59 protein-coding genes (1 of these 59 running past the window's edge) are annotated in these 57671 nt (G+C 44.0%); 36 read left to right on the forward strand and 23 right to left on the reverse strand.

What is annotated here, in order from left to right; all coding sequences use genetic code 11:
- Positions 1-250: 250 nt before the first annotated feature.
- The 15 genes from ACPUEY_RS06490 to ACPUEY_RS06560 all read left to right on the forward strand — a co-directional run bounded on the left by ACPUEY_RS06490 (position 251) and on the right by ACPUEY_RS06560 (position 15529).
- On the forward strand, positions 251-2599 hold the full coding sequence (locus ACPUEY_RS06490) for a fimbria/pilus outer membrane usher protein (RefSeq protein WP_425121572.1): 2349 nt from the start codon (positions 251-253) through the stop codon (positions 2597-2599).
- Positions 2600-2612: 13 nt separating this feature from the next.
- Positions 2613-3026, forward strand: coding sequence for a hypothetical protein (locus ACPUEY_RS06495; protein WP_425121573.1), 414 nt, complete (start codon positions 2613-2615; stop codon positions 3024-3026).
- 206 nt (positions 3027-3232) lie between these two features.
- Positions 3233-4513 (forward strand): glycosyltransferase family 4 protein, encoded by a 1281-nt coding sequence (locus ACPUEY_RS06500; RefSeq protein ID WP_131273940.1) that lies wholly within the window; start codon positions 3233-3235, stop codon positions 4511-4513.
- A gap of 31 nt (positions 4514-4544) precedes the next feature.
- Positions 4545-5096 (forward strand): phosphatase PAP2 family protein, encoded by a 552-nt coding sequence (locus tag ACPUEY_RS06505; protein WP_092819026.1) that lies wholly within the window; start codon positions 4545-4547, stop codon positions 5094-5096.
- 89 nt (positions 5097-5185) lie between these two features.
- A complete protein-coding gene (iscX, locus tag ACPUEY_RS06510) occupies positions 5186-5386 on the forward strand; it encodes a Fe-S cluster assembly protein IscX (RefSeq protein ID WP_092819025.1) in 201 nt (66 codons plus the stop codon).
- 111 nt (positions 5387-5497) lie between these two features.
- On the forward strand, positions 5498-5929 hold the full coding sequence (gene ndk / locus ACPUEY_RS06515; RefSeq protein ID WP_086195365.1) for a nucleoside-diphosphate kinase: 432 nt from the start codon (positions 5498-5500) through the stop codon (positions 5927-5929).
- Between the two features lie 122 nt (positions 5930-6051).
- Entirely contained in the window at positions 6052-7287 is a 1236-nt protein-coding gene (gene rlmN / locus ACPUEY_RS06520) for a 23S rRNA (adenine(2503)-C(2))-methyltransferase RlmN (RefSeq protein ID WP_261181301.1), read from the forward strand.
- Between the two features lie 61 nt (positions 7288-7348).
- Positions 7349-8110, forward strand: coding sequence for a type IV pilus biogenesis/stability protein PilW (gene pilW / locus ACPUEY_RS06525; RefSeq protein ID WP_261181303.1), 762 nt, complete (start codon positions 7349-7351; stop codon positions 8108-8110).
- Positions 8101-8892, forward strand: coding sequence for a helix-turn-helix domain-containing protein (locus ACPUEY_RS06530; RefSeq protein ID WP_131273937.1), 792 nt, complete (start codon positions 8101-8103; stop codon positions 8890-8892). Before pilW ends, ACPUEY_RS06530 begins: the two co-directional genes overlap by 10 nt.
- 24 nt (positions 8893-8916) lie before the next feature.
- Positions 8917-10038, forward strand: a complete 1122-nt coding sequence (gene ispG, locus ACPUEY_RS06535; protein ID WP_092819021.1) for a flavodoxin-dependent (E)-4-hydroxy-3-methylbut-2-enyl-diphosphate synthase — start codon at positions 8917-8919, stop codon at positions 10036-10038.
- A gap of 3 nt (positions 10039-10041) precedes the next feature.
- On the forward strand, positions 10042-11337 hold the full coding sequence (hisS, locus tag ACPUEY_RS06540; protein ID WP_425121574.1) for a histidine--tRNA ligase: 1296 nt from the start codon (positions 10042-10044) through the stop codon (positions 11335-11337).
- A 29-nt stretch (positions 11338-11366) separates the two neighbouring features.
- Positions 11367-12068, forward strand: coding sequence for a YfgM family protein (locus ACPUEY_RS06545; protein WP_131273935.1), 702 nt, complete (start codon positions 11367-11369; stop codon positions 12066-12068).
- Entirely contained in the window at positions 12068-13216 is a 1149-nt protein-coding gene (bamB, locus tag ACPUEY_RS06550) for an outer membrane protein assembly factor BamB (RefSeq protein ID WP_425121575.1), read from the forward strand. The genes ACPUEY_RS06545 and bamB overlap by 1 nt, the downstream gene beginning before the upstream one ends.
- Before the next feature lie 162 nt (positions 13217-13378).
- Entirely contained in the window at positions 13379-14791 is a 1413-nt protein-coding gene (der, locus tag ACPUEY_RS06555) for a ribosome biogenesis GTPase Der (protein WP_092819017.1), read from the forward strand.
- Positions 14792-14881: 90 nt separating this feature from the next.
- On the forward strand, positions 14882-15529 hold the full coding sequence (locus ACPUEY_RS06560; protein WP_425121576.1) for a 4'-phosphopantetheinyl transferase family protein: 648 nt from the start codon (positions 14882-14884) through the stop codon (positions 15527-15529).
- A 176-nt stretch (positions 15530-15705) separates the two neighbouring features.
- On the opposite strand, the gene ACPUEY_RS06565 is transcribed toward ACPUEY_RS06560, so the two are convergent.
- Both ACPUEY_RS06565 and ACPUEY_RS06570 read right to left on the reverse strand, forming a co-directional pair.
- Positions 15706-16134 (reverse strand): hypothetical protein, encoded by a 429-nt coding sequence (locus tag ACPUEY_RS06565; protein ID WP_092819016.1) that lies wholly within the window; start codon positions 16132-16134, stop codon positions 15706-15708.
- Between the two features lie 368 nt (positions 16135-16502).
- Complete coding sequence (locus ACPUEY_RS06570) at positions 16503-17276, reverse strand: SDR family oxidoreductase (RefSeq protein WP_425121577.1); 774 nt, start codon at positions 17274-17276, stop codon at positions 16503-16505.
- 120 nt (positions 17277-17396) lie between these two features.
- On the opposite strand from ACPUEY_RS06570, the gene mazG reads away from it, so the two are divergent.
- From mazG to ACPUEY_RS06620, 10 genes are all read left to right on the forward strand, one after another.
- Positions 17397-18158: a nucleoside triphosphate pyrophosphohydrolase gene (gene mazG, locus ACPUEY_RS06575; RefSeq protein ID WP_425121578.1), complete on the forward strand. Its 762-nt coding sequence runs from the start codon at positions 17397-17399 to the stop codon at positions 18156-18158.
- A 13-nt stretch (positions 18159-18171) separates the two neighbouring features.
- Positions 18172-18582 carry a ComEA family DNA-binding protein gene (locus ACPUEY_RS06580; protein WP_425121580.1) on the forward strand — a complete coding sequence of 137 codons (411 nt, stop codon included), beginning with the start codon at positions 18172-18174 and terminating at the stop codon, positions 18580-18582.
- Between the two features lie 136 nt (positions 18583-18718).
- A complete protein-coding gene (pcnB, locus tag ACPUEY_RS06585; RefSeq protein ID WP_425121582.1) occupies positions 18719-20179 on the forward strand; it encodes a polynucleotide adenylyltransferase PcnB in 1461 nt (486 codons plus the stop codon).
- Positions 20176-20664 carry a 2-amino-4-hydroxy-6-hydroxymethyldihydropteridine diphosphokinase gene (gene folK / locus ACPUEY_RS06590; RefSeq protein ID WP_261181325.1) on the forward strand — a complete coding sequence of 163 codons (489 nt, stop codon included), beginning with the start codon at positions 20176-20178 and terminating at the stop codon, positions 20662-20664. Before pcnB ends, folK begins: the two co-directional genes overlap by 4 nt.
- 47 nt (positions 20665-20711) lie before the next feature.
- Positions 20712-21521 (forward strand): 3-methyl-2-oxobutanoate hydroxymethyltransferase, encoded by an 810-nt coding sequence (gene panB / locus ACPUEY_RS06595; RefSeq protein ID WP_092819010.1) that lies wholly within the window; start codon positions 20712-20714, stop codon positions 21519-21521.
- A 2-nt stretch (positions 21522-21523) separates the two neighbouring features.
- Positions 21524-22369, forward strand: coding sequence for a pantoate--beta-alanine ligase (gene panC, locus ACPUEY_RS06600; protein ID WP_425121583.1), 846 nt, complete (start codon positions 21524-21526; stop codon positions 22367-22369).
- 26 nt (positions 22370-22395) lie between these two features.
- The gene (gene rapZ, locus ACPUEY_RS06605) at positions 22396-23247 is read left to right on the forward strand and encodes an RNase adapter RapZ (protein WP_425121584.1); all 852 of its coding nucleotides are present in this window, start codon (positions 22396-22398) and stop codon (positions 23245-23247) included.
- Positions 23244-23513, forward strand: a complete 270-nt coding sequence (locus tag ACPUEY_RS06610; RefSeq protein WP_086175841.1) for an HPr family phosphocarrier protein — start codon at positions 23244-23246, stop codon at positions 23511-23513. Before rapZ ends, ACPUEY_RS06610 begins: the two co-directional genes overlap by 4 nt.
- A gap of 2 nt (positions 23514-23515) precedes the next feature.
- The gene (yjgA, locus tag ACPUEY_RS06615; protein WP_425121585.1) at positions 23516-24049 is read left to right on the forward strand and encodes a ribosome biogenesis factor YjgA; all 534 of its coding nucleotides are present in this window, start codon (positions 23516-23518) and stop codon (positions 24047-24049) included.
- Positions 24050-24412: 363 nt separating this feature from the next.
- Positions 24413-25642: a transposase gene (locus ACPUEY_RS06620; RefSeq protein ID WP_425121586.1), complete on the forward strand. Its 1230-nt coding sequence runs from the start codon at positions 24413-24415 to the stop codon at positions 25640-25642.
- Between the two features lie 72 nt (positions 25643-25714).
- On the opposite strand, the gene ACPUEY_RS06625 is transcribed toward ACPUEY_RS06620, so the two are convergent.
- A complete protein-coding gene (locus ACPUEY_RS06625) occupies positions 25715-27355 on the reverse strand; it encodes an acyl-CoA synthetase (protein ID WP_425121587.1) in 1641 nt (546 codons plus the stop codon).
- 235 nt (positions 27356-27590) lie between these two features.
- Between ACPUEY_RS06625 and ACPUEY_RS06630 the strand changes: the two genes are divergently transcribed.
- The 4 genes from ACPUEY_RS06630 (at position 27591) to infC (ending at position 32756) form a co-directional block, all read left to right on the forward strand.
- Complete coding sequence (locus ACPUEY_RS06630; RefSeq protein WP_425121588.1) at positions 27591-28871, forward strand: D-arabinono-1,4-lactone oxidase; 1281 nt, start codon at positions 27591-27593, stop codon at positions 28869-28871.
- A gap of 16 nt (positions 28872-28887) precedes the next feature.
- Positions 28888-30042 carry an alanine racemase gene (locus tag ACPUEY_RS06635; RefSeq protein ID WP_425121589.1) on the forward strand — a complete coding sequence of 385 codons (1155 nt, stop codon included), beginning with the start codon at positions 28888-28890 and terminating at the stop codon, positions 30040-30042.
- A 234-nt stretch (positions 30043-30276) separates the two neighbouring features.
- Positions 30277-32199 carry a threonine--tRNA ligase gene (gene thrS / locus ACPUEY_RS06640; protein WP_131273924.1) on the forward strand — a complete coding sequence of 641 codons (1923 nt, stop codon included), beginning with the start codon at positions 30277-30279 and terminating at the stop codon, positions 32197-32199.
- 5 nt (positions 32200-32204) lie between these two features.
- Positions 32205-32756 (forward strand): translation initiation factor IF-3, encoded by a 552-nt coding sequence (gene infC / locus ACPUEY_RS06645; protein WP_092819002.1) that lies wholly within the window; start codon positions 32205-32207, stop codon positions 32754-32756.
- A 91-nt stretch (positions 32757-32847) separates the two neighbouring features.
- Here infC and ACPUEY_RS06650 read toward each other — a convergent pair whose 3' ends face one another.
- The gene (locus ACPUEY_RS06650) at positions 32848-33339 is read right to left on the reverse strand and encodes an Hsp20 family protein (protein ID WP_092819001.1); all 492 of its coding nucleotides are present in this window, start codon (positions 33337-33339) and stop codon (positions 32848-32850) included.
- Between the two features lie 324 nt (positions 33340-33663).
- On the opposite strand from ACPUEY_RS06650, the gene ACPUEY_RS06655 reads away from it, so the two are divergent.
- The 3 genes from ACPUEY_RS06655 (at position 33664) to ACPUEY_RS06665 (ending at position 35098) form a co-directional block, all read left to right on the forward strand.
- Positions 33664-34287 carry a glutathione S-transferase N-terminal domain-containing protein gene (locus ACPUEY_RS06655; RefSeq protein WP_425121590.1) on the forward strand — a complete coding sequence of 208 codons (624 nt, stop codon included), beginning with the start codon at positions 33664-33666 and terminating at the stop codon, positions 34285-34287.
- Between the two features lie 85 nt (positions 34288-34372).
- On the forward strand, positions 34373-34657 hold the full coding sequence (locus tag ACPUEY_RS06660; RefSeq protein WP_425121591.1) for a hypothetical protein: 285 nt from the start codon (positions 34373-34375) through the stop codon (positions 34655-34657).
- Positions 34658-34672: 15 nt separating this feature from the next.
- Positions 34673-35098 carry a YqaA family protein gene (locus tag ACPUEY_RS06665; RefSeq protein WP_425121592.1) on the forward strand — a complete coding sequence of 142 codons (426 nt, stop codon included), beginning with the start codon at positions 34673-34675 and terminating at the stop codon, positions 35096-35098.
- A 37-nt stretch (positions 35099-35135) separates the two neighbouring features.
- Here the strand turns inward: ACPUEY_RS06665 and ACPUEY_RS06670 are convergent, their stop codons facing one another.
- Entirely contained in the window at positions 35136-35876 is a 741-nt protein-coding gene (locus tag ACPUEY_RS06670) for a TonB family protein (protein WP_425121593.1), read from the reverse strand.
- 103 nt (positions 35877-35979) lie between these two features.
- On the reverse strand, positions 35980-37239 hold the full coding sequence (locus tag ACPUEY_RS06675) for an MFS transporter (protein ID WP_092818995.1): 1260 nt from the start codon (positions 37237-37239) through the stop codon (positions 35980-35982).
- Positions 37240-37475: 236 nt separating this feature from the next.
- Between ACPUEY_RS06675 and rpmI the strand changes: the two genes are divergently transcribed.
- Together rpmI and rplT are read left to right on the forward strand one after the other, a co-directional pair.
- Positions 37476-37670, forward strand: coding sequence for a 50S ribosomal protein L35 (rpmI, locus tag ACPUEY_RS06680; RefSeq protein WP_092818994.1), 195 nt, complete (start codon positions 37476-37478; stop codon positions 37668-37670).
- Between the two features lie 11 nt (positions 37671-37681).
- The gene (gene rplT / locus ACPUEY_RS06685; RefSeq protein ID WP_004647525.1) at positions 37682-38041 is read left to right on the forward strand and encodes a 50S ribosomal protein L20; all 360 of its coding nucleotides are present in this window, start codon (positions 37682-37684) and stop codon (positions 38039-38041) included.
- Positions 38042-38169: 128 nt separating this feature from the next.
- On the opposite strand, the gene ACPUEY_RS06690 is transcribed toward rplT, so the two are convergent.
- From ACPUEY_RS06690 to lgt, 3 genes are all read right to left on the reverse strand, one after another.
- The gene (locus tag ACPUEY_RS06690) at positions 38170-38535 is read right to left on the reverse strand and encodes a hypothetical protein (protein ID WP_092818993.1); all 366 of its coding nucleotides are present in this window, start codon (positions 38533-38535) and stop codon (positions 38170-38172) included.
- On the reverse strand, positions 38535-38921 hold the full coding sequence (locus ACPUEY_RS06695; protein WP_425121594.1) for a hypothetical protein: 387 nt from the start codon (positions 38919-38921) through the stop codon (positions 38535-38537). The genes ACPUEY_RS06690 and ACPUEY_RS06695 overlap by 1 nt, the downstream gene beginning before the upstream one ends.
- Positions 38922-39003: 82 nt before the next feature.
- Positions 39004-39816, reverse strand: a complete 813-nt coding sequence (gene lgt, locus ACPUEY_RS06700) for a prolipoprotein diacylglyceryl transferase (RefSeq protein ID WP_425121595.1) — start codon at positions 39814-39816, stop codon at positions 39004-39006.
- Positions 39817-39909: 93 nt separating this feature from the next.
- On the opposite strand from lgt, the gene ACPUEY_RS06705 reads away from it, so the two are divergent.
- Positions 39910-40692: an NRDE family protein gene (locus ACPUEY_RS06705; RefSeq protein ID WP_425121596.1), complete on the forward strand. Its 783-nt coding sequence runs from the start codon at positions 39910-39912 to the stop codon at positions 40690-40692.
- A 42-nt stretch (positions 40693-40734) separates the two neighbouring features.
- Here ACPUEY_RS06705 and ACPUEY_RS06710 read toward each other — a convergent pair whose 3' ends face one another.
- The 4 genes from ACPUEY_RS06710 to tatA form a co-directional block, all read right to left on the reverse strand.
- Complete coding sequence (locus ACPUEY_RS06710) at positions 40735-42939, reverse strand: PhoX family protein (protein WP_425121597.1); 2205 nt, start codon at positions 42937-42939, stop codon at positions 40735-40737.
- Positions 42940-43095: 156 nt separating this feature from the next.
- Positions 43096-43875, reverse strand: coding sequence for a twin-arginine translocase subunit TatC (gene tatC / locus ACPUEY_RS06715; RefSeq protein WP_092818988.1), 780 nt, complete (start codon positions 43873-43875; stop codon positions 43096-43098).
- Positions 43872-44339 carry a Sec-independent protein translocase protein TatB gene (gene tatB, locus ACPUEY_RS06720; protein ID WP_425121598.1) on the reverse strand — a complete coding sequence of 156 codons (468 nt, stop codon included), beginning with the start codon at positions 44337-44339 and terminating at the stop codon, positions 43872-43874. Before tatB ends, tatC begins: the two co-directional genes overlap by 4 nt.
- Before the next feature lie 6 nt (positions 44340-44345).
- On the reverse strand, positions 44346-44579 hold the full coding sequence (gene tatA / locus ACPUEY_RS06725) for a twin-arginine translocase TatA/TatE family subunit (RefSeq protein WP_261183521.1): 234 nt from the start codon (positions 44577-44579) through the stop codon (positions 44346-44348).
- 190 nt (positions 44580-44769) lie between these two features.
- Here tatA and ACPUEY_RS06730 point away from each other — a divergent pair, with 190 nt between their 5' ends.
- Positions 44770-45651: a permease gene (locus ACPUEY_RS06730; RefSeq protein WP_425121599.1), complete on the forward strand. Its 882-nt coding sequence runs from the start codon at positions 44770-44772 to the stop codon at positions 45649-45651.
- Positions 45652-45768: 117 nt separating this feature from the next.
- Here ACPUEY_RS06730 and rdgB read toward each other — a convergent pair whose 3' ends face one another.
- From rdgB to ACPUEY_RS06780, 10 genes are all read right to left on the reverse strand, one after another.
- A complete protein-coding gene (gene rdgB, locus ACPUEY_RS06735; RefSeq protein WP_425121600.1) occupies positions 45769-46395 on the reverse strand; it encodes an RdgB/HAM1 family non-canonical purine NTP pyrophosphatase in 627 nt (208 codons plus the stop codon).
- A 107-nt stretch (positions 46396-46502) separates the two neighbouring features.
- Complete coding sequence (locus ACPUEY_RS06740; protein ID WP_425121601.1) at positions 46503-47090, reverse strand: tetratricopeptide repeat protein; 588 nt, start codon at positions 47088-47090, stop codon at positions 46503-46505.
- Entirely contained in the window at positions 47087-47680 is a 594-nt protein-coding gene (gene metW / locus ACPUEY_RS06745; protein WP_425121602.1) for a methionine biosynthesis protein MetW, read from the reverse strand. The genes ACPUEY_RS06740 and metW overlap by 4 nt, the downstream gene beginning before the upstream one ends.
- Complete coding sequence (metX, locus tag ACPUEY_RS06750; RefSeq protein WP_131273908.1) at positions 47680-48840, reverse strand: homoserine O-succinyltransferase MetX; 1161 nt, start codon at positions 48838-48840, stop codon at positions 47680-47682. Before metX ends, metW begins: the two co-directional genes overlap by 1 nt.
- An 88-nt stretch (positions 48841-48928) precedes the next feature.
- Positions 48929-50626, reverse strand: coding sequence for a 2-isopropylmalate synthase (gene leuA / locus ACPUEY_RS06755; RefSeq protein ID WP_425121603.1), 1698 nt, complete (start codon positions 50624-50626; stop codon positions 48929-48931).
- A gap of 266 nt (positions 50627-50892) precedes the next feature.
- A complete protein-coding gene (locus ACPUEY_RS06760; protein WP_425121604.1) occupies positions 50893-51999 on the reverse strand; it encodes an alpha-hydroxy acid oxidase in 1107 nt (368 codons plus the stop codon).
- A complete protein-coding gene (locus ACPUEY_RS06765) occupies positions 51996-52679 on the reverse strand; it encodes a Fe2+-dependent dioxygenase (RefSeq protein WP_092819238.1) in 684 nt (227 codons plus the stop codon). Before ACPUEY_RS06765 ends, ACPUEY_RS06760 begins: the two co-directional genes overlap by 4 nt.
- A gap of 431 nt (positions 52680-53110) precedes the next feature.
- Positions 53111-55360 (reverse strand): catecholate siderophore receptor Fiu, encoded by a 2250-nt coding sequence (locus ACPUEY_RS06770; protein ID WP_425121606.1) that lies wholly within the window; start codon positions 55358-55360, stop codon positions 53111-53113.
- 370 nt (positions 55361-55730) lie between these two features.
- The gene (locus ACPUEY_RS06775; RefSeq protein WP_261183529.1) at positions 55731-56414 is read right to left on the reverse strand and encodes a Fe2+-dependent dioxygenase; all 684 of its coding nucleotides are present in this window, start codon (positions 56412-56414) and stop codon (positions 55731-55733) included.
- 110 nt (positions 56415-56524) lie between these two features.
- A protein-coding gene (locus ACPUEY_RS06780; protein ID WP_425121607.1) for a TonB-dependent receptor crosses the window boundary here: on the reverse strand, positions 56525-57671 show its 3' portion. Its footprint extends 1142 nt past the window's final position; the window shows 1147 of its 2289 coding nt (coding positions 1143-2289); its start codon lies off the right edge, out of view; its stop codon occupies positions 56525-56527.

Raw genomic sequence — 57671 nt, forward strand, 5'->3', positions numbered from 1 at the left:
TTTATATTGTTACTTAGACAGGTAGGACATTTGATTTGTAGCGTTATTTTCATACCTCTATTTTATCAAAAGCCATATTGTTTTTTTCAGCATACTTTTTGAAACACCACCGAAATATTTACTTAATAATCAGCAACAAAATTTTAATTTTGGTGAGATTAAGTTAGGGGATTTTAATAAATATAAATTAATTATTGAAACAGATAGAAGTGAATTACCTATGGAATTTAATTTGTCAGGGTGATGTATTATGCAAAAAATTATATTGTTTTTGCCATGTATATTTTTAAATATAGTACTACCCGTTCAACGAGCAAATGCAGAGGGGAGTAATGTTGTTTTTAGTAATGTCTGGTTAAATAGTATAGATAAAAATTTGGAAACCCTTGTATTTGAAGAAGATAAAAAAATATATATAGAGTGCCAAGCTTTAAATACCTTGGAATTGAGAGTTGATTTTTTTCCTGAACATGCAATAAAAAAAGATTTTTGTTTAGTTTCACAGAATCCAGTTCTTGCTGAAATAGATCCATATGCACAGTCTGTGAAAATAACTGTACCAGCAGAATACTTTCAGATAAAAAAAATAGATCATGAGCCATTAATTATGCCTGATAAGGCGGCTTTAGGCGCATTTTTAAATTATGATCTATTTTATGGGCAAACTTCACAGGATGAGGATTTTAATTCATTAGCAGAATTGGGGGTGTTTAAAGATTATTGGTTGTTTCAAAATTCCATACTTGTGCGAGGTTTAGATGAGAATCAAGAAGAATCGTCCCTTACAGTGGAAGACGTAAGGGAAGAAAAAGTAGTTCGTTTAAAATCAGCTTTTGATCTGGATTTTCCAGATAAGTTTTTAAGCTTAACAATTGGTGATACCACTACTATATCTAATCCTTTCGTTAGTTCAGTACGCTATGGTGGTTTAAGTTTTGGAACAAATTTCACAGCTCGGCCTGATTATATTTATTGGAATATGCCGACTTTAAAAGGAAGTGCTGTTTTACCTTCGACAGTTGATTTGTATATTAATGGTGTAAGTATTTCTCAGCAGAGAATTACGCCAGGGAGTTATACTTTACAACCTGGGGCATTGATTCAACAATCTGGAGATGCTCAGGTGGTTGTTGAAGATATTTTAGGAAATAAAACTGTTCAAAGTTTTCCGGTGTATATAAATAACAAGCTGCTTAAACCTAATTTAAATGAATATAATATTTCATTAGGTAAAATTAGATATAACTATGATATTCATAATAATGATTATAGGGAATTTTTTTCTAATATTTATTTTAGACGAGGTATAGGTGACTTAACTACTGTGGGTTTGAATGCTGCGTATAGTAAAGAAGTAAAAAATTTAGGTTTATTATGGACGCAAGCAATTAGTAAATATGCATTACTCGATACATTTGTTGCAGCGAGTAATAGTGATGATGAATCTGGTTATTCAATTGGTGGTTCAGTCAGCCGAAGTATGAATAATATTTACTTAGGTTTTAGTGGGCAGTATTCTACTGATAATTATAAAACTTTAGGTTATAACAATGAAGTTCTTATTCCAAAATATGATTATATTTTTTATTTTAGTATATATGATTTGCCGATAATAAATAATTTTAATTTAAATTATTTGGAGCGAAGTTATTATGAAAGTGATAATTTCAATATTTTAGATAGTCGTATACTAAATATAGGTATTTCCAGAATGTTGCGCTCAAATCTTTCATTAAGCGTTTCTGGCTTTAAAGAGTTTGAGGGTGAGCAAGATTCTGGTGCATACTTATCTTTAAATTATAGTTTGGGAAATAATAAAAATGCCTACTTCTCGCACTCAACAGATAATGAATCAAGGGTTCAATTTGTTAAAGCATCTCCAGCGCAAACTGGATTTGATTATGTTCTGGGTGCAAATCAACGTCGTGGAGATTTAGCTTATCAAGCTTCGGGCTTATTAAAATCAAATGTAGGCGACTTACGTGTTCAATTGGATCAATCTGATGAATATGAAAACAATCAGGTGATTTATCGTGGGGCTATTGTTTGGCTAGGTGGGAAAGTAGCATTAACAAAATCTGTAGATAATGCATTTGCTTTAGTTAAAGTTGAAGATTCGCCAGGAATTGATGTTACAAGGTCATTGTCGCCTGTAGGAAGCACCAATAAGAATGGTTATTTGTTTGTACATAATATTATTCCTTATATTCCTTATATTCCTTATGACATTTCATTCGATCAAAATCAGTTAGCGATTGAAGATGCATTTGATTATTCGACTCAAAAAATGATCGGCTTAAATCAGCGAGGTTATATTTTAAATTTTCCTGTATTTCATACCCAGCAAGTAGTTTTGCGTTTATTGGATAAGAGTAATCAACTTATACCTCGTGCAAGCGAAGTTTATATTAATGATGAAGAAAGTCAGTACTTCCCTGTAGATGCCCAAGGTAGAGTGTATTTATATGGATTAAAACCGAATAAGTATCGGTTTTTAGCTAAAGCCAAGGGTGGTGAGACATGTCAGGGAACTTTTGAGGTTTCAAATCAGAACCAAAAAGTGCTAGAGCAGTCAGTTATAGATGTTTTTTGTCGCTAGAGAGGGTATTGCAATGAAAAAAATTATCATGGTTATTTTACTCTATGCAAATGGTACTTTCGCTTATGCGGGACAATGTTATTTAACTGCTATATCTGAACCGGTCATGCATTTTGCAGATTATTATCATAGTTTTGCTGCAACTTCTTTTAGAGTTTTTTGCGACCAATCTTATGCAATCAAATTTAGCAGTCAAAATTTGCGTAGTTCTGATGGTTCAAGCTATGTATCGAATGGTACATATCGTTTAAAAACTAGAATGAGTATTTCAGGCCCGATAAGAAATCAATGGAATGTTCCGCTGTCTCAATCTAAAAATTCTAAAGAGAGTAAATATGTTATTGCGGTACGACTGGAAGAACAGCCTTCTATTCGTACTCCAGTAGGTATATATAGCGACGTAATTTACGTGAACTTATTATTTTAATTATTTTGTATGGCAGGAAAGGACTGGTCTGTAATTGAAAATAAAACAGAAAAGAGCTGTCTAAAATAGTTAGCTTTGGAAGAAGAGGATGTGTTTTTATTTGTTGTTAGAGATTATACAACGTTTCAATAAACAGTCATCTAAAAATCATCAAACTGAAAGAATTAACCTCTAAGCTAAAACTAAAATAACGATATAGGTGTTGTATGGCAACTTTGTATGCGACCAGCCTGCTCAAAGAACAAAATTTTCCAGAAAATTTCCAATTTTATTTTAAAAAGAATAAGCAAGACCAAATTTGTGATGATATTGCGATACTCAATGATTTAATTCGCCCACGGCTGAAAATTGCGATTGTGACAGAAACCTGGTCTCCAGAAATTAATGGCGTGGCACTGTCTTTATTGCAACTCTGCAAAGGGTTGCAAAAACAGGGGCATAAAATTTTACTGATTAGGCCGGAACAAAAACAGACATGTTTTCAGTTTTTGCCAAATCAGGAATGTTTAGTTAAAGCCCAAGCTATTCCTCAATATCCAAGCTTGCAGTTTGGCTGGCCACAATTTTTAAAAGTCTCTCAAGCATTGGATCAGTTTGCGCCAAATGTCGTGCATATTGTTACAGAAGGGCCGTTGGGATTAAGCGTTTTGCAGGCGGCTAAGACAAAGGGCATTCCTGTTTCAAGCGCTTTCCATTCACCTTTTCAAGAGTTTAGTCGTTATTTCGATTTAGCCTTTTTAATTAAGCCGATTCAGCGCTATTTACGTTGGTTTCACAATAATACACAACTGACCTGTATTCCCAGTAAAGATACGGAATATATTTTAAGAGAATTTGGCATTTGTTGTCCTCTGGTTGTGGTGGGGCGTGGTGTGGATGTTACGCATTTTTCACCACAACATTATTCCAGCGGTTTGCGTCAACAATGGCAGGCAACGTCGAATACTCAGATTATGCTGTATGTGGGGCGCTTATCACCTGAAAAGGAGATTGATGTTCTTGTTCAAGCCTATCTGTCCATGAAGAAAAATAACCAGGATGTCAAACTGGTGATTGTGGGGGATGGTCCGGAGCGGGGTCGTCTCGAAATGTTATGCCAAGGACAGGATGTCATTTTTACAGGAAATTTATCTGGCCCGAAACTTGCTCAGGCTTATGCAAGTGCAAATGTTTTTGTGTTTGCCAGTCAGGTTGAAACCTTTGGCAATGTGGTGCTGGAAGCAATGGCAAGTGGTTTGCCTGTGATTGCCTATAATTATGCCAGTGCGCATTTGCATGTCAAAAATGGCGAGACGGGCTGGTTGAGTCCCTTAGGAGATAAGACAGGTTTTATGCAGTCAATGTGTCAGTTGCCGGGCAATCAGCAATTGAAACGTATGGGACTGGAAGCCCGAAAGGCGGTGCAGCATATCGGCTGGCAATACCCTGTGCAACAGTTTGAACAAGCACTCTATAGTGTGGCGATGGGGACAGAAATGACATCCTGAATTTTAAGCAACAGCTTAAAGGAGCATCATCATGAATTTAAAAAAAGCAAAAATAACGATGTTGGATCTGGATTTAAAAGGTTGCTTGTATCTGAATAATCTTTCTCATTCACATGCAGTAGCCCACTTTTTCAAAATCATCAGCCGTTTTGGCAATGGTTTGTTCTGGTTTATTATGCTCGCCAGTTTATGGGTGCTGGAAGGCGTGTTTTATATTGTACAGTTGTTATATCTGTTGATTAGCGGGTCGATAGGTACCGTCATTTATAAAATCCTAAAACAAAAAACTGTACGCCCACGGCCTTATCAAGTCCATCAAGTCATCCGGCTACACGAACAACCGCTCGACCATTTTAGTTTTCCTTCTGGTCATACCCTGCATGCTGTCATGGCCAGTACGGTTCTGGGTTATATTCAGCCCGTGTTATTGATTCTGATGCTTCCTTTTACCATTCTGGTGGCGATATCACGGATGGTTTTGGGGCTACATTATCCCAGTGATGTGCTGGTCGGTGCATTGATTGGTGTTGTGATTGCCAGTGGCATTATTGAGAGTGCACCCTTTTTTAATATCATGTTATAAAAATGCATGCGGATGAATCAGGAAAATCACGCGATTTTTCCAAAATTTGCTAAAGTACTGCCACTGATTTGAAAATATTAGGAATAGCCATGGGTTTGCGTTGGACAGATACTATTGATATTGCGATTGAGCTTTCTGAAGCACATCCAGATGTGGATCCGCAATGGATTCGTTTTACCGACTTGCATGCCTGGGTGTGTGCATTGCCAGACTTTAGTGATGACCCAACCAAATCCACTGAAGGTTTGCTGGAAGGAATTCAAATGGCCTGGATTGATGAAGTGCGTTAAGCGCTACATCGAAAAAAGCAATTTTTTTACATATCAAAAGCGGAAAAAAGCCCATTATTCGGTATAATGCGGCAAATTTTCATGTCAACAATTGACTTAAGGAGCCAATCAATGGCTATTGAACGTACTTTATCTATCGTTAAACCAGACGCAGTTGCTAAAAACCACATCGGCGACATCTTTGCTCGTTTCGAAAAAGCTGGTCTTCAAATCGTTGCAACTAAAATGAAACACTTGACTCAAGCTGAAGCTGAAGGCTTTTACGCTGAGCACAAAGAACGTGGTTTCTTTGGTGATTTAGTTGCGTTCATGACTTCTGGTCCAGTTGTTGTTTCAGTTCTTGAAGGCGAAAACGCAGTTCTTGCTCACCGTGAAATTTTGGGTGCAACGAATCCTAAAGAAGCGGCTCCTGGTACAATCCGTGCAGACTTTGCTGTAAGCATCGACGAAAATGCTGCTCACGGTTCTGACTCTGTAGCATCTGCTGACCGCGAAATTAACTATTTCTTCGCGCAAACTGAGATTGCTCCACGTACTCGTTAATACGCAGTATTCAGGCCAGATAAGTGGTATACTGCTTATCTGGTTTTTTTATTCTCTGAATAATTCTCTGCTCAGATATTGAGCTTCTCCTTTCATCTTTAGGCATGGTTTAGGTAATACACATGAGTACTGAAGTAGTCGCTCCATCAGCAATTTCTGATGCACAGCAACCATCTCCATCCGCTCCGACGCAGCAAAATTCTGTGGAAAAAGTGAACTTACTTGGCATGTCACGTCCGCAAATGGAAAAATTCTTCGAAGATATGGGAGAAAAAAAATTCCGTGCCGGGCAGGTGATGAAATGGATTCATCAATTTTTTGTCACAGATTTTGCCGAAATGACCAATATTTCCGGCAAGCTGCGGGAAAAACTGGAAAAAATCTGCGAAATTAAAGCGCCGGAAGTGGTGCATAAAAACTATTCCAAAGATGGCACCCGTAAGTGGGTGTTCCGTGTCGGCGATGGCGAAGGTTCTCTGGTGGAAACCGTCCTGATTCCTGCAGAAGACAAAACCGGTTCACGTAAAACCTTGTGTATTTCTTCACAGGTGGGTTGTGCGCTTGACTGTTCATTTTGCTCAACAGGTAAGCAGGGTTTTCAGCGTGACCTGACTCAAGCCGAAATTATTGGTCAGCTGTGGATGGCAAACTTCTCTTATATGGAAGAAGTACCTGTGGCAGAGCGTGAGCGTTCAGTGACCAATGTGGTGATGATGGGCATGGGCGAACCCCTCCTGAACTATGACGCCGTATTAAACTCAATGCGCATTATGCTGGATGACTTTGCCTATGGCATGTCAAAACGCCGTGTGACTTTATCGACTTCAGGTGTAGTGCCGAAAATCGACCAGTTGGCGCAAGATATTGATGTGGCTTTGGCGATTTCACTTCATGCACCGAACGATGAACTTCGTAACGAGCTGGTGCCGATCAATAAAAAATATCCATTAGAACAGCTGATCGCTGCCTGTCAGCGTTATATTGCCAAAGATGGTAATGAAAGTTCGCGTAAACATGTGACCATTGAATATGTCATGCTGGATGGCGTGAATGACCAACCAGAACATGCTCAACAAATGCTGAAACTGCTTAAAAATTTACCGAGCAAAATTAATTTGATTCCGTTTAATCCGTTCCCGCATGCACCTTATGGGCGTTCAAGCCGTAACCGGATTATTTCTTTCCAAAAAACTTTGTCTGATGCCGGTTTTGTGTGTACGATTCGTCAGACACGTGGCGATGATATTGATGCCGCGTGTGGACAGTTGGTTGGACAAGTTGCTGACCGTACCCGTCGTGCGGAACAGTGGAAAAAGAAAGTGGCGCAGCAAAATGAGATTCTGCGCACTCAGGGATAATAAAAGGGGATGTCAATTGAGAAAGCCCACATATAAATTAGCTTTTATTACAACAATTTGTATGTCCGCTATTTTTGTTGCAGGGTGTCAGGCACCAGCAACAATCGGGAAGAAAGACCCGGAAAAGGCAGTGAAAATTCGCACTCAATTGGCGGCAGAATATATTAAATCGGGTGATCTGGATTCTGCAAAACGAACCTTGGATCAAGCGCTTGAAGTAGATTCACGTGATTCAACCGCGAATATGATGATGGGCGTTTTACTGCAACAAGAGGGCAGTAAAATCAGCATGGATAAAGCAGAAAGCTATTTTAAGCGGGCAATTTCTGCTGATCCTAAAAATGCACAGGCGCGTAACAACTACGGTACTTATTTGTATCAAATTGAGCGTTATAATGACGCGCTTGAACAACTCAATGTGGCCGGAACCACATTGGGCTATGATCAACGCTACAGAGCATTGGAAAATGCAGGACGGATTTATTTAAAACTCGGTGATGTGGTGAATGCTGAAAAAACATTCAAACAGGCCCTGCAAGTAAATCGTGACTCTTATATTTCAATGTTAGAGTTGTCTGAAATTTTTTATCTGAAACAGCAGACCGCTGCCGCAACACAATTGTATGAACAGTTTGTACGCAGTGTCGGTCAAAAGAATCAAGGTGCGCGTGCGCTTTGGATTGGTATCCGAATTGCGCGGGCAAATAGTGACCCAATGGGAACGCAGGTGCTTGTCAATCAGTTGCGTGCGCTTTTTCCCGAGAGTCCGGAATACCAACGTTATCTGCAATTACAGCACAGTACTGAGGCCGTATGGAAGTAAATCCTAATTCACCGCAATCGAATGGTTCAAGCGTAGTACCCACTGCATTAGGAAATGTTCAGCGTCCAGGCGAGTACTTACGTCAAGTTCGAATTGCACAAAAGCGTGAATTAAGTGAAGTTGTCAAAGATTTAAATATCCCTGTAAAAACTTTGACCGCTTTAGAACAAGATGATTATAAGGCTTTGCCAGAAGCCACCTTTATTAAGGGCTACTATCGTACCTATGCGAAGTACCTGAAGGTGGATGCAAGTTCTATTATTCAACGTTTTGATGATATTTATCAAAATGATACTGGATTGTTACCCAATCATGCCTTAAACAACTCACCGATTAAAATCATGGGTAAGCTCCCAGGTTCCAAGAGTGACCGTAACAAGAAATGGTTGAAACGCCTTTTACTTGCTTTGCTGGCACTGGTTGCTCTTGCTGTTGCGGTTATGGCGATACAAAACTGGTCATCCAGCAAAGACGCGGAGAGCCAGGAAGTTGTACCTGCCGAATCCGATGTACAAGTGTTGAATCTGGATAACTCGACTGTGGTTTCGGGCGATCAGCTTGAGCTTGAGTTTAGTCATCCAACTTCTGTGCATATTGTCGATTCAACTGGTAAAGTACTGGCCACAGGCCGTCAGGCATCGACATTGAAATTGAATGGTGAAACGCCTTTCCAGATTCGTCTGGATGATGCTTCAGCCGTTACCCTGACTTTGAATAACGAAAAAATTGCCTTGTCACCTTATACCGTCAACGGAAAAGCAGATTTCCGTTTGTCACGTTAATGCGTAAAGAATAGAGCGATATCAATGATTGAAAATCCGATTAAGCGCCGTCCCACTCGTAAAATTCGTGTCGGTTCTGTGTATGTAGGTGGTGATGCCCCGATCAGCATCCAGAGTATGACCAATACTGAAACCTGTGATGTGGCTGCAACGGTTGCACAGATTCAGCGTTGTGTAGATGCCGGTGCCGATATCATGCGTGTTTCCGTACCGTCAATGGAAGCGGCCGCAGCATTTGGTGAAATTCGCAAACAGGTCAATGTGCCTTTGGTTGCCGATATTCACTTCGACTATAAAATTGCTTTGGCTGTTGCCGATCTGGGCGCAGACTGTTTGCGGATTAACCCGGGCAATATTGGCTCGGAAGCGAAAATTCGCGAAGTGGTGGCTGCGGCGAAACATCATGACATTTCCATGCGTATCGGGGTGAATGCCGGTTCGCTGGAAAAAGATATCCAGAAAAAATATGGTGAACCTACAGGTCAGGCCTTGCTTGAATCTGCCATGCGTCACATCGATATTCTGGATCGTTTAAATTTCCACGAATTTAAAGTCTCCGTTAAGGCATCCAATGTGTTCCTGACGATGGATGCTTATCGTTTGTTATCTCAGCAGATTGATAATCCATTACATCTGGGTGTGACTGAGGCAGGGATTTACCGTACCGGTTCGGTGAAGTCAGCAATCGCGCTTGGCGGTCTGCTCATGGAAGGCATTGGCGATACCATGCGTATTTCGCTCGCAGCTGAGCCTGAAGAAGAAGTGAAAATCGGTTTTGATATTTTAAAATCACTGGGTCTGCGTTCCAACGGCATTAACTTCATTGCCTGCCCAAGCTGTTCACGCCAGGAATTTAACGTGATTAAAGTGATGCAGGCACTGGAAGAGCGTCTGGAAGATATTCGTACCCCCATGGATGTTTCCGTGATTGGCTGTAAAGTGAATGGTCCGGGTGAAGCCAAAGAAGCCGATATTGGCGTAGTAGGTGCAAGTCCGCGTTCACTGGTGTATCGTAATGGCGAGAAAAGCCATTTAATCGATACCAATCAATTGGTTGATGAAATCGAATCTATGGTTCGTCAACGTGTTTCCGAGCTTGAAGAAGCTAAATCTAAAGAGATTATTCGCACAGGTTTTTCTGAGTAGATCATGAGTTCAATTGTCGCAATCAAAGGTTTTAATGACATTCTTCCAACGCAAACCCCCGCGTGGAGACGTCTTGAACAACATTTAGCATCGCTTATGGATGCTTATGGCTACCAGCAAATCCGCTTGCCGATGGTTGAGCAGACCAATCTGTTCAAGCGTTCAATTGGTGATGCAACCGACATCGTCGAAAAAGAAATGTACACTTTTCTGGACAAGGGTAATCCGCCTGAGTCCTTGACGCTGCGTCCGGAAGGGACTGCGGGCTGTGTACGTGCCATGCTGGAGCATAACCTGCTGCGCGGCGCGACACCTCGTGTATGGTATATCGGTCCAATGTTCCGTTATGAAAAACCGCAAAAAGGCCGTTACCGCCAGTTCCACCAGTTTGGCGTGGAAACTTTTGGTGTGGCAACGCCAGACCAGGATGCCGAGCTGATTCTGATGACGGCACGTCTGTGGAAACGCATGGGTGTGGCCGACAAGGTTCAGCTTGAACTCAACACTTTAGGTGAGTCAGATGAACGTGCGGCATACCGTGCAGCACTGGTCGAATTTTTAGAGTCGCATAAGGCAGACCTGGATGAAGATTCTCAGCGCCGTTTGACCACAAACCCGCTGCGTATTTTAGATTCTAAAGATGCCAAAACTCAGTCGATTCTTGAAAATGCACCTAAACTGCATGACTTTATGGGTGAAGAAACCCTGGCGCATTTTCAACAATTACAGCAATATTTGACGGATGCAGGCGTAAGTTTTGTCATTAACCAAAAACTGGTACGTGGTCTGGACTACTACAACAAAACTGTTTTTGAATGGACCACGACACATTTGGGTTCACAAGGCACCGTATGTGCCGGTGGCCGTTATGATGGTCTGGTGGGTCAATTGAAAGGCAAGGCTGATCAATCGGTACCTGCGGTTGGTTTTGCCATGGGTATGGAGCGGTTGTTGCTGCTACTTGAACAGGTAGAAGATAATACCCCCGTCCGTGACTGTGAAATGTTCCTGGTTTCAGACCCTGTAACTCAAGGTCAAGCCTTGGTTCTTGCCGAACAGATCCGTGACCAGCTGGAAGCAGCTAGTAGCAGCATCCGCTTGAAAACCGGTTCACAGGGTTCAATGAAGAGCCAGATGAAAAAAGCCGATCAGGCCGGGGCGGTTTATGCTTTAATCTTTGGTCAGCGTGAGGCGGAAGCGCAGCACATTCTGGTCAAGGAACTGGCAACAGCAGAACAGACCGAAATTGCAGTGGCTGACTTTGTGCCATTTATCATTGAAAAATTTTCTTCAAAATAAGCCGAATAACATAAGGAAAAGGTAATCCCATGAACGCATTGAGTGATGAAGAACAACTTGATAACTTAAAATCTTTCGCTAAAAAATATGGTTCTGCCATGATTAGCGGAATTTTAATTGCGTTGATTGCCTTTTTCGGCTGGGAATATTGGCAGAAGAAAAATCTGGCTGAGTCTCAAATGGAAACAGCCAAGGTTCAGCAGTTAATGGACGATGCAAAAAGTGCAGCAGGCGATGCCAATGCATTTAATGCCTTGTCTGCAACTGCGGATAAAATTGTTAAAGAAGCACCAGATTCTGTACAGGCTATTCAAACCCAATTATTAATGGCCAAGCTGGCTTATGACAAAGCCGATTATGCACATGCAGAACGTGCCTTGAAAAAAGTTGAAAATTCCAAACTGGATGATGCCGGTTTAGTGCAAGTGGTTAAGCTGCGTTTGGCTTATGCCCAGCTGGCACAAAAGAAATATGATGATGCCATTAAAACATTGGCTGCGGTGACCGATCCTGCGTTTAAGGCGACTGCCGATGAAGCGCGTGGTGATGTCTATGTGGCTAAAAATGATATCGAAAATGCTAAAAAATCGTATATGAGCGCATGGGATGCGTTGCTTGAACGTAAGCAAGAACGTCAAATTTTACAAATTAAACTCGAAAGTGTCGGCGTTTTAGTTGATGATCCTGATGTTGAACGCCCAATTTTAGAAACACAAGTGGATGAGTCGTGATGGATAGAAAATACAAAATACCGTTTGCACTAACAATTTTAACATTTGCACTTGCTGGTTGTTCGACCAATAAAACTAAGGTGGAAGAGGTTAAACCGAATCCATTGCCTAAATTGGTGCAAGCAAAGACTCTTGTTCCTGTATTTTCTCAAAGTGTTTCTTCGACCAGTAAAGCAGACCCGTTACGCCTGCGTTTAGATGCCGATAACGGCGTGGTTTTTGCTGTCGATCCAAATGGTGAAGTGGCTGCCTATAAGGGTAAACAGCGCTTATGGCAGCAAAAAGTTTCCAAGCAGGGCTTGAGCTCGGGCATAGAAGCCGGTGAGGGCATTGTGGTTGTCGGCAATAAAAAAGGCCAGTTGTTTGCTCTGGATCAGGCCACAGGTGAGCAAAAATGGACTACGCAGTTGTCGGGTGCGATTTTATCTGCATCACTCATTCAGTCAGGTCGTGTGATTACCATTACCAATGATGATACGGTCTATGCGCATGATCTGGCGACAGGTCAGCAAGTCTGGACCTATAATCTGCCGAATGTACAGTTCAGCCTGCGTGGTATTGCTACACCGGTTGCGCTTGACCCGCGTACCGTTTTGATTGCTTCATCAAACGCCTATATTTATGCACTGGATATTATCAGTGGTGTGCCGCGTATGCAGCGTCGTGTAGCTGTCAGCGAGGGACGTTCGGATATTCAGCGCCTGAATGATCTGGATGGCGATCCGGTTGTGGCAGGACAATTCCTGGTAACAACCAGCTACCAGGGACAGGTAACGGTGATGGATCTGGCTGCACAACAAGTGGTGTGGAGTGAAGATGCCAGCAGTATCCAGCGTCCTGAAGTTTTCAATAACACCGTTTATGTGGCTCAGGCCGATGGAAAAATCACGGCTTATGCGCTGACTACCGGTGAACAATTATGGCAAAATGACAGCTTGCTGAATCGTCAGCTCAGCAATCCGGTAATCTTGGGCCAAGACCTGGTGGTAGGTGATTTGGACGGCGTATTGCATCTCATTGATCCGGCAACAGGCCAACTGATTGGCCGTTCAAAAACCAGTGGCGAAGTGCGTACCCTGCGTGTGATTGATAACCAACTTTATGTAGCGACCCGTAAGGGTGCCTTAAGCATCTGGCAGAACCGTTAATTTTTTTCAGCCTTATGTTAAACTAAGCTAACCGTATTTTTTTACACGGGGGATTGAGCATTCAATGCCCCGTGTTTTATTTATTTTTGGCTACTTATTTCTTCCATTGTTTCTGATTGTTCAGACCAGACCTACTGGCTGATCTTGAATAAAGGTTAATCTATGAAACCCGTAATTGCGCTCATTGGTCGTCCGAACGTCGGAAAATCAACGTTGTTTAACCAGATCACCAAGAGCCGTGATGCGCTTGTTGCTGACTTTGCCGGTCTGACCCGTGACCGCAAATATGGTGACGCGACTTATCAAAATAAATCATTCATCGTTGTCGATACTGGTGGTATTGGTGAAACTGAAGGTGGAATCGACTCGTATATGGCTGAACAGTCCAAAACAGCCATTCACGAAGCCGACATGATCATCTTTGTGGTCGACGCACGTGCCGGACTGCTTGCATCTGATGAGCAGATTGCACGTGACTTGCGTACCTTGGGCAAAAAAGTATTCCTGGTTGCCAATAAAGTAGATGGCGTACATGCCGAAGCTGCGCTGGTTGAATTCTACAAACTGGGGATGGGCGAACCGCTACAAGTTGCTGCCAGCCATGGCCGTGGCGTACAGCAGATGCTTGAAGAAGTGCTGCAAGATGTGCCTGAAGATGAAAACCTTGATGAACATGACCGTGATACAGGCTTGCGTCTGGCAATTATTGGTCGTCCAAACGTGGGTAAATCGACACTGGTTAACCGTCTATTGGGTGAAGAACGTGTGGTGGCATTTGACCAACCCGGGACAACACGCGACTCGATTTATATTCCGTTCGAACGTGATGGCCGCAAGTACACCCTGATTGACACAGCCGGTGTGCGCCGTAAAGGTAAAGTGGATGAAATGATCGAGAAATTCTCGATTGTGAAAACTTTACAGGCCATGAAAGACGCACACGTGGTTGTGATTGTGGTCGATGCGCGTGAAGGGATTGTCGAGCAAGACTTGCATTTAATCGGTTATGCGATTGAAGCCGGTCGTGCGATGGTGATTGCGATCAACAAATGGGACAACATGTCCGAGTATGACCGTAAGCAATGCAAGCTCGATGTGGAACGCCGCTTTGACTTTATTCCTTGGGCGAAAATTCACTTGATCTCTGCATTGCATGGTACGGGCGTAGGTGATTTATATCCATCGATTCACCGTGCATATGATTCTTCCCACTTGAAAGTATCACCGGCAAAAATCACGCAAATTTTGAATGATGCAACCGATGCACATCATCCACCGAAAGTCCAAGGTCGTGCAATCAAAATGCGTTATGCACATATTGGGGGACAAAACCCGCCAACGATTGTCATTCATGGTAACAAGGTGGATAAAACCCCTGCGGACTATCGTCGTTATTTGGAAAACGTGTTCCGTAAAGTGTACAAACTTGAAGGTACACCAGTAAAAATTGAGTTTAAAACCTCAGAAAACCCGTTTGAAGGACGTAAATCTCAGATTGATGAACGTACTGCAGCCCGTAAGCGTCGCTATGTTCAGAAGTTCAAGAAAGCCGAGAAGAAATTTAAACGTGGTTAAGCACCTGGTTTAAATGGTATGAAAAGCCCAAAGTGATCTTTGGGCTTTTTTATTTTAAGATAGGCATCTATTTTTGAAAGGTGATCTGAAGTGAGCAGAGTGATACGGGTGGAGGTAAATGCACTGGAGCAGATTGTTGATCTGGATCATGCACTCGATCGCAAGCGCAAAATTCAGCTGCAAAAACAGCAAATCCATCATTTCCGCAATCAATTACTTTCCGAACAATTACAGGTCAGCATTCAGCATGAGCAGTTGGCAACCACTGAGCATGGTAAGCCGTACCTGGTCAATTTTCCTGAATTTTATTTTAATCACAGTCATAGCCAAAAAAATTATGCTTTGGCGACCAGTAGAAACATGCCCGATATCGGGGTGGATATTGAAGATCTGGATCGCAAGGTCAGGTTTGAAGCATTGGCGAATCATGCCTTTCATGCTTATGAATTAAAGCACTGGAATGACTTGCAACAGGATTCAGGCTATTGGTTTAAAGTCTGGACTACCAAGGAAGCCGTATTGAAAGCTGCCGGACTGGGCGTACGCTTAAATCTAAACGAGTTAAATACCCAGGTTCATCCAGTGCATGACGGCGGATTATGCACTCATCCTTTAATTGGAACATTTGCCTATCAGAACTTTCATTTGGGCCATGTCATGCTCACGGTTGCCTGGCGATCAGAAGCTTCCTGTAAGGGTTTTACTTTTCCTGAAATCAAAATCTTTTTGTCACCTTAACATATGTTTTTCTTATCCTTATTACGATAAGGCGGTAACAGATTTAAAGTGGAAAATTGAATCAGGATCAATGGCAGATCAAAAAAATTAAAAAAACGAGTGGGTAATATCACCCGTTTTTATAAGGAATATGCTCAACGCAGCTAGAGCAGAGCATTCATAAAAAGATACAGGAATTACTGAAGGCCATCTTCGCTACGATCCACTTCGATTCGATATAATTTCGTTCCATTATAGGCATAAATTAAACGTCCAGCCTCCTTGTAATAGGTCTCAATACGGAACTGATCTTTAGAAAAAGCGCCTGCAACGGGTATCCAGGCTTTGGCAGTCTGATAGCTTCTTTGATCAGTTGAAGCACCAACTAAACTTTCTACCTGACCTTTAGACATGCCAATTTTTAACTGGGAAAATTTGGAATTCTGGTAATCTCCAACAATTTCACCGGTATAACTGCCATCAATCGAAACCTCTTTGGTGGCATTGCCATTCGGTACTGCATTGATTGAATTATTCTGAGACGTATGTTTATCGGATGAAAATGGCATAGTCGAACATGCCATTAAACTTAAGCTGCTGATTGAAATAAGAAGAAAATTTTTCATTATTATCGCCTTATCTTATTAAATTCATATGAAGGGGGAGTATAGAAATAATTTTAGTCAAAATAGTGCTATTGCCCATAGTTGTTTTTTAAGTAAAGTTTTACCAATTGTTATGGGGAGTAGGGCTTTCTTCTTCTGATCAATTTTTTGCAATTTTAGGTTTTTTAAAGCATATATAAGAACGCACATCCTATTTTTCAGAAAGTTTTGTCATACTTTTTTTTAGCCACAAACATATGCGCTAAACGACAGAATTCTTTTATTGTTTATTTTTTTGCTCGGCTTGATATTATAAATCCCTGCACTCAAATTAAACATTTTTTTAAAAAAAGAGCCTGTACATTAAGCTCTTTTAATATTGATTTTATTTATTCCCTTTTCGCCAAAAACATATTACTCATCCGATTTACAAACTGAGGACTCACTTTAGACAGGCTGAACAGGATTTTAGATTTGAAGCCTACAGGTTGGTGAGTCGGGGTAAATATGCTGTCTTTTACCTGAACTTGTCGATAGATCTGATTTGCTACATCTTCAGCGCTTAAGTGTACCCCCATATTTTTAATGCTGCCGGCATCCATATCTTTAACCATGGCCGTTTGTACAAAGAGCGGCATCACATCTAATACCCGAATGCCATATTTTTGCCACTCAATATCTAATCCTTCAGTAATGCCACGTACAGCAAATTTACTGGCTGAATATGTCACCAAATCTGGCTGCCCATAAATGGCAGAGGCAGAAGACAGGTTAATCACACGAGCAAAGGAGGCTTTTTGTAAATAGGGCAAGGCGGCATGACAACCATTCAACACACCTTTGACATTGATATCGATGGTTCGATGATGTGCGGTAATATCGGTCTGTTCAAAAGCACCTGAGTAGAGAATGCCTGCATTGTTGACTAAGACATTAATTTCACCAGACCAGGCCTGAAATTCGCTTAAAGTGTGCTGCCATTGGCTATAATCAGAAACATCGAGTAAACCGGCCTTAGCCCGTGTGCCTAACTGTTGAGCCAGCGTTTGAGCCTGATCAATATTGATATCATAAATGCCGACTTTATAACCGTGTTGATAAAACAGTGTCGCAATAGCAGCCCCAATGCCTTGTGCTGCACCACTAATGAAGATACTGTGCATCTGAATTTTCCTTTTCGTTTTGTATTGTTGTGCTTCATTTTTAATGAATTTATCTTCAGCATAACAGAAATGGAGTGTGGAGATAGTTGTTTAATCTGAAAGGATGGGAGTAATGAAAACATGGATCAATTATTGGCAGTGATGCGAGAGTTACGTGAAAAATGTCCATGGGATCAGCAGCAAACCCCACAAAGCTTAACCCGATATGCCATAGAAGAGGCCTATGAAGTTGAAGCTGCGGTCAGGGCGGGAAACGCAAATGAAGTGCGCGATGAACTGGGTGATTTACTGCTGCAAGTGGTGTTTCAGGCGCAAATGTACAGCGAACAGGGTGCTTTCGATTTCAATGATGTGGTCAATGCCATTACTGAAAAACTGATTCGCCGTCATCCTCATGTCTTTCAGGCCGAGCAATATGCACAATTGAGCGCGGAAGATGTATCCATACTCTGGAAGCAAATTAAACAGCAGGAGAAGCAGGGCAAGGCACAATCACGCTTAGATGAAATCAAGCATGGACCTGCCATCCAGCAAGCACATGAAATTCAAAAAAAAGCGGCCCAAATCGGCTTTGACTTTCCTGAAGTGTCAGATGCTTATGACAAACTGAACGAGGAATTGGGCGAATTGCAACAAGCCATGCAAAATCACAATTCCGACGAAATATTCGACGAATTTGGTGATTGTTTGTTTTCACTGATCAATGTTGGACGTAAACTGGGACTTTCTAGTGAAATGGCACTGTTAAGTACCATTCATAAATTTAGAACGCGTTTTGCTTTCATTGAAGATCAGGCTCAGCAACAACACAAGAATATTGAAGCCCTGTCATTAGAGGAAATGGATCTGCTTTGGGAGCAAGCAAAACAACAATTAAAATAATAGGCCTCTCAATATGAAAAAAATAATATCTACCCTGAAGGGATTTTTTTATCTTTTTGGTTTGCTGTCTTTGTTGAGTGTATCCAGTAGCTATGCTCAACAGTTCGACCAGGAATATTTAAAATGGAAGGCTGAACAGGAGGCTCAGGATGCACGGTTAAAAATACCGCGCGTCTCAACCCGGGATTATTATTTGTCCAGGCCTGCTTTAAACTCCGCAACTTCAACGGCCAGCAAGATCAATCTGAATCAGGCCAATGCTGAACAGCTACAAGCACTGTCCGGGGTTGGCCAAAAGAAAGCTGAAGCGATTATTGCCTATCGGCAAAAAAATGGAAAATTTAAAAATATTGAAGAATTGCAACAGGTCAAAGGCATTGGACCTGCGCTATTTAGCAAGAATAAAGACCGTTTAGGCCTGTAGAGAAATGGCAAGAGCCGCTTAGAATATTGAACAAAGTATTGAGCATCGAGATAATCAAATTGCCCTTTGATTGTGTTAGAGATATGATTAGCGTCATCTTAGATATTTTACGTTCAGACGTAGGAGACAGCGTCTTTTGCAAACTTTGCGCGCGTCAAAATGTGGTTTATCAACCGCTCAATTACCTTCTTCCATATTAGATGTTATCGATGCTTTAACCAAGGCTGGCTATGAAGCTTATATCGTCGGTGGAGGTGTCCGTGACTTGATCTTAGGTCTGAATCCTAAAGATTTTGATGCGGTCACCAATGCCACTCCGGCCCAGGTAAAAGAAGTTTTCGGACGACGTTGCCGTATTATCGGACGACGTTTTGAGCTTGCTCATGTCTATGCCGGCCGCGAGCTGATCGAAGTCGCCACTTTCCGTGCACCGCCTAAAAAAGCCGTCACTTCTGCTTCAGGCATGATTTTACGTGACAATAACTGGGGCACCATTGAACAGGATTTTGTCCGCCGTGACTTTTCCATTAACGCGATGTATTACCAGCCGCGTAAAGGGATTGTGCTGGATTTCTGTCATGCCATTGATGATATAAAAAATAAAACCTTGCGCTTGTTGGGTGACCCGACCTTACGTTTTGAAGAAGATCCGGTACGGATGCTGCGTACTTTGCGTTTCGCTGCAAAATTAAATTTTAATATTGCCCCTGAAATTTTAGAGATTTTTACGCCTGAAATGACCCAGCTGTTGCGAGATATCTCTCCGCACCGCTTATATGATGAATCACAAAAATTATTCACCATGGGGCATTTAAATCGTGTTCTGCCCATGTTGATAGATTTCGGTATTTGGCGTCAGCTGTTTGCAGACATCAGCCCGGACATCTCCACCTTTATTGAACGTGCTGCAATCAATACCGATCAGCGTATTCAAATTGGCAAGACCATCAATCCTGCATTCTTCTATGCGGTATTGTTGTGGAAACCTTTTTTAGAGCGTTGTGACTTTTATTTAGGTAAAGGGGTTGTTCCGGCAGAGGCAAGAGCACAAGCCGGTTTGGATGTTTTAAAACGCCAGGCCACCCGGACCATCATTCCACGTTTTGCAGAAACCTTTATTCGTGAAGTGTGGGAAATGCAAACGCGTTTGCTTAATCCGAAGCCGCAGCAAATTCAGGCTTTATCAACACATGCGCGTTTCCGTGCCGGATTTGACTTTCTGTTACTGCGTGAGAAATCGGGTGACGATACCACTCAGGGTATGGGCCTATGGTGGGATGCGTATCAACAGATGTCTACGGATGAAAAAGAACGCGCCATCAGTCAGTATAACCGCCAGCGTGCAAAAAGCCGCCGTAAAGCAACTACAGAAGATGTGGTAGAAGCGAAACCGGTTACTGCAGTTACTGAAATTGAGCCTTTGGTGAACGAACCTGAACCGCGTAGTCGTCGTGAACGCAAGAGTCGGGCAAAATCTGAAAAACCCGTTCAAAATGTTGCCTCAGGCGGCTCGGAAATTGGCTATGACCATCCAATTTTAAAACGCAAACGGGTCAAGCGTGATTTAAGCCAGGTGATTTTTGGACCGACACAATGATGACAGTAACCTACATCGGCTTAGGCAGTAACTTGGGGGATTCACGTCAAATTCTGGCAGAAGCCGTACAGAAGCTGGCAACGCTGGGAGCCGCGAAAACCTCCAGGTTGTACCAAAGCCCTCCAATGGGGCCGCAAGACCAGCCCAACTACTTAAATGCAGCTGTACAGCTGGTTACAGACCTGGAACCTCTTGCATTGCTGGATGAATTGCAGCGTTTTGAACAGGAATCAGGTCGGGTTCGACTGCGCCGTTGGGGCGAACGGACTTTGGACCTGGATCTCCTGATGTATGGCGAAGAACAGATTCAGAATGAGCGTTTGACCGTGCCACATATTGGTGTCATGGAGCGGGATTTTGTGCTGATGCCATTACTCGATTTAGAGGCAAATTTACAAATCAAAGGACAATTATTAAAAGATTTACCGATATTGCAACATCCAACGCTTAGCGTATTGGATGATGGAAATTGGGCAAATATTTAATTTTTTGCATGACCGCTTGAGAAAGTCGTCATAAGAGGAAGATCCAGATGATTAGTCTAAGTGACTTAAGAAAATTTAAAGCGCAAGGCCGCAAATTCTCCTGCCTGACTTGTTACGATGCGAGTATGGCGAAAGCAATGGAAGTTGCTGAAATTGATACAATTCTGGTGGGTGATTCTTTAGGAATGACCATTCAGGGTTGTGATTCTACCTTACCTGTGACAGTACAGGATATGGCTTATCACACGGCAGCCGTTCGACGCGGCAACCAGCATGCCTTTATTCTGACTGATTTGCCATTTATGAGCTATGCCACGCTGAATGATGCATTAATCAGTGCCAAACAAGTGATGCAAGCTGGTGCGCACATGGTGAAAATAGAAGGGGGCGCATGGCTGGCGGAAACCGTTCAGGTCTTGACCCGCAATGGTATTCCTGTGTGTGTGCATTTGGGCCTGACTCCACAATCCGTGCATGTGTTTGGCGGCTATAAGGTTCAGGCGCGTACCCGTGAAGCCGCCGATCAGCTGATTGCCGATTGTAAGGCTGTGGTGGACGCTGGTGCTGCGGTACTGCTACTGGAATGTGTTCCGGCGCAGGTGGGTAAAGAAATTAGTGAGTTGTTCCCGCATACGCCTGTGATTGGTATTGGCGCGGGGGCAGACACGGACGGCCAGGTGCTGGTTGTTCAAGATATGCTTGGACTGACCGGTGGTCATGTGGCCAAATTTGTCCGTAATTTTATGAAAGAACAGGCCGGGGAAACTGCAATTCTGGATGCTTTTAAGGCTTACCATGCAGCGGTACAAGATCAATCTTTTCCTGCTAAAGAACAAACTTTTCAAGTCGAGCTGTAAACATGAAAACAGAAACCACCATTCAGGGATTAAGCGCTTCACTGAGTCCAGCTCGATCGGCACGAAAAATTATCGGTTTTGTCCCGACCATGGGCAATTTGCACGAAGGGCATTTAAACCTGGTGCGTGAAGCCAAAAAAATCTGTGATGTTGTCGTGGTCAGTATCTTTGTCAATCCGATCCAGTTTGGACCCAACGAAGATTTTGACAGCTATCCACGGACTCTGGAGCAGGATAGCCATTTGCTGGCAGATGTCGGCTGTGACATTATTTTTGCGCCGAGCGTTGAGCAGATGTATGGCAACAAGCCACGTTTAACCAATATTAGCGTGTCTGATATTACCAATGACTTATGCGGGTTGCAGCGTCCGGGTCATTTTGATGGCGTGGCGGTGGTGGTCACTAAACTGTTCAATATTGTTCAGCCCAACTATGCCTTCTTTGGTGAAAAGGACTATCAGCAACTGGCAGTGATTCGTCAGTTTGTTCGTGACCTGAACATTCCGCTGGAAGTGATTGGTGTACCGATTACCCGTGCCAAAGATGGTTTGGCGCTCAGTTCGCGTAATGGTTATTTGAGTGCAGAACACCGTGCCATTGCGCCGACCATTTATCAAAGTTTAACTGCTGCCGAACAGCAATTGCACAATGGTGTCAGTCTTGCTGAAGTGTTAGAAAATATGAAGCAAAAGTTGACACAAGCTGGTTTTATTGTGGATTATGTGGAAGCGCGTACTCCAGAATTACAAAAAATAGAAGCTTTTGATCAGGATGTGGTGCTGTTTGTGGCAGCCAAATTGGGCAAAACCCGACTGATTGACAACTTGCAGGTTAAGCATACTGCATAGACTTCACTATTAAGGACAGCCTTGCCATGAAGCGTATTTTAATCGTTACAGGACAATCCGGATCAGGAAAATCATCTGCTTTACAGGTGCTTGAAGATTTGGGCTATTACTGTATTGATAATTTACCGCTGGCATTGCTGCCGGAAATTGTAGAAAAGCTGGATCGTGACAATAATCTGGAACAGCTGGCGCTGGGCGTAGATGTACGCAGCACCCGTGCAGATTTGCAGGAATTTGATCATGTTTTTGAACAACTGCAGAAATCTGGTTCGGTGGATATCATTTATTTGACTACGCAAGATCAGGAACTGATTTCGCGTTTTAGTGCATCGCGGCGTCCGCATCCTTTAGCCGGTCGTTTTAAAAGCCTGATTGAATGTATACAGGAAGAAAAAACCTTATTGCTTCCGATACAGTTGCGTTCAACGGTACATATTGATACCACCGATAAAAGCGTACATGATCTGAAACATACCTTGTTGTCTAAACTCGGACAATCAGATAACCTGATTTTAATTTTACAATCATTTGGTTATAAACACGGTATTCCGCTTGATGCTGATTATGTGTTTGACGTACGTCATTTGCCTAATCCACATTGGGATCTGGAATTGCGCAAATATTCAGGTTTAGATTTGCCTGTGCAAAAGTTCTTACTACAAAGTGAACAAACCAATGAAATGTTTGAAGACATTTATCATTTTTTAGATAAATGGTTGCCTGCCTTTGCAGAAGGTCATCGTCACTATATGACGGTATCCATTGGCTGTACCGGCGGGCAGCATCGTTCCGTATATATCGTAGATAGACTCAAAAAAGCCCTTGAGGAAAAATGGTCTATCCAAGTCCTCCACAGAGAAATGAAGCACTGGTCATGATTGACACAACTGTTGACGTAATTAATAAACTAGGTTTACATGCGCGTGCGTCTGGAAAGCTAATCGAAGTTACCACCAAATTTCGTTCATCGATTCAAATTGGTAAAGGTAACAAATTGGTAGATGCAAAAAATATTATGTCCTTGCTGATGCTCGGTGCAGGCAAGGGCACAACTTTACGCTTAGTGCTTGAAGGTGCAGATGAAGAACAGGCTTTATCTGAAATTCAGGCATTATTTGCAGCAAAATTTTACGAGGCAGATTAATCGTGGCACGTCGACCGAACCGTTTTACTGAAGATGACTTTGAAAGTTTAGAAGGACGTGCGAGTAAAACCGAACAGAAAAAAGCAGTTCAGCGCATGGCTGCTTTGGGTGAGCAACTGGCTCAGTTGAGTATCAAACAAATTAAAAACCTTCCTGTGGAAGAACGTCTGATTGATGCTTTACTGGATGTGCAAAGCATTACTTCACATGAAGCGCGTCGCCGTCAGTTTCAGCGTGTAGGAAAATTATTGCGTAATGAAGATGAAACCATGATTTTGTCTTACCTTACCCCGCAGCAGGGTGCGAAAAAAACCGCGCAGTTGCAACGTTGGGTCGATCGTATGATCGCGCAAGGTGATCCGGTGATTAAAGAATTCATGAAAGCGCATAATGCTGCTGAGCATCATGCGATTCGTCAGCATATTTTGCGTATCCATCGTGATATTAAAAATCAGGTAACGGAAGAAGAGCTGGCCGCATCCAAGTTAAAACTGTTTAACTATATTCAGCAAGTGGCTTTGATTTCAGATAATTGATCTGGAGCTTTGCTGATAATAAAAAAGCGACTCAATCGAGTCGCTTTTTTATGCCTTAAGATTGCTCTCTTGCGCTTTGCGAAAAAGCAGTATGTTGTAGCTTGCTTAGGGAGAGAGTTAGAGAGAGCCGCCGGCCTCCTATTCCAAAAAATATATTTCAAGCAAATATTTTTCAAATAGCTAAGTGGCAAATCATATATTTCTTAAATGCCTATGACCTCTCCCTAACCCTCTCCTACAAGGCATAGGTATCTACACAATTTCCGAGCTTTGCGTTAAATTGAAGAGCATGCTCTTCAATTTAACATCTCTGGCTTAGATCTGCGTCTTGTTAAACGCTACAATCGCCTTGTAAAGCTCAATATGAATCCTCTTGCTTCACTTGCTCCCGCAATCAAAGACCTGGCTTCTGCCCAAAGGTCGAGTTTCGCAACCACACAGGCCGTCTGGCGATTCCTGAATAATGACAAGATTTCTTTTAGCCAGTTAAACCAGCCGATTGAACAGCTTGCATGTGAGCAGATCAACTCGTCACAGCATCGCTATGCATTGATCGTTCATGACTGGTCTCAGCTGCAGTATGTGAAACACAATCATAAAACCCAAAGGCTTCAAAGAACCCATCAGTATGATTCAGGCTATGAGTTGCAAACCAGTCTGCTGGTTGATGCAGCCTCGGGACTGCCCATTGCTCCGCTGGCCCAGACGCTATCAGCTGCCTCCAGCTGCTATTCGACATTCACTGAACACCATGCTGAGCGCAGACCGCATTTGGATTCCCTTGCTGAACAAATTCAAAAGGTTGAACACTTTCCGCTTGAGAAAACCTGCGTACATATCATTGACCGTGAAGGTGACTCGATTGCTCACCTGAGGGAGTTAAGCGGTCATGGTTTTCAATGGCTCATTCGAGCAAAGGAAGGAAATCGGATTGAGCATCAGAGTGAGATATGTAAAGTTGGAGAAGTTGCTGAACGCATAGAAATACAGCAAGTGAAACCCATTTCTTATAAGGGTAATCAACACATGCTTCATGTTGGAGAAACCGATGTTCGGCTCACCCGTGCAGCAAAACCAAAGAAAAAAGATCATTTAGGCCAACGGGTTGCTCCCCAGCTAGGTGAAGCGATTGCAGCCAGATTAATTGTTGCAGTGGTTAAAGATGCTCAGGATAAAACCGTCGCAAGATGGTCACTGATCAGCAACGTTCCTTCAGAGATTGATGCGGTAGAGCTGACGACCTGGTATTACTGGCGTTGGACGATTGAGTGCTATTTCAAGCTGCTCAAGCAGGCAGGCCATGATATTGAAGCATGGCTTCAGACTCCCCCTGAAGCCATTTTAAGGCGATTGCTGATTAGCTGTATGGCATGTGTGCTGACGTGGAGAGTGCAACGCTGTACGGATGAACAAAATCAAAAAGTCCGTGCATTTCTGGCCCGTCTATCAGGCAGGCAGCAAAAAAGAGGCAAGCTGGAAAGTGCGCCTGCCATATTGGCAGGACTTTCGATTTTACTGAACACCCTTCAACTGCCCTCAGAATATTCAATAGATGAACTGAATGAAATCGCAACCATTGCATTAGGTACCTAAAGATGTGTAGATACCTATGCCTACAAGGAGAGGGAACTCCTCTTAAGAAGATCTATTCAGCATAGAATAAAATTACTGAAACTCGCCTGTAGCACGTTCTTTGGCCCAGTCACGCAAGATGAATTTTTGCAGCTTTCCGGTAGATGTCTTTGGAATCTCGGTAATCACCACATCTTTCGGTACTTTAAAGCGTGCTAAGTGTTGTTTGCAGAACTCAATCAGTTCTTCAGCTGTTGCCGTTTTGCCTTGTTTGAGTTCCACAAAGGCACATGGAACTTCCTGCCAGCGCGGATCGGGTTTCGCTACGACTGCTGCCGTCAGGACCGCAGGGTGCTGGTACAGTACTTCTTCAACTTCGAGCGAGGAAATATTTTCACCACCGGAAATAATCACATCTTTAGAACGGTCGGTAATCTTAGCATAGCCATCCGGCTGGCAAACTGCCAAGTCTCCAGTGTGGAACCAGCCACCAGCGAAGGCCTCGGCCGTTGCTTCCGGATTCTTTAAATAACCTTTCATGACGATATTGCCGCGGAACATAATTTCGCCCATGGTTTTACCATCATGCGGAACTTCCTGCATGGTGTCCGGATCAAGCACTTTCATACCGTCTTGTAATGGGTATGGAACGCCCTGACGGGAGTGCAGTTGCGCCTGTTCCTGAATCGACAGGTCGCTCCAGCCCGCCTGTGAGGCACACAGTGCAGAAGGGCCATAGGTTTCAGTTAAACCATAGACGTGAGTGACGTTAATGCCAATATTACGCATGCCTTCAATAATCGCCGCAGGAGGTGCAGCACCGGCCACCATCACTTCGACACGGTGACCAATCTGGGTCTTTTTCTCTTCCGGGGTGTTGATCAGCATTGACAAAACAATCGGTGCGCCACAGAAATAATCGACTTTATGTTCGGCAATCAGTTTAAAAATCAGTTCAGCATCGACTTTGCGCAGGCAGACGTTGGTACCGCCATTGGCCGCCATGGTCCAGGCAAAGCACCAGCCATTACAGTGGAACAATGGCAAAGTCCATAAATAGGTCGCGCGAGGCATCATGCCGCAGGCAATGATATTACTGGCGGCATTAATGTAAGCTCCCCGGTGATGGTACACCACGCCTTTCGGGTTGCCCGTGGTGCCCGAGGTGTAGCTTAAGCTGATGGCATCCCATTCATCCGCTGGCAAATGCCATTCAAAATTGGCATCGCCTTGCGCAATCCAGTCTTCATATTCGATCTGGCCAATACGGGTATCTTCACCCTCATATTCTTCATCGGCTACATCAATAACATAAATTTCTTGCGGGATTAGCGCCAAGGCTTCTGTGGCAAGCTTGCTGAATTCAGGGTCAACCAGCAGCACCTTGCTTTCGGCGTGTTCCAGCATGAAGGCAACTGTTTTGGCATCCAGACGGGTATTTAAGGTATTCAGTACGGCACCGGCCATCGGCACGGCAAAATGTGCTTCAACCATTGCAGGGACATTGGGCAGCAGTACCGAAACGGTATCATTTTTACTGATCCCGAGTTTTTGGAGTTGGTGCGCAAACTGACGACAACGATTATATTTTTCACGCCAGGTAATACGGCGCTTACCGTGAATAATCGCATTTTGGTTCGGGTAAATATAAGCAGCCCGATCCAGATAGCGTAAAGGGGACAACGCTACAAAATTTGCGGGGGTACGCGGTAATTCATCGTATGCGCTAACCATGTTAAAACTCCGTTATATATATTTATTTTGATTTCCTTTTGAAAAAGATATGCACTTCTTGGAAATCTTGCATTTATGCTTTAGTCGAGTGCTATTTGATAATTTTTAAAATATTGAAAATTAAAATATTATTTTATAGCATGGATTTTTTTTGAACGCATGGGTTCCCATATTTGCTTTTTTAGGTATTTTACTCTAAATGGGCAATTAAAATAACATCAGCCAGGGAATAATAATGAAAATACAACAGGCGGATAACCGATGGCAGAACTGGTCTGGAAGCCAGCAGGCACATCCAGAAATTTTGCAACCTCGGCATGTGAATGAATTACGAAAAATAGTGAAGTCCTATGCCCATATTAGTGTTGTGGGGGCAGGACATTCGTTTAGTGCTGTGGTCAAGACGGATAAAATTCTGCTTAATCTCGATCAGTTAAAGGGTGTGGTAGCCTTTGATGAAGATAAAAGCCAATGCACCGTTCAAGCGGGTACACGCCTGGAGGATTTAGGCGAATATCTTGCGCCCATTCATCAGGCACTGCTGAATCAGGGAGATATTGACCAGCAAAGTCTGGCCGGTGCGATCTCTACCGGCACGCATGGCACCGGCATAAATTTGCCCTGTCTATCTGCCTTTGTGAAAGGCTTTGAATTGTTGACTGCAGAGGGCGAGTTACTGCAATGTGATGATCAGCAAAATACCGCCATCTTTCAAGCCGGACGTGTCGCCCTGGGCAGCCTGGGAGTGCTGACCAAAATTACCCTGCAAAATCGGCCCCGTTATAAATTAAAAGAGCAGATTCGCTTATGTCCAATTCAGGACGTATTTACCCATATCGATCAATGGAAAAACCAGCACCGGCATATTGAATTTTGGGCCTTCATTCATTCTGATCAGGTGATGCTCAAAACCCTGGATGAGACGGATGAAGCCATTCAACCCCGACAGGATTCATGGCCTTCGGAAGATGCCTTGTTAACGCTGTGTTCTGAATTGACCCGGGTGATTCCGGCATCTAATCCCTATCTGCAAAAACTGCTGAGGGTCTTTGTCAAACCGACTTGTCATGTGGATTGGTCCAGCCAGATTTTTCCCACACCGCGCCATACCAGATTCAATGAAATGGAATATCAGGTTCCTGTCGAACTCGGTTTGCAATGCCTGGAGGAAGTTTTAGCGACTTTAAGGAAGCATCAGGTCGCGATGTTCTTCCCCATCGAGTTCCGTTATGTCAAAGGTGATAATATCTGGTTAAGTCCTTTTTATCAGCGCGATTCGGTTTCCATTTCCATCCACCAGTATTACAAGCAGGATTATCACGCGATATTTGATTTGGTCGAGCCTATTTTGCAGAAATACCAGGGCCGGCCGCATTGGGGAAAATTACATTCCATGACCGCAGTTCCACTGCGCGATCTTTACCCGAAATGGGATGAGTTTATGGCGTTGCGCCAGCAATTGGACCCTCAGCAAAAATGGCTGAATCCCTATTTAAAGCAATTATTTCTGCTCTGAAAACGAGGAGAGGGTGATGCAATTCAACTACTTTCAGCAACTGACGCAGGATTTACAACAGCAGGGCACAGGTACGCCACAACTGATTCTGGATCTGGCTGCGTATCAGCATAATCTGGATATTGTGCAGTCACACTTGTCTGCACAATTAAAACCGCGTTTAGTGGTGAAATCTCTCACCAGCCTGTCGCTGCTTAAATTGGCCAGTGAAAAACTGAACACCCGGCGCTTTATGCTGTTTCATCTTCCACACATTTTCAGCATTCATGCAGCATTTCCCCAGGCCGATATTTTGCTGGGCAAACCGATGCCGATACACGCTGTAGAGCAGTTTTATCAGGCTGCAGGTGATCGGCAGCCAGATATTCAGTGGCTGATTGATGATCTGGGGCGCTTGCAGCAATATTTGCAGTTGGCACAATGGTTTAACATCTGCCTGAATGTGAATATTGAAATTGATGTGGGACTGCATCGGGGTGGGGTACAAAACCCGCAGCAATTTCGGGCCTTGCTCAAGCTGATCCAGCAACATTCGACCCATCTTAAATTCACCGGTTTAATGGGTTATGACGCGCATGTCGCCAAATTACCCAGATTTTTAAAGTCTGCGGAAAAGAGTTATCAACAATCGCAGCAAAGTTATCAACAGTACATCGACATTATTCGGCAGCAATTCCCCAATTTATGGCATGAAGATTTATGTTTTAACGGTGGCGGCAGTCCCACGTTTATGCAGCATTGTCAGCAGAGTGTCTGTAATGATCTGGCTTTTGGCTCGCTACTGCTCAAGCCAGGCGATTTCGAGCTGGCCAGTCTGGCTGAACTGCAATGCGCGTTATGGATAGCCACACCCGTGTTAAAAGTTTTGCGCTATAGCCAATTGCCGGGCCTGGAAGTCCTGAACCATTTTCCGCATAAATATAAGGCCCTGTTTGTGTACGGCGGTTACTGGCAGGCCGATTATTTTTATCCTGAAAAAAGCAAGCTGCATGGTTTGTATGGACGCAGTAGCAATCAGGAAATGCTGCTGGTGCCGAAATCCTGTGAGATCGATCGGGATGATTATGTGTTTTTAAGACCCACCCAGAGCGAAGCGGTAATTCCGCAATTTGCCAAGCTATATGCCTATGCACAGGGCAAGTTCGAAGCATGGGATAGCTTTAGAGAATAAAAAATAAAGTGGAAATTGCTGGATTGAGAGAGAACTAAGACATTGGCAGATAAATTCAAAATGTGCCAAATTGCGAATTTTATAGGTGAAAAGGTTTAATCCTGTGGATAAGACGTGTAAAATTCTAGGCGATTTTTATTTATCCACCGTTTTTATCTTTTGAGGTTCTCCCTCGATCATAATCTCGCGGTGACATGCCCTATGGTACGGGGCATCACTCCTTAAGGATTTTTTATGCCAATTATCACTTTGCCAAATGGCGACCAAAAACAGTTTGATCAAGCCGTATCTGTGATGGACGTTGCACTGAGCATTGGTCCGGGTCTTGCAAAAAATACAGTTGCTGGTCGTGTAAACGATCGCTTGGTTGATGCGTCTGATCTCATCACCGAAGATGCAACCTTACAAATTATCACGCCTAAAGATGAAGATGGTGTACACATCATTCGTCACTCTTGTGCACACCTGGTTGGCCATGCGGTTAAGCAATTGTTCCCAGAAGCAAAAATGGTGATTGGTCCAGTCATTGAAGAGGGTTTCTACTATGACATCTGGATGCCGCGTCCGTTTACTTTAGATGACTTGGCGGCAATCGAAGAGCGCATGAAAAAGCTCATCGACCAAGACTATGATGTCATTAAAAAAATGACACCGCGTGATGAAGTCATCAAAGAATTCACTGCACGTGGCGAAGAATACAAACTCCGCTTGATTGAAGACATGCCTGAAGAAACGCAAATGGGCTTGTACTACCATCAGGACTACCTGGATATGTGCCGTGGTCCGCACGTACCGAATACCAAATTCTTAAAATCGTTCAAACTCACCAAAATCTCTGGTGCCTACTGGCGTGGTGATGCGAAGAATGAACAGCTGCAACGTATCTACGGTACAGCCTGGGCGGACAAGAAACAGCTTGCAGCTTACATCAAGCGTATTGAAGAAGCTGAAAAGCGCGATCACCGTAAAATCGGTAAAGCCCTGGACTTGTTCCATATGCAGGAAGAAGCGCCGGGTATGGTGTTCTGGCATCCAAACGGCTGGACCATTTATCAGGTACTTGAGCAGTACATGCGTAAAGTTCAGCAAGAGAATGGTTATCTTGAAATCCGTACCCCACAAGTGGTCGATTTCACGCTTTGGGAAAAATCAGGACATGCTGCAAACTATGCAGACAACATGTTCACCACGCATTCAGAGAACCGTAATTATGCGGTAAAACCAATGAACTGCCCATGTCACGTACAGGTGTTCAACCAGGGGCTGAAATCTTACCGTGACCTGCCAATCCGTCTGGCTGAGTTTGGTTCATGTCACCGTAACGAGCCATCAGGTTCATTACACGGTATTATGCGTGTGCGTGGCTTTACCCAGGATGATGCGCACATTTTCTGTACCAAAGAACAGATTGGAACTGAAGTTGCAGACTTTATTAAACTGACTTTAGACGTTTATAAAGACTTCGGTTTTGAAGATGTTCAAATGAAACTCTCTACACGTCCGGAAAAACGTGTCGGTGATGATGCACTTTGGGACATGGCGGAAAAATCTCTGGCAGATGCTTTGGATGCTGCTGGTCTTGAATGGGAACTGCAACCGGGTGAGGGCGCATTCTACGGTCCGAAGATTGAATTCTCATTGAAAGACTGTCTGGGCCGTGTATGGCAGTGCGGTACCATTCAGTGTGACTTCAACTTGCCGGAGCGTCTGGAAGCATCTTACGTAACAGAAGATAACGATCGTGATCAGCCTGTTATGTTACATCGTGCAATTCTTGGCAGTTTCGAACGTTTTATTGGTATACTGATTGAACACTATGCAGGCTTTATGCCACCTTGGTTGGCGCCTACACAAGCATGTGTAATGAACATTACCGATTCTCAAGCGGAAGCATGTGAGTCAGTCGTCGCTAAACTTAAAGAAAACGGAATTCGTGCCATTTCCGACTTGAGAAATGAGAAAATCGGCTTTAAGATTCGTGAACGTACTTTAGAGCGTATTCCTTACTTGCTGGTACTTGGGGACCGTGAAGTAGAGGAAGGTACAGTAAATGTGCGTACCCGCTCAGGAAAAAATTTGGGTACTATGTCAATCGATGCCTTCGTTGACCTAGTGAAAGCAGCCGTTGCCGAACGCGGCCGGTACATTGTGGAGTAAAAGCGATTAAACAGCCTGACCGTAATCAACAGGGCGGTAACAAATCAAACCGTCCTGCTTTGAATGATGAAATTCGTGCGAAAGAAGTCCGTCTTGTAGACGAAAATGGCGAGCAAAAAGGCATCGTAAGCTTAAATGATGCTTTACGTGCAGCTGAAGCTGCCGATCTTGACCTGGTTGAGATTGTTGCAAATGCTGAGCCACCTGTGTGCAAAATCATGGACTTCAACAAGCATTTGTTTGATCTGAAGCAAAAGCAGAAAGAAGCGAAGAAAAAACAGCATCAAGTACAGGTGAAAGAAATCAAGCTCCGCCCTGCGACTGATGTTGGTGATTACAACGTAAAATTACGTGCCATTATCAAGTTCCTTGAAGAAGGCAACAAGGTAAAAATCACTTTACGTTTCCGTGGTCGTGAAATGGCTCACCAGCAGCTTGGTCTGGCTCAATTGCAAAAAGTTGAAGCAGATGTGGCTGAAGTCGGTGTAGTTGAACAAGCGCCAAAAATGGAAGGTCGTCAAATGGGTATGCTGCTTGGTCCTAAAAAGAAAAAGTAAGCCTCTCTTGACGAAGAAAGCCCTGCAAAAGCAGGGCTTTTTTATGGCTATGACTTTTGAATTGGCTTTTTAACAGTATTCAAAAGAGCCGTCATTGACCTGTTTCTTGAGGACTTGTTTCGCCGTTTTCCTGTTGAGGTGAAGCGAGCTGCTGCGTGGTTTTGCTGCCGATTGGAATCTGGCGCGGCATGGCTTCTTCGGGAACACTGCGTTGCAAATCGATTTTCAATAAACCATTTTCATAATCGGCTTGTTGGACCTCTATATGTTCATCCAGGCGTAGCGACAGTTTAAATGAACGGCTGGAAATCCCTTTATGCAGAAACTCGACCGTGCTGTCTGAAGACTCGTCCACGGCTTTGCCGGTAATGGTCAATAACTGGTTTTCCAGATTAATCTCGAGCTGGTCCTGATTAAATCCGGCAGTGGCAACAACAATACGGTAATTATTATCGCCTGTTTTTTCAATATTATAGTGTGGATAATTGGGAGTATCGCTTTGCATTGCATAATCGAACAGGTCATTGAAGCGATCAAAGCCAATACTTCGGCGGAATAGTGGACTAAGGCTGAAACTGCTCATTGATAGAACCTCCTGAGGATCACGAAGTTTTTACAAACAGGAAAAAATCCTGTTTGCTATTGCATTCACAGTATTTTAAGCAATCTCTGAAAAGATCATTGCCTTATTTTTATATAAGACTGTTTGGCATATTTTCAATCACGGATATTTATTTTTTAAAGGATGCAGAAATCTGGACAGGCTAAATCAGAATAAGTGTTGAGATTGGTAATTTTACTTCTAAGCGTCGCTAAGGATTTAAGATTTGTCCATAAAAAACATGCTATAACTAAGTACGCAGTTCAATAACGTCATGTAAAACGAAAAAGGCAAAAGGTAGCAAACATGATTGATCTCTATTATTGGGGAACGCCCAATGGTCATAAAATTACAATAGCATTAGAAGAAATGGGTTTGGAATATCAAATTTTTCCAGTCAATATTTTAGAAAATGATCAGTTTCAACCTGACTTTTTGCGTATTTCTCCCAACAATAAAATTCCCGCGATTGTGGATCAGGCTGGACCGCGTGGTGAAGCCATTTCAGTATTTGAGTCCGGAGCAATTTTGCAGTATTTGGGCCGTAAAACCGGGTTGTATTATCCAGTAGATGAGCAACAGCGCGTTGAAGTCGAACAATGGCTGATGTGGCAAATGGGTGGACTGGGACCGATGCTGGGACAGAACCATCATTTTGGCCGTTTTGCGCCGGAAAAAATTCCTTATGCCATAGACCGTTATGTAGCCGAGACCAAGCGTCTGTACGGGGTGCTGAACAAGCAGCTGATCGGGCAGAAGTATGTGGCGGGCGAGTATTCGATTGCCGATATGGCGATTTTACCGTGGATATTGCGCCATGAATGGCAGCAAATTCAGCTTGAAGATTATCCTTATGTGAAAGAATATGTAGATCGCCTGACTGCACGTCCTGCCATTCAGAAAGCATTGTCGATTCAGGTCACTGGCTAAAATGACTTGAACTGCAGTTGTGTTAAGATGGCGGTATAGAAAAATAAACCACCCATGCGGTGGTTTTTTATTGGATCAGCACCTTATGAAAGCATTCTTTTTAAATTCAACGCGTATTCTGGAACACAATGCCAAAATCTATTGGAGCATTATCTTTGGTATAGCGGCCTGTCTAATCCTTTTTATTGCCGAAGCCGTGCACATCCAGAATTTTATGGCGACTTTAAATACCCAGGACCAGAATGCTTTATACGCAGCCATCCAGCCTTTGACCCAGCGCTATAGCTATAGCCGTTATCTGGTTCTGTTTTTAGCTTTGCTTTGGACCGTTTATGAATATACCTCAACCAAGAAAAAACTTGGGCTTTAAACCGGTAGCAGCCTGATGCCGGCTTACGTGTTGCTGTTTATTTCTGCCTTTGGCGCGGCAACCTTATTGCCCCTACAGTCCGAAGCGGTTTTATTGGCTTTATTGGCGGAGGGTAGCCATTCAGTTCCGTGGCTACTGTTTGTTGCAAGTTTGGGAAATATTTTGGGATCCTGCGTGAACTGGTGGCTCGGTTTTAAGATTGAACACTACAAAGACAAAAAATGGTTTCCTGTTTCACAGCAGCAAATGGTGAAAGCACAGGCGAAATATCATAAATATGGCTACTGGTCATTATTGCTGAGTTGGGTGCCCATAATTGGCGATCCGATTACCCTGATTGCCGGTCTGCTAAAAGAAAATTTTGCCCGATTCCTGTTGATGGTTTCGGTAGCTAAAATAGGACGTTACTTGTTTATCTATTTGGCTTTTAGTCTGTTTTAAAAAAACGGGATGCTTGCGCATCCCGTTTTAATTTTGCTTATTCACAATGATTTAAGTCGAACGTAATTTCATCTTTAAAACTGGATTTTTTATACATCCATAAAGTGCTGGCAGTGCGTTTTACATTAATTTGGCTATTGGATACGGCTTGAACAACTTTTTGGTCTAAAGCGTAAATTCCCGAACCCTGAGTAACTTTGACTTTTTTCACCTCACCGTGTTTATTCACTTTAAAGTTGAATTTAACGCTACGATTGTGACCATTGAGTAATTCCGAATCGAGGTCTAGCTGAGGCTGGGTGCGGTATGAGAAAGCTGTTTTTCTGTTCTGCTGTTGAGCCTGCCAATTTTTCGATTCAAACTGATAGGGACAGGCTTCAACATTCTCCTGGTCTAACTTTAAACTAAAGGTTTGGTAGCCAATAAGCGGTGTCGCCGTATCGTTTTCCATATGCGGTTTGACACGTGCTTCACGCACCGCTTGAACCAACAGGTTATCCAGATGGGCTAAGCCGGTACTTTCCTGTACGCTGGCCTTGCTGATATTGCCGGTTTCATCGGCATAAATGCGGATAATGGCACTGCGGTTCTGGTCTTTTAAATCTTCATTTTTATAGTTTGGACGCGGAAATTTGGTCCACTGAATGCGTGTGGTCAAATGCGCGGGAAGGGCTGCACTTTTCTGAACGGCAAGCTGTTTGGTTGCTTTGGATTCAGCACTGTAAACAGCACTGAAGGGTAAGCACATGAGTAGAGAAAAACACAGTATTTGTTTCATAAATATTTATTTCTTAGTCAAACCAGATGTTGCAGCGGTAGCCGGGTATTGTGAGTACGCAGTATTTCCTGAATTGGAAATACTGGCAAGTCTAAAAATTCAATTAATGTTCATGATCATGCACTTTGGTAATGTCGACGCCAAATAAATCGCGGGTTTTTGCCCAGCTCAGCGCCACTACAACCATGGTCATACAGCCCCCAAAGACGGTTGCCATAATGGTGCCCATATATTTAGCGGCTAAACCGGATTCAAAAGCGCCCAGTTCATTGCTAGATGAAACAAACATGCCATTCACCGCAGCGACACGGCCACGCATATTTTCTGGCGGATAAATTTGCAGAATGGTCTGGCGGATGACCACTGAAATACTGTCACAGGCACCGGTCATGGCTAAAGCAAATAAAGACAGCCACAGGTTATTCGAGAAGGCGAACAGCAGGGTAAACATGCCAAACCCGGCAACCGCGAGCAACATATTCCGCCATGCATTTTGGGTCGGTGGAAATCTGGTTAAGGCAATCATGGTGATGAGTGCACCAATCGAAGGTGCTGCACGCAAGTAACCCAAACCTTCAGGCCCGACTTTTAAAATATCTTCGGCAAAGATCGGCAGTAAGGCAATGACCCCGCCAAACAGCACCGAAACCAGATCCAGCGAAATGGCCCAAAGCACGATTTTGGTTTTCCAGATAAAGCGGAAACCATCTCCCAAACTTTCGATTAAATTATCCGTTTCAATTTTGGGAAAACTGCGTTTTTGTAGTAGGTTAATCAGGATAAAACAGATGGCCAATAACCCGGCTACGGTCCATAAACTGTTTTCACGGCCTAAAAAAGCCAGCATAAAACCACCAAGCATGGGACCAATAATCACGCCGCTTTGCCAGCCAATGGTGGTCCAGGTCGCGCCATTCGCATAAAGCTCACGCGGGATTAGAAAAGGCTTGAGTGAAGTGGCAGAAGGATTATAGAAGCCACGGATGGTTCCCAACGCAAAGATCACCGCATAAATTCCCCAAGACAGGGCATTTACGCTAATTTGAGCCAAGCCATAAGCATGAAATAGCCACCATAAAACCACAGGCAAGGGCACGGCAAAGAACAGACAGATTTTCATGATGGTCTGTTTGTTAAAGCGGTCGGCGAAATAGCCACCCCACAAGGACAAGGCAATAAAGGGAATGGCTTCGGCCAGGCCAATCAAACCCAGCGTCAAAGGGTCTTTGGTAATCTGATACAGCGAATACGCGACAATAATTTCTTGAATTAAAATGGCGAGCGTCAGGCAGAACTGGTTAATCGTGACAATGGAAAAGTCACGATAACGCAGGGCGGCAAAAGCATCCTGTGCAGGGTTCATAGCAGTCCAGTATTCTTATGGTGTGATAATTATAATGCCGAATAGTGGATTTATTAATAAAAACATCCCGCTTTTGATAGTGAAAATAAGACTAAGTGAAACAGATGATTGGCATACTATTTTCGGTATATCTGCTTTTGTTTTGAACAAAGATGCTTTAGAATGTTCGCTCCCTTACCTGCAGGTCGTTTTTGCAATGGTGCAGACGTGCCGAACAGGTGTTTAAAGAGGTTGTTATGGCTAAGTTAAAAACTCGCCGTGGTGCAGCTAAACGTTTCAAAGCGACTGCTAACGGTTTCAAGCGTAAACAAGCGTTCAAACGCCACATTTTGACCAAAAAGTCTTCTAAACGTATCCGTCAGTTGCGCGGCTGTGTAATGGTTCACGTGAGTGACGTTGCTTCAGTTCGTGCTATGTGCCCATACATCTAAGGAGATTATAAATGGCTCGTGTAAAACGTGGTGTACAGGCTCATCGCCGTCACAAAAAAATTCTTGCTCGTGCTAAAGGTTACTATGGCGCGCGTTCACGTGTTTATCGCGTAGCGTTCCAGGCAGTAATCAAAGCTGGTCAATACGCTTACCGTGACCGTCGTCAAAAGAAACGTCAATTCCGCGCTTTGTGGATTGCACGTATCAATGCCGGTGCTCGTCAAAATGGTTTGTCGTACAGCCGTATGATCGCTGGCTTGAAAAAAGCTCAAGTGATTATCGACCGTCGCGTACTTGCTGACATCGCTATGCATGACGCAGTTGCATTTGCTGCTTTGGCTTCTAAAGCTAAAGATGCATTAGCTGCTTAATCATCGCTTGATGATTGAAAAAGACCGCTTTTTAGCGGTCTTTTTTATTTTCGGCTTTAAAATACATGCGATATGGATTTCGGGTGATTTAACTGTCTGCAATACATTCGAAACAAATTTATTTCAATTTAATCAAACCTGCGCTTAGGAAAGGTCGATAATATAAAGAGGCCAATGGCAGCAAAGCCAATCGCCTGAATGGCGAGCATCAGTTTATGTTGTGTGGGCAACACAGAAAGCAAGGTAATTATGGCCATCAGTGGCATGATGAATACAAGAATTGCAAAACCTTTCTTATAAGGATTATCTGCGGCAATTTTTAAACTTAATGCTCTTAAAACATGAATTCCCATACCAATGCCCACGCTTATTCCTGTCAACATCGGCGAAAGCTGCTGTACGGTGGAACAGAGATAAACGATTACACAGGTCGCAATGCAGACCATCAGTTTCAGCTGGCGGCTACATTGGTCTGAATACCAGAATTCCAGCATTATTTTTGCTCATCCAAAGAATCATTTTTATTCAGTAAAGACAAGGGTGAAAACAGGCAGATGGCCAAAGCCATAAAACCAATGCCTTGGGCACCCGGAATGAGAATTTCGCCACTTTGCATATGCATGAAAATCAGTGCCAGCAGCAGAGCAATCGGAATCCAGACCAAGAGTCGATAGAACAGGCCGGTCGGGTTTTTGGCAGCAAAATGAATTTTGCAGTAACGGCAAATCAGGAAAATAATCCCTGTACCCATGAACATCAGGATGGCATCCGGTTTGAGAGGTTCCATCCGGTACAGCACGCCTGTGGCGATGGCAATCCCCACAAAGATCAGCAGTTTATGAAGGATGGAAACTTTAGGATTAAACCAAAATTCGAGCATATTTTTCTGATAGATAAGTAAGAGCTAATGGCACTTTAGCAAAAACAGCCATAAAAAAGCGAGGCTTTTGCCTCGCTAGAAATTAACTATTTTTCTGTGGACCCCAGTCATAGATTTTCTTTTGATAGGCATACCACATCATCCACAGGCCAATCAAAATCATCGGGACAGTCAGGAACTGGCCTTTACTCATCCAGCCAATAAACAGCTGGCCATTGTCGGGTTCGCGGAAGAATTCCACCACAAAACGGGCAATACCATAACCGATCAGGAACAGGGCAGAAACCGCCATACGTGGACGCGGCTTGGAGCTGAACCACCACAATACAATAAACAGGATCAAGCCTTCGCCCAACGCCTGATAAAGCTGTGAGGGATGGCGGACCAACTGCAATGGATCGGTAGGGAAGATCATCCCCAGTGCAAAGTTTGGATCAGAGACCGGGCGGCCATAAAGCTCACCGCCGATAAAGTTGCCAATACGACCGAACATCAGGCCAGTCGGAACGCAAGGTGCAATAAAGTCCAGCGTCTGAAACCAGGTTTTCTGGTATTTCTTGCACCAGAACAGCATGGCAAGCATGACACCCAGGAATCCGCCATGGAAGCTCATGCCGCCAGTCCAGACCTGAAACAGCCACAGCGGATTGGCCATGAACTGCTCAAAGCCATAAAAGAACACATAGCCTATACGACCACCCACCACGACCCCTAAGGCACCATAGAAAATCAGGTCAGAGACCATGTCTGGCGTCCAGCCATCACGCTGTTTGGTCCGATAAGTTGCCAGTCCCCAGGCAAATAAAAATGCCAGTAAATACATCAGTCCATACCAGTGGACTTGTAATGGTCCCAGCGATACCGCAACCGGGTCTATATTCGGGTAGGTCAGCATTCCTGTTCCTTGTCATTATGTTTTGCACAGATTTTAGCTGAAACCTAAGAAAAATGTTGTACATTCAATGTGTAAAGATAAAGAGCATGAATTATGTGTATTGTAGCTTTAGCTTGGCAGGTCCTGGATGATACACCGCTATGTCTGATTTCCAATCGGGATGAGTTTTATCAGCGGCCGAGTGCAGCATTGCATTGCTGGGAAAACAGTCCGATTATTGCCGGGAAAGACTTGCAGTCCGGCGGGACCTGGATGGGGATTACCGCCTCAGGTCGCTGGGCAGTGTTGACCAATTTCAGGGATGCCAGTGATAAAACACAGTATCCGACTTCACGCGGTCATCTGATACAGGCTTTTCTGGAATCCGATTTAACGCCGATCCGGTTTGCGCAAGCATTGGAAAAACGCCAGTGTGATTATGCCGGCTTTAACTTGTTTTTAGGGGATTCAAATCAGGCGGTTTATATGAGTAACCGTGGCGAAGCACCGCAGGTTTTAGCCCAAGGCGTGTATGTGGTGTCAAATGGTTTAATGACTGAACATTGGGAAAAGACCCGTCATCTGCGTAAACGCTTTACCCAGGAATTTTTACCGATGCTGCAGCATAGGGATACCCCTGAAACCGATCTGGAATTTGCGGTATGGGACATTCTGGAAGATGAACGGAAAATTATTCCTGAACTGCTGCCACAAACCGGCATCAGTGTGGAGATGGAAGAATTACTCTCTTCGACCTTTATTCAAAGCCCGGTGTATGGCACGCGCTGTTCCAATTTTTTAAGGCTGAAAAACGATGTCTGGCTGTGGCAGGAAAAATCCCAGCAAGGGGAAACCCAAGGCAATATTATCCAGATAGATTTACCTTTGAGTAAATAAAAAAATGCCGACACGAGGTCGGCATTTTTAAAATTTGGAAACTTATCCAGCAATCACTCCGCCATCTTTACGGGTAATCACGACCGTTGCTGAACGCGGACGTGCAGTGGTATTGCTTGGATCTGTTTGTGTCGCAGGCCAGTGGCTGGTTGCATTATTATAAGCAGTTGAATCTTCACCTGGATGCTGAACGTTAATGAAGATAGCTTTGTAATCCGGTGTCATAGTTACGCCAGTGATTTCACACTCTTTCGGACCAGTCAGGAAGCGACGTAAGTTTTCATCGGTCACTTTGGCACCTATAAAGGTATCTTGCGTACCCGCACCTGAAAGTGCAGTTGCTTTGCCACCATCACCCATCGTACCCGGCAATGCAGCCAGCATCATGCAGTTCGTCACGTCCGTGTAGGCGCCGTCGTCGGTTTGAATCCAGAGTACGCCGCGTGGGTCAAACCACATACCATCCGGGCTAGAAAAGTCATTATTGTCAGTTAGACCAGACAGGTTAACATTTTCTAGCATTTTTGCTTCAGCACCAAACAGGTAAATATCCCATTTGAATGTGGTAGCGGTTGTATTATCGGCATCTTCACGGAAGCGGATAATGTGACCATTCACGTTACCTTTGCCGCCTTCAGGATCTGTATAGTTACGTGGGTTGGCGGCATCGGTTACATAGTTGGTACCACGGTTACTGTTATTGGTGAGAGTGACATACACTTCACCATTGTTCGGATTGACTGCAACCCATTCAGGACGGTCCATTTTGGTTGCACCAACAGCATCTGCAGCGATACGGGCATGCGTTACGACATCCGCCTGGTCTGCAAATTTATAAGTCGTGTAAGCAGAAATTGCGGGGTTGCTCATCGATAGCTCAATCCACTGACCTGTACCATCGCTATTGAATTTGGCAACATACAGTTTACCGCTATTCATGTATTTATCGCCGGCTGCATAGCCACCGTTGACATCTTTTGCATCCCATTTCGCATCAGAAACGAATTTATAGATGTACTCGCCCCGTGAGTCATCACCCATATAAAATGCCAGGTTCTGACCTTCAATGGCACGGCTGGTACGGCAGTCTTCATGTGCAAAACGGCCCAGCGAGGTGCGTTTTACAGGGTCCTGACGGCTATCGAATGGGTCAATTTCTACAATCCAGCCGAAAGTATTCGGGATATTGCGATAGTCTAAAGATGCAGATGTACCTACAACAGATGCATTCCAGCGATCATACATGTCCTGCTGTTCCAGGCTGCCTGTTGCGGTTTCCCACTGATAACGAGATTTAGCACCTTGTTTTAAACCGTAACGGTTTAATGCCACAACTTCATTGGCGCTGCGCAAAGCATCATCTGTTGTATTACGCACAAAATAACCGATGAAGTTTTCTTCAGCGGTCAGGTAGGTGCCCCAAGGTGTATAGCCATTACCGCAGTTATTTTGAGTACCACGGGTTTTTAAACCAGATGGAGAGAAGCGGGTTGAAAGTAAAGTTGAACCTGCAGCAACGCCAGTAAAAGTCATAGGGGTAGAAGCGGTGATGCGACGGTTGAAAATTGAATTTTTCAAAATTTCAACGGCTTGAGTTTTGCTGTCTTTTTTCAGATGAATAATCGATACGCCATGTGCATTGACTTCACGGATGACTTCATCTTCAGGACGAGGACCCGTTCCCTTATTGGTCGGACCTGTAGGGTGTAAGAAAGTCTGGTTAATATATTCGTGGTTTAGAACTAATAAGCCATGATCAGATTTAGTGTCATCATAACGGCCTGTTGTAGTATTTAGACCAAAATAGCTCATACCATCATGACAGTCACCTGAACGGAACTGGAAGCTTGGACCTGAAGGAACTTGGCTGTCATCCCATGCAGCATAGGATTGATTGATGGAATCACCCATTGCATACAGTACTTTCGCTTCATAACCTTCGGGTACCGTCACGATATCATTCAGGTTTTTCGCGACTGGAGTAAAGCTCAATTTCTGCGGTAATTTGGTTGGATCAACAGGAGGAGTTGTTGTGCCTGGGTTACTTACACTAACAGTATCATTATCATTATCGCTGCCACAAGCGGTCAAAGTTGAAGCCAAAGTCAAGGCAACTGCGCCGCTCGCAGTTTTGCTGATGAGGCTGCGGCGTGTAATCGCCTGCTCTAAAATGTCACGGAAATGGATGTTTTCAGAAGTGTTATTGTCTAATTCTTGATCTTCATGATATGGCGTAAAGTCTGTCATGATAATTTTCCAAATGTATGGTTGTTGTAAAGTTGTTTTAAACTTAGGTGAAAAATATGACAGCGTCCTGACGTTTGAATGACAGTCTGGTGAAGAAAATAAGTCGTTTTCATGAAAAAAGCAGACCTCAGTCTGCTAACAACATCGCGGTTGAATTTAAACGGTACGCCGTTTTTCCAGCAGCTTGCCCAGCCATAAACCTATTTCAAACAACAGCCACATTGGAACGGCCAGCATAATCATCGACAGGGCATCCGGTGGAGTAACAAACATTGCTACAAAGAAGCAACCCACCACAATAAAGCGGCGTTTTTCCACCAATTGTTCGGTACTGACCAGCCCGATTAAGATTAAAAGCAAGGTAATCACCGGAATTTCAAAAGTAAATCCAAATACCAGGAACAGCTTTAAACAAAAGGCCAGATAGCTATTAATATCTGTCATCGGGGCAACGGTTTCTGGTGAAACACTGATGAAAAAATGCAAAATAGAAGGCAGGGCAACAAAATAGGCAAAGCTGATTCCGATATAAAATAGACAGATACTGCCAATCAGTAAGGGTAAAGCTAGATTCTTTTCTTTTTCATATAAGGCAGGTTTTACAAAGGCCCACAGTTGATACAGGATATAAGGCATGGCCAGTAACAAGGCCACAAAAAAGTTCAGCTTAAAGGGAGCCATAAACGTTGCCGTGACATCGGTGGCAATCATGGTCGAGGTGCTAGGCAACTGTGCGCGTAACGGCTCCGACAAAACCTGGTAGGTTTTATTGGCCAAAGGCAATAAGCAAAAAAATAAGCCAATCAGCAAGGCAATCATTTTAAACAGATGTTTACGCAGTACCATTAAATGCTGGGTAATCGGCATTTCTTCAAGCGCTGATTGCTGTTGCGTTGCCAGGGGAGCGGGTAACTGGTGCTCTAGGGGAGTACTCATACGGCCACCTTTAACGGATTGAACTGTGCACTTGCAGCCATGCTGTTTAAGGGAGCTGCCTGGACCATTGTCTGCTTGGCACAACCCGGTGTTTTTAGATAAATACTACAGGGCTGTTGTGATTGAATAAAAATATAAAAAGCGGGAGCATTTTTATTATGTGGCACTGCATTTTGTAATTGTTCTTCTGCTGCAGGTTGTGATTGTTGTTGTAGTTCATGCATTTGAGCTTGCATCTTTTGTTCCAGCTCTTGAATACGCTGCATTTCCTGTTGCATCTGTTCCCGTAGTTCAGACAAACGCAGCTCTCGATCAATATCATTTTGTACGTTACTGATCATACGTTTGATTTTAGCAAACCATTTTCCAGCAAAACGTGCAGCTTCCGGCAGCTTATCCGGTCCAAGTACCAACAAACTAATGATGCCAAAAGCCAGCAGTTCAGTCATACCGATATTGAGCATAACGTTTTAGCCTGAATGTGTTTTTGCTGTGGAATTGACATCTGCAGGATTGCCTTGATGTTCAATGGTGCGCGGTTCATTTAATGCAGAAGTCGTGACTTCATCTTCTTTAATCGACTTTTTAAAATCTTTGACTGCACCGCCGACATCTTTACCCAGATTTTTCAGTTTGGATGTGCCAAACAATAAAATCACTACAATTGCAAAAATGACAACGTGCCAAATTGATAATCCTGCCATGAAAATATCCTCATTTTTATTGAGAACTATCTCAACAGGTCTGTATGACATTGCCGTGACGTTTCTGTTTCGGTTTTAATACAAAGATTCATGGCAAGATGAATATAAAAAATAAACCCTGCAAGATCATGTTTGAATATCAGCTGTGCTAGGATGGGTTTCTTAAGTAAAAAACCAAGTTTGCACCCTCATGGCACTGATCCTTCCTCTTGTTTCTTTTCTTGCCGGATATTGGGGAGTGCATGTTTTAAAGCCGATACGGCCATTATTGGCAGCTTTGCTGGCCCGTCTCTTTATACCGCTGCTGATCATTTACAATATGGTGTTTTATAAAGAAGGCAGTCTGTGGCTGATTGGTTTCAGCCTGTTCAGTTCGATTGTTTTCTTCAGTGGTTTTTATTATTTTCAAAAAGACAAATTACGAGCCCTGTGTTTCAGTTACTTGAATGGTGCATGGTTAGGCCTTCCTTTTGCTTTAGCCGTTTTTGGACCGGAAGCCAGCAGTACCATTGTCGCCTTATATATCGGCGGTTCTTTGTTTGGCAATATCTGTGCGGTGATGGCGGTGAGTGAAACCCGGCAGGATACGGGATTTATTATTAAAAATGTCATACTGTCACCCCCTGTCATTGCCTTGACCACGGCTGCTGTTTTGTCATTTTGGGACTTCAGCAGCTATGAATCTCATCCCCTAATACAGCTGATTTACCAAGCCAATAAAGTCTTGGTGACCTTTGCCGGTATGTGTGTTTTGGGAATGTGGCTGAGCAAGGTCAGGATTGGCTGGCGTGATTTGAAAGGTAGTTTGCTGCTCATCAGTAGCAGGATGTTATTGGCGGTTTTATTGTGTGCAGCTGCTTATCTGTTTTTGCCTATTCCGCATCAAATGCTGACCTATGCCGTAATGTTGATGTTCTTTCTATTGCCGCCAGCAGCGAATATTGTGGCGCTGGAAACGCATTATCAGGGGACGGGCTATTCAGCAAAATATATTGCGTCGGGTAGTGTGGCCAGTGCGATATTGATCGGGATTTATGGGGTACTGCTGCATGTATTAGTGCCGGCACTATAAATGAAGAGTTCTCTCTCCCTTTGGGAGAGAGTTAGAGAGAGGGTTTTGAAAGATTAACCTCCCTTGCGAAGCTGAGCTTCTCATCCCTCCTAAAAGGAGGGAGAATAAATAATGAAATTACTTCTCCAGGCTTGCCTTAAACAGCTGCATCGCCTGACCGCGATGGCTGATTTTATTTTTATCTTCCTTGCTCATCTCGGCACTGGAAATACCCAGTTCAGGCAACCAGAATAGCGGGTCATAGCCAAAACCATTTTCGCCGCGAGGAGCTTCCAGTACTTCACCTGTCCAGATGCCCTGGAAAATTTGAGGCAGTGGATCTTCAGCATGCTGAACCAGTGCAAGTACACAAACAAACATGCCCTCAATACTTTCACCTTCTTTACGAAGTGGTTTCAGTCGGCTTAAGAGCTTTTCATTGTTGGCTGCATCATTGCCATGTTCGCCGGCAAAGCGTGCAGAATAAATACCCGGCGCACCGCCCAGTACCGGAACGCAAATACCAGAGTCATCGGCTATGGCCGGTTTGCCTGAAATTTTGGATGCATGACGCGCTTTAATAATGGCATTTTCCACAAAGCTCAAACCATCTTCAATCGCATCTTCAATATTCAGTTTGCCTTGAGGAATTACTTCAACAGGCAGATTTAACTCGGCAAACATTTTTTCAAATTCGGCAATTTTTCCTTTGTTGTTGCTGGCAAGAACAAGTGTGCCTTGCGATAACCAATCTTGTGCAGACATTTTATAAAAACTCTAATCTTTAAAATAAGTTCAATTTTACCTGAAATAGGGACGAAGAATCAGTCAATAAAAAAGCACCCGAAGGTGCTTTATAGAATCAGGCAGAATTATTGAGCCTGAATCCATTGGTCTGCACGGTCACGTGCCTGACGAATCTGTTCCTGGCTCAAGTTGGCAGCCAAAGCGGTTTTCTTGCCTTCAGACAGTGAAATCACTTTATTGTCGAGCATACCGTCACGGGTTGAAAGTTCATACCACTGGTATGCACCCACGTAATTTTTCTTTTGTTCTTCCATCATGGCCAGATTAAAGCTGGCGCGGTTGTCACCATGACTGGCTGCTTTTTCAAAATATTTACGTGCCAAAACTTCGTCTTTTTTGGTGCCAATACCATCAGCCAGCATACGGCCGACATTCAGTTGTGCAGCACTCAGACCCTGATCGGCAGCGGCTTTGTACCAGGAAAAAGCTTGCTGCTCATCCTTTTGAACTTCTCTGCCTTGCTGATATTTGGTGGCCAGATAAAATTGTGCAGCGGGTTGACCGGCTTTGGCAGCTTTGGTCAGGCTATTGATATCCATGACTGAATATTGCGCAGCCTGGCTTGAAACCGAAGCTGTAGGGGCAACATATTCTGCATGGGCTTGAATGCTAAACAGTCCAACAAATAGTGTGCTTAATAATATTTTTTTCATAGCGCGCTCACTCGATAAATAGCGACTTCACCAAACAGATTCGGGATATGTTTACTGAGTAAACTATCTTGCTGATCCCCATTCACGGCGAGTCGATTAATAATCCGGATATCGTTTTCCGCACAAAGTGCTTCAAAATCACGGAAAGTACATAAATGAATATTTGGTGTGTTATACCACATATACGGTAAAGCTTCCGAAACCGGCATCCTTCCTTTTAATGCCAAGAAAGAACGGGTCTTCCAATGCGCAAAGTTAGGAAAGGTGATAATGGCCTGTTTCCCTACACGCACCATATCACGCAATAATACGTCTGGTGCATCTACAGCTTGCAAGGCCTGTGCCATCACCACATAGTCAAAGGACTGGTCTGCAAAGCGGCTTAAACCGAGGTTCAAGTCTTGTTGGATAATATTTAACCCCCGACTTACCGCAATTGCAATCTTTTCCTGATCAATTTCTAAGCCATATGCACGAATATTGTGCTTTTTGCTCATATGTGCCAGCAGTTCGCCATCGCCACAGCCTAAATCCAGCACGCTGGAATCGGGTTTAATCCATTTTTCTGCCAGTTGATGATCGATACGCATTACACAGTCTCCTTAGGTGTGGCTTCAAGGTGTTCTGCACCACCTAAAAATGCACGTAATGATTTAACGTAAAGCGGAATCGGGAACAGGAACGAGTCATGACCCTGTTCTGCATCAATATCGAGATAGCTGACAGGTTTGTGGTTGCTGATCAGGGCATCGACAATTTCTTGTGAGCGCTGCGGGGTAAAACGCCAGTCGGTGGTAAATGAAACCACCAGGAATTTACACTTGGTATTGGCCATGGCTTTTTTCAAGGACTGCTCGTACTCGCGCGATGGATCAAAGTAGTCCAGTGCCTTGGTCATAATCAGGTAAGTATTGGCATCAAAGTTACGGCTGAACTGCTCACCCTGATAACGCAAATAACTTTCGACCTGGAATTCAACGTCAAAACCGTACATAAATTTGCCTGACTTCAAGTCACGGCCAAATTTCTGTTTCATGGCTTCTTCAGACAGATAGGTAATATGACCGACCATACGTGCCAGAATCAGCCCGCGTTTCGGATAGCTGTCATTTTCCAGATAACGGCCATTATGGAAGTCCGGATCAGACAAAATAGACTGACGCGCCACTTCGTTAAAGGCAATATTCTGGGCCGACAGTTTGGGCGCGCTGGCAATAATCACGCATTTTTTTAAACGGTCCGGATAATCCACCGACCATTGCAAAGCCTGCATGCCGCCCAGAGAACCGCCAATAATGGCATACCAGACATCAATGCCCAAACGGTCAGAGAGCAGGGCCTGGGTTTTGACCCAGTCACGCACGGTGACGAGAGGAAAATCCGGACCATAAGGACGGTTATCATTTTCCGGGTTCGGCGAGATCGGGCCGGTTGAACCGCTGCAACCGCCAATATTATTCAGGGCAACAACAAAGAATTTAGAGGTATCAATGGCTTTACCTGGTCCAATACATGCGTCCCACCAGCCCGGTTTTTTGTCATCTTCATGATGATAACCTGCCGCATGGTGATGGCCAGACAAGGCATGACAAATCAGGATGGCATTGGATTTGTCGGCATTGAGTTCGCCATAAGTTTCGACCATGAGCTCAAAACGTGGAAGAATTCGGTCACATTCGAGCTCTAACGGCTCTTCAAAAATAAACTTTTGCGGGGTAACTAAGCCCACTGAGTCAGCTGGAAAAGACACAGGAAATTTTCGCCTTAAATCTTTAGAATGAATAACAAAAGGATACCACTTGAGGGTATCCTTTCTAAAGTTTTTTATTTGATAAAGCTTATACGGCAGCAGCAATGACCTGATCGGTACTCAATACACCCTGGTCAATCAAGCGGTTGGTGCAGGCAATAATCGCTTCGATAGATGAAGTCACGATGTTGTCATGCACGCCGGCACCGAATGCAGATTTACCGGTACCTTTGACCTGAAGTTCAACCAAGGCCAATGCTTTGGCACTTGCACCAGAACCGATACTGCGTTCTTCATAGTTCAACACGTCAATTGGCAACTGTAATGCATTCAAGATGGCTGAGATCGGACCGTTACCTTCACCACGCAAGTGCTGAACTTCGCCGTTTACTTCAATATCCAACTCAATGACCTGATTGCCATTTTCATCTGACAATTTGTAGTTTTTGGCAGAGTAATGAGCATCTTTCGCTGCTACATAAGTGTCTTTGAACAAGGTCCAGATGTCTTGTGCAGAAACTTCTTTGGCCTGTTCATCCGTTACCTGTTGAACCACTTGCGAGAATTCAATCTGTAAGCGGCGTGGCAACACCACGTTGTAATTGGATTCTAACAAGTAAGAAATACCGCCTTTACCAGACTGTGAATTGACACGGATCACGGCGTCATAGTCACGGCCCAAGTCTTTCGGGTCAATTGGCAAGTAAGGCATATCCCAGATTTCTTCGTTTTTCTGGAATTCAAACCCTTTCTTGATCGCATCCTGATGCGAGCCAGAGAATGCGGTGAACACCAAGTCGCCTGCATATGGATGACGAGGGTGCACTGGCAAACCGGTACATTCTTCAACAGTGGCAATAATTTCGTTGATGTTGGAGAAATCCAAGTTTGGTGCCACACCCTGGGTGTACATGTTCAAGGCAATCGCAGCAACGTCGACGTTACCGGTACGTTCACCATTGCCAAACACACAGCCTTCAACGCGGTCAGCACCGGCCATAATCGCCAATTCAGACGCAGCGATACCACAGCCACGGTCATTGTGACAGTGCACGGAAATAATCACGCCATCACGACGTTCAATATTGCGGTGCATCCATTCCACCTGGTCGGCATACACATTCGGTGTAGATACCTCTACGGTGGCAGGCAAGTTTAAAATCACTTTGTTTTCAGGAGAAGCTTCCCAGATTTCAGTCACGGCATCACAGGCTGCTTTTGCCACTTCCAATTCAGTCGCAGAAAAACATTCTGGGCTGTACTGGAATACCCATTCAGTTTCAGGATATTGCGCAGCGTATTCTTTCACTTTTTGCGCCGCATTGATCGCCAACTGACGAGCACCTTCCACATCCACATTCAAGACTTTTTGACGGAAAGTTGGAGAATTTGAGTTGTAAATATGCACGATGGCACGTTTTGCACCGACCAAGGATTCGAAAGTACGCTGAATCAAATGATCACGTGCCTGCACCAACACTTCGATGTAAACGTCATCCGGAATATGATTTTCTTCAATCAATTTGCGGGTGAAGTCGAAGTCAATTTGCGATGCAGAAGGGAAGCCGATTTCAATGTGTTTGAAGCCGATTTTGACCAACATCTGGAACATCTTGAATTTTTGATCCATATCCATCGGTTCAAAAATGGCCTGGTTACCGTCACGAAGGTCGGTGCTCATCCACATTGGCGCTTTGGTGATTTCTTTATTTGGCCATTGACGGTCTGGCAAGTCGACACGCTGGTACATGCGACGATATTTTTTACTTGGATCAGCCAACATCATGAGGTAACTCCTTGTGTAGCACTGGTTGCTTAAGGTCGTGGATAACGGCAACCTGCTACTGATATAGATTGTGTCTATTTTAGCAATTTACAAGTCTGACACTGGAAAACATTAGTCGAAAGTTGTAATAAAACCAATGCTTTCTTATAGGTTAGTTTTGCCACAGACTTTGTAAATCTATAACTTAATATTAATCCATTTATTCCGGAAATATTTTTCTATTTTTGCATGCAGAACCAAAGTTAAGAAAATATTTTTCAATAATTTTATATTTTTTGGAAAATACAATCACTGTTAATGTCGTTTAGCGTGGCTGTTCCCATTAATGCCATGGTAATCTCAAATTCTTCCTTCAGTATTTTAATCACGTGCGCCACACCCAATGCACCTGCAGTTGCCAGCCCATAAATATAAGGCCGCCCGATGAAAACTGCCGAAGCGCCCAGTGCAATCGCTTTAAACACATCTGAACCACGACGAATCCCGCCATCATAGAGCAGTGGAAAATCGGCCGGCACTACTTTTTTAATCAGTTGCAAGGCGGTGAGTGGAGCAATGCAGGTATCTAAAACACGACCGCCATGATTCGATACAATCAGGCCTTGTACGCCGTGCTGTATGGCCAGCCGGGCATCCTGCGGATTGACGATGCCTTTTAAAATGACCGGGAATGAAGTGTGCTGAACCATCCAGGCAATATCCTCCCAGGTCGGTGCGATCTTCATTAAGCCATTAAATACGGGATGGTCTCCCTCCTGCAGTTCAGGCAAGGGAATATGTGCCGGGGTGTGCGGATGCTGCATGTCTTCAGGCAAATGGAAAAATACCCGGCGTTCGCGGTCACGGATGCCGGTGTGCGGCGAATCCACGGTAATCACCAGGGCTTTAAAGTTTTGCTGTTCGGCCAGCTTCACCAAAGCCAGAGATTTTTCCCGGTCGCCTTGCCAGTACAGCTGAAACCATTTGTATGGATTGTCCTGTTTCAGCTGGCGCATGTCGGTATTGCTGAAGGTACTGAGCACTATATTGCTGCCAAGCACTTCTGCTGCCAGTGCAGTTGCTGCTTCAGCTTCAGGATGGAACTGTTGCTGGTGCCCAATCGGGGCCAGAAAAATCGGATGCGGATATTCCTGCCCTAAAATTTTACAGCGGGTATGGCCTTGAGTCAGGTCTTTGAGCATTTGGGGCAATAAGTGAATCTGTTGAAACTGATCCAGATTATCCCGAACGCTGACTTCATCCATGGAGCCGCCTTGCAAGTATTGCCACACCATGTCGGAAAGATGCTTCTGTGCTTCAATTTCATAATCGGCGACGGTCTGTAAATAGGCCGGAATCTGGGATAGGGGAGCGACGGGCGCAACGGTTTTCATAGATCGCCCCATTGGCGTAATAAATTATGGTAGTGACTGGTTAAACCCAGAATTTCTTCGTTATCGCCAATCTGCTGGCGTAATTTAATAATGTTCATGTCGAGGTTAAACAGCATGCTGCGCTGCCAGTCATCTTTGACCATGCTTTGTATCCAGGTACAAGCCGCAATTCGCTTGCCTTGAGTCACTGCTTCCACCCGATGTAAGCTGGTGGCCGGGTAGAGTATGGCATCCCCAGCATCAAGCTTGACTTCATGGCTGCCATAATTATCTTCCACAATCAGTTCACCGCCTGCATATTCATCCGGTTCAGATAAAAACACGGTGATGGAAACGTCAGTCCGAATAGCTTGTCCGATGCTGCTGGAATATTGCACGGCATTGTCGACATGATTGCCATAATGCCCCTGATCTTGATAACAGTTAAATAAAGGCGGAAGAATATGCTTGGGCAATGCTGCCGATTTGAGTAGGATGTTGTGTTGCAAGGCCTGGAGAATTTTGGCCGAAAAGGATTGATAAGCAATGCTGTTGGGATCAATCTGCAAATTATTTTTTATTTTCTGTGCCTGAAAGCCGGCACTGTGCTGACCCTGAACCCAGGCCTGACTGCTATCTAATTGTTGGCGTAAATCAGCAACCTGCTGTTTGCTCAGAATTTCAGGAATATGTAACATCATCAGCTTGATCTGCATCCCTTAAATAACTTGAATCCAAAAGAATAATGTAGTGCATAGGGTCTGTTGATACTTCATAAATGGTTTGCGCTGTAGGCTAAAATTGAGCAGATGAGGCATGAAACGTAGAGAATAGCGAGACTATTTTCAAGTTTCAAAACGAAATCTGAGACAATTTTAGCCACAGCCTGAGCAATAACAAAGCATTGCTTTGTTTGCAGCGCAAGGCGCAGCTCGGGACAAGCATATTTTTTGCTGCTATGTCGTTATGAAGTAGTCATTTAGAATGACTAAATTTCCTACTCCATGCCTCATATCAGCTAAAAAACCTTGCGAGATATATCTCTCACGTCGCAAACATAGACGAAGTGTCAACAGACCCTGGCTCTAATACACTACATTTATACTCAATCTGCTAAGACTTGGCGAATGACTTAAAACTTGTAGTTAAAGGTTAAGGCTGCTGAACGCGGTTGTCCTAATATCACACGGCCACCACCATTGTTCAAGGTGCTGATGTATTCCTTGTCTGCCAGGTTATAGACATTCAAGTTGACCGAGGCATTTTTATTGAAGTTATAGCCCGCCATGGCATCAAACACCACATAGCCTGGAATGTTAGGCATATTCGCCGCTGCCGTGCTGTCGGTAATCACACGCTTTTGCTCATCCACATAACGTGCGCCTAGACCCAGTTTAAAGCCGGCAACATCATAGGTCGACCATAAGCTTGCTGTCCATTCAGGTGACCAGCGCACATTGTTGGTTCGGGTAATTGCGCCAGTGGTTGCATTCACGCTCAGCTGATCTTCTTGTTCGGTTTTCATGTGCGCAACGCCGGCAGACACATTCCATGCTTCGGTAATTTTACCCACAGCACTCAGTTCAACCCCTTTTACGCTCGTTTTACCTTGCTGAATGGATTCTTGAGTAATCGCATCCTGAGTAAACTGGTTTTCATTTTCAGTGTAATAGGCAGCAGCATTAAGTGCCAGTTGATCATTCAGCAGATCCCATTTGGTACCAATTTCATAGTGATGGGTTTCTTGCGGTTTTGCAGCCGCACTGTTAATTCCGTCTGCTGAAAGACTAAAGTTGGCACTTCCCGGAGGGGTCAGAGATTTGGCATAAGAAGCATATACGCTACTTTTAGCGGTAGGTTTAAATAGGCCGCCCAGTTTCCAGCTGACCAAGGTGTCATTCGCACCAAAACTCGCAGGAACCAAGCTGCTGCTACCCGATGGCAAGGTCAAAGCATCATATTCGGTATCATAATAGTCGACCCGTACTCCGCCATTCAGCTGGAAGCGCTCACCAAATTTAAGCGTATCGAATAAATAGGCGGCAGCTGTATCGGTTTCACCATGGGTATAGCCACCGTTATACATCAGTGCTGGCATTGCTTCATTGCGATCTGGATCATAAAGATTGGCCCAAGAGGTTGCTACCGTCGCTTGCCCCGGCATTTGTGTGGCCATGGTTTTGTTGTGTTGCTGTTCTTTTAAGAATTCCAGACCTGCAACCACATCATGCTCAATCGCACCGGTTTTTAAATTCAGGTTCAAAGTCGTTTGGTTAGCCAGAATCTTGTTTTCCTGATCGACACCCTGACGTGAACGGTTAACTTCCCAGTCTTTCGGATCAGTTGAACCATTGGTTCTTAAGCCCGCTGAACCGGTGTTGATCCCGGTTAAAACACGGTTCATGCTGGTTTTACCCAAACGGGTGATGTTGGTCAGCTTGACGTTTTCAGCCAGATCACTTTCAATTTTTGCCGTGTACATGTCTGCATCGACATCTTCATGGTCATTGGCCTGGCCATAATAATTTTCACGGTTGACTTTAGGCGCTGAAGCTAAAGCAGAATCGGCGTTGTAGAAACCCTTCATACCAATGGTCGGGATACCGCCATCCGGCATGTTACGTTGACGGATATGCTGTGAATAGAGATACAAACGGGTATCGCTATCCAGTCCAAAGGCAATCGAGGGTGCAATGGCCCAACCGTTATTTTCAATAAAATCGCGACCTTCAACGCCGCCGTCCTGTCCCATGGCATTTAAGCGAACCGCCACGCTATCGTTGATCACCTGATTAATGTCGGCAGTCAGGCGGGCATGTTCTGCAGTATTGTAAGTGGCAGAAACTTCACGGCTATTTTCAGTGTGGGGCAGTTTGCTAGCCAGGTTGATATACCCGGATGCTGCGCCACGGCCGGCTTCCGCACCAGACGGACCTTTGACCACTTCAATCTGTTCCACGTTAAAGACATCGCGGGTGACCGCACCCAAATCGCGGATACCATCGACATAGGTAGAGGTTTGAGTCGAAAAGCCGCGCATTTGGAAGGCATCACCGGCACTGGTATTGCCATTTTCACCCAGTTGCAGGGTAATTCCCGGGGTGTTTCTTAAGGCTTCAACCAAAGAGGTTGCACCTTGTTCTTTTAATAGTTCTTTTTTAATCACTGAAATGGTTTGCGGAGTATCGACCAGTGGCTGGGTATATTTTGGGGAGCTGACGCTATCGGCTTTATATTTATTTTCTGCTTTAGATTCCAAGGTAATGGTCGGGAGCTGAGTTACGCCATTACTCGCCGCTGCATGAGTCATAAGCGGAAACGAGGCCGCTAATGCAACCAGTTGAGCGTTTCTGTGGTGTTTGCGGCTTTTGATGTGTGCCATGGTCAGTCATCCCTAGTTTCGTATAAGACAGAATTCCAATACTGCTTTGCAACTTTTGTGGTCAGTAATCTGGAACTAAAAGTGAACGTATTGTTATGGATTGTAACAATGGTGCAAATATTAATGATAATTATTATTATTTGCAATAAATTTATATAAGATTATTCGTTTTTATTTGAAATACTGTTTAAAAAAGTGCAATCGATGTACTGAATCCATTGCACTACTGAAAAAGAATAATGCTTGGGCTGTGATTTTTATGCTCACTGATAATGAAATGCTTAACTCTGCAGCTCAGTTTCAGGGAAATTAAAATTATCCCCCGACATTCATGCAGCATTTGAATCATGTGCTTTTCATGATTTTAAACTTAGAGTTCAGCCCATTTGCGCATTAAATTATGATAAAGGTTGGTCAGCTTGATCACTTCTTCGTGCTTGTCACCCAACTGCATACGCAAGTTCTGAATGGACTGATCCAGATTAAACAGCATGTGGCGTTCCGCATCATCACGGATCATGCTTTGTACCCAAAAAAACGAAGCAAGACGGCAGCCGGAGGTTACCGGCGTGACTTCATGCACACTGGTGGACGGGTAGAGAATCATATCGCCCGCCGGCAGTTTAACCTCATGATAGCCATAGGTGTCTTCTACCACCAGGTCGCCACCTTCATATTCTTCTGGTTCACTCAAAAAAACCGTGCAGGACAAATCCGTTCGTAAGCGCTCATTGCTGCCACGGATACGACGGATGGAATTGTCGACATGAAAACCAAAGGCTTCATTGTTTTCATAACGGTTAAACAGGGGAGGAATAATGTCGAGGGGAATGGCCGCAGATAAAAACAAGGGATGCTGACCCAATGATTCTAAAATGATGGTACTTAAGTGATGCGTCAGGGGATGATCTTCAGGCAATTGCTGGTTTTGCTTGACCGTTGCTGAAAGTGTGCCGGCAGTGACTTTACCATTGACCCATTCAATTTTTGCCATTTCATCACGGAAATATTGAACTTGTTCTTTACTCAGGACATGCGGAATATGATGGATCACGGCAATACACCTTTGGATGAATAAATTTTTGTAGCTATAAAAATAGCCTCATGATGAGGCTATTTTCAATAAAATCCCATAAATAAATTATGGGATTTTAAAAGTCAATTTTAGTATTTAAAGTTGAGCGACAATACTGCGCTACGGCCTTCAGCTTCAGTGGCATAGTGAGATGCATACGCTTTAGTGAAATAGCGTTCGTCAGACAGGTTATTGACATTCAATTGCAGGTCAACATTTTCATTGACGTTATAACGTGCCATAGCATCGTAACGCACATAACCTGGAACGTATTTGGTATTGGCTAGATCGCCATAGACTTTGTCCATAGCAGTTGCACCAGCACCAAGTTGCAGTTGTGGCAGAACCTGATAGGTGGTCCAAAGTGTAGCGCTGTTTTTAGGAACATTCGGCATTTGGTTGCCGTTAAATACCGTTTGGTCAGTACAGGTTGTACCGCGACAGCTTACGCCATTCTTGGTCGCTTCACTATCTAGGTAAGTATAGCCTGCGCTGATATCCCATTTATCTGTAATTTTACCGTTCAAGCCAAGCTCGATACCGTCAACTTTGCTTTCGCCAATATTACTATAAGTAGTCGGGCTCAACTGGATACGCGCATTCTGCTTTTCAGTACGGAAAATAGCGGCAGTTAAATTCAAGCGATCTTGTAAAAGATCCCATTTGGTGCCGATTTCAAAAGTCTGGCTTTCTTCAGGATCTAAGTTGCTATACGCTGCGCCTATACCTTCAGAACCGTCACCAGCATCTACACCCACAGGGTTGGCAGATGTTGCATAGCTGGCATAGATTGAACCATTTTCAACCGGTTTAAAAGTAAGGCCTGCCTGATAAGTGAAGAAATCAGTATCACTTTCAGTCTTAACTTGCTCGCCAACTTGTCTTGTTGGAGGGGTGGTGGATGAACCTAGAACAGCACTGTTACGTGCGCCATAGGTCATGGTTTGTTCTGTATCAAACTTGTCCCAACGTAAGCCTAAATCTAAAATCCATTGTGGATTAAATTCAATGCTGTCCAGGAAATAAACAGAAGTAGACTTGGTTTGGGTGTTGTATTGGTCTGCACCTTCAGTACTGATACTTCCTGTCCATGGTCCCCGATTAGGATTCTGAACAGAAGTACACCAGCCCGAAGCAATATCGGCAGGGCTGCATTTGTTGTATTCCGCACCTGTGGTAGACAAGCCATTCAGAATATATTGGGTGCGATCTGTTTCTTGATCCGAATACTCGGCA

The sequence above is a fragment of the Acinetobacter sp. G11 genome, assembly GCF_049808495.1.
GTDB lineage: Bacteria > Pseudomonadota > Gammaproteobacteria > Pseudomonadales > Moraxellaceae > Acinetobacter > Acinetobacter kookii.

What these genes read in the sequence shown, in the direction of transcription:
- ACPUEY_RS06490 (WP_425121572.1), top strand. Translation starts at nt 251, where the DNA reads ATGCAAAAAATTATATTGTTTTTGCCATGTATATTTTTAAATATAGTA.
- ACPUEY_RS06495 (WP_425121573.1), top strand. Translation starts at nt 2,613, where the DNA reads ATGAAAAAAATTATCATGGTTATTTTACTCTATGCAAATGGTACTTTC.
- ACPUEY_RS06500 (WP_131273940.1), top strand. Translation starts at nt 3,233, where the DNA reads ATGGCAACTTTGTATGCGACCAGCCTGCTCAAAGAACAAAATTTTCCA.
- ACPUEY_RS06505 (WP_092819026.1), top strand. Translation starts at nt 4,545, where the DNA reads ATGAATTTAAAAAAAGCAAAAATAACGATGTTGGATCTGGATTTAAAA.
- iscX (WP_092819025.1), top strand. Translation starts at nt 5,186, where the DNA reads ATGGGTTTGCGTTGGACAGATACTATTGATATTGCGATTGAGCTTTCT.
- ndk (WP_086195365.1), top strand. Translation starts at nt 5,498, where the DNA reads ATGGCTATTGAACGTACTTTATCTATCGTTAAACCAGACGCAGTTGCT.
- rlmN (WP_261181301.1), top strand. Translation starts at nt 6,052, where the DNA reads ATGAGTACTGAAGTAGTCGCTCCATCAGCAATTTCTGATGCACAGCAA.
- pilW (WP_261181303.1), top strand. Translation starts at nt 7,349, where the DNA reads ATGTCCGCTATTTTTGTTGCAGGGTGTCAGGCACCAGCAACAATCGGG.
- ACPUEY_RS06530 (WP_131273937.1), top strand. Translation starts at nt 8,101, where the DNA reads ATGGAAGTAAATCCTAATTCACCGCAATCGAATGGTTCAAGCGTAGTA.
- ispG (WP_092819021.1), top strand. Translation starts at nt 8,917, where the DNA reads ATGATTGAAAATCCGATTAAGCGCCGTCCCACTCGTAAAATTCGTGTC.
- hisS (WP_425121574.1), top strand. Translation starts at nt 10,042, where the DNA reads ATGAGTTCAATTGTCGCAATCAAAGGTTTTAATGACATTCTTCCAACG.
- ACPUEY_RS06545 (WP_131273935.1), top strand. Translation starts at nt 11,367, where the DNA reads ATGAACGCATTGAGTGATGAAGAACAACTTGATAACTTAAAATCTTTC.
- bamB (WP_425121575.1), top strand. Translation starts at nt 12,068, where the DNA reads ATGGATAGAAAATACAAAATACCGTTTGCACTAACAATTTTAACATTT.
- der (WP_092819017.1), top strand. Translation starts at nt 13,379, where the DNA reads ATGAAACCCGTAATTGCGCTCATTGGTCGTCCGAACGTCGGAAAATCA.
- ACPUEY_RS06565 (WP_092819016.1), bottom strand. Translation starts at nt 16,134, where the DNA reads ATGAAAAATTTTCTTCTTATTTCAATCAGCAGCTTAAGTTTAATGGCA.
- ACPUEY_RS06570 (WP_425121577.1), bottom strand. Translation starts at nt 17,276, where the DNA reads ATGCACAGTATCTTCATTAGTGGTGCAGCACAAGGCATTGGGGCTGCT.
- mazG (WP_425121578.1), top strand. Translation starts at nt 17,397, where the DNA reads ATGGATCAATTATTGGCAGTGATGCGAGAGTTACGTGAAAAATGTCCA.
- ACPUEY_RS06580 (WP_425121580.1), top strand. Translation starts at nt 18,172, where the DNA reads ATGAAAAAAATAATATCTACCCTGAAGGGATTTTTTTATCTTTTTGGT.
- folK (WP_261181325.1), top strand. Translation starts at nt 20,176, where the DNA reads ATGATGACAGTAACCTACATCGGCTTAGGCAGTAACTTGGGGGATTCA.
- panB (WP_092819010.1), top strand. Translation starts at nt 20,712, where the DNA reads ATGATTAGTCTAAGTGACTTAAGAAAATTTAAAGCGCAAGGCCGCAAA.
- panC (WP_425121583.1), top strand. Translation starts at nt 21,524, where the DNA reads ATGAAAACAGAAACCACCATTCAGGGATTAAGCGCTTCACTGAGTCCA.
- rapZ (WP_425121584.1), top strand. Translation starts at nt 22,396, where the DNA reads ATGAAGCGTATTTTAATCGTTACAGGACAATCCGGATCAGGAAAATCA.
- ACPUEY_RS06610 (WP_086175841.1), top strand. Translation starts at nt 23,244, where the DNA reads ATGATTGACACAACTGTTGACGTAATTAATAAACTAGGTTTACATGCG.
- ACPUEY_RS06620 (WP_425121586.1), top strand. Translation starts at nt 24,413, where the DNA reads ATGAATCCTCTTGCTTCACTTGCTCCCGCAATCAAAGACCTGGCTTCT.
- ACPUEY_RS06625 (WP_425121587.1), bottom strand. Translation starts at nt 27,355, where the DNA reads ATGGTTAGCGCATACGATGAATTACCGCGTACCCCCGCAAATTTTGTA.
- ACPUEY_RS06630 (WP_425121588.1), top strand. Translation starts at nt 27,591, where the DNA reads ATGAAAATACAACAGGCGGATAACCGATGGCAGAACTGGTCTGGAAGC.
- ACPUEY_RS06635 (WP_425121589.1), top strand. Translation starts at nt 28,888, where the DNA reads ATGCAATTCAACTACTTTCAGCAACTGACGCAGGATTTACAACAGCAG.
- thrS (WP_131273924.1), top strand. Translation starts at nt 30,277, where the DNA reads ATGCCAATTATCACTTTGCCAAATGGCGACCAAAAACAGTTTGATCAA.
- ACPUEY_RS06650 (WP_092819001.1), bottom strand. Translation starts at nt 33,339, where the DNA reads ATGAGCAGTTTCAGCCTTAGTCCACTATTCCGCCGAAGTATTGGCTTT.
- ACPUEY_RS06655 (WP_425121590.1), top strand. Translation starts at nt 33,664, where the DNA reads ATGATTGATCTCTATTATTGGGGAACGCCCAATGGTCATAAAATTACA.
- ACPUEY_RS06660 (WP_425121591.1), top strand. Translation starts at nt 34,373, where the DNA reads ATGAAAGCATTCTTTTTAAATTCAACGCGTATTCTGGAACACAATGCC.
- ACPUEY_RS06665 (WP_425121592.1), top strand. Translation starts at nt 34,673, where the DNA reads ATGCCGGCTTACGTGTTGCTGTTTATTTCTGCCTTTGGCGCGGCAACC.
- ACPUEY_RS06670 (WP_425121593.1), bottom strand. Translation starts at nt 35,876, where the DNA reads ATGAAACAAATACTGTGTTTTTCTCTACTCATGTGCTTACCCTTCAGT.
- ACPUEY_RS06675 (WP_092818995.1), bottom strand. Translation starts at nt 37,239, where the DNA reads ATGAACCCTGCACAGGATGCTTTTGCCGCCCTGCGTTATCGTGACTTT.
- rpmI (WP_092818994.1), top strand. Translation starts at nt 37,476, where the DNA reads ATGGCTAAGTTAAAAACTCGCCGTGGTGCAGCTAAACGTTTCAAAGCG.
- rplT (WP_004647525.1), top strand. Translation starts at nt 37,682, where the DNA reads ATGGCTCGTGTAAAACGTGGTGTACAGGCTCATCGCCGTCACAAAAAA.
- ACPUEY_RS06690 (WP_092818993.1), bottom strand. Translation starts at nt 38,535, where the DNA reads ATGCTGGAATTCTGGTATTCAGACCAATGTAGCCGCCAGCTGAAACTG.
- ACPUEY_RS06695 (WP_425121594.1), bottom strand. Translation starts at nt 38,921, where the DNA reads ATGCTCGAATTTTGGTTTAATCCTAAAGTTTCCATCCTTCATAAACTG.
- lgt (WP_425121595.1), bottom strand. Translation starts at nt 39,816, where the DNA reads ATGCTGACCTACCCGAATATAGACCCGGTTGCGGTATCGCTGGGACCA.
- ACPUEY_RS06705 (WP_425121596.1), top strand. Translation starts at nt 39,910, where the DNA reads ATGTGTATTGTAGCTTTAGCTTGGCAGGTCCTGGATGATACACCGCTA.
- ACPUEY_RS06710 (WP_425121597.1), bottom strand. Translation starts at nt 42,939, where the DNA reads ATGACAGACTTTACGCCATATCATGAAGATCAAGAATTAGACAATAAC.
- tatC (WP_092818988.1), bottom strand. Translation starts at nt 43,875, where the DNA reads ATGAGTACTCCCCTAGAGCACCAGTTACCCGCTCCCCTGGCAACGCAA.
- tatB (WP_425121598.1), bottom strand. Translation starts at nt 44,339, where the DNA reads ATGCTCAATATCGGTATGACTGAACTGCTGGCTTTTGGCATCATTAGT.
- tatA (WP_261183521.1), bottom strand. Translation starts at nt 44,579, where the DNA reads ATGGCAGGATTATCAATTTGGCACGTTGTCATTTTTGCAATTGTAGTG.
- ACPUEY_RS06730 (WP_425121599.1), top strand. Translation starts at nt 44,770, where the DNA reads ATGGCACTGATCCTTCCTCTTGTTTCTTTTCTTGCCGGATATTGGGGA.
- rdgB (WP_425121600.1), bottom strand. Translation starts at nt 46,395, where the DNA reads ATGTCTGCACAAGATTGGTTATCGCAAGGCACACTTGTTCTTGCCAGC.
- ACPUEY_RS06740 (WP_425121601.1), bottom strand. Translation starts at nt 47,090, where the DNA reads ATGAAAAAAATATTATTAAGCACACTATTTGTTGGACTGTTTAGCATT.
- metW (WP_425121602.1), bottom strand. Translation starts at nt 47,680, where the DNA reads ATGCGTATCGATCATCAACTGGCAGAAAAATGGATTAAACCCGATTCC.
- leuA (WP_425121603.1), bottom strand. Translation starts at nt 50,626, where the DNA reads ATGATGTTGGCTGATCCAAGTAAAAAATATCGTCGCATGTACCAGCGT.
- ACPUEY_RS06760 (WP_425121604.1), bottom strand. Translation starts at nt 51,999, where the DNA reads ATGAAAACCGTTGCGCCCGTCGCTCCCCTATCCCAGATTCCGGCCTAT.
- ACPUEY_RS06765 (WP_092819238.1), bottom strand. Translation starts at nt 52,679, where the DNA reads ATGATGTTACATATTCCTGAAATTCTGAGCAAACAGCAGGTTGCTGAT.
- ACPUEY_RS06770 (WP_425121606.1), bottom strand. Translation starts at nt 55,360, where the DNA reads ATGGCACACATCAAAAGCCGCAAACACCACAGAAACGCTCAACTGGTT.